This window comes from Flavobacterium branchiarum, assembly GCF_030409845.1.
GTDB lineage: Bacteria > Bacteroidota > Bacteroidia > Flavobacteriales > Flavobacteriaceae > Flavobacterium > Flavobacterium branchiarum.
In genome coordinates this window covers 2133843-2191513 of sequence record NZ_JAUFQQ010000005.1, presented here as the reverse complement: position 1 = coordinate 2191513, position 57671 = coordinate 2133843, and the positions used below count along the sequence as shown (strand labels likewise).

The 57671-nt window shown below is 33.1% G+C and carries 48 protein-coding genes (1 of these 48 only partly in view); 40 read left to right on the top strand and 8 right to left on the bottom strand.

The window, feature by feature from the left end:
- Positions 1 to 85: 85 nt before the first annotated feature.
- On the top strand, positions 86 to 523 hold the full coding sequence (locus QWY99_RS21460) for a retropepsin-like aspartic protease (RefSeq protein WP_290267976.1): 438 nt from the start codon (positions 86 to 88) through the stop codon (positions 521 to 523).
- 95 nt (positions 524 to 618) lie between these two features.
- The gene (locus tag QWY99_RS21455) at positions 619 to 2139 is read left to right on the top strand and encodes a T9SS type A sorting domain-containing protein (protein ID WP_290267974.1); all 1521 of its coding nucleotides are present in this window, start codon (positions 619 to 621) and stop codon (positions 2137 to 2139) included.
- Between the two features lie 172 nt (positions 2140 to 2311).
- Here QWY99_RS21455 and odhB read toward each other — a convergent pair whose 3' ends face one another.
- Both odhB and QWY99_RS21445 read right to left on the bottom strand, forming a co-directional pair.
- Positions 2312 to 3538 (bottom strand): 2-oxoglutarate dehydrogenase complex dihydrolipoyllysine-residue succinyltransferase, encoded by a 1227-nt coding sequence (gene odhB / locus QWY99_RS21450; RefSeq protein WP_290267973.1) that lies wholly within the window; start codon positions 3536 to 3538, stop codon positions 2312 to 2314.
- Positions 3539 to 3643: 105 nt separating this feature from the next.
- Complete coding sequence (locus tag QWY99_RS21445; RefSeq protein ID WP_290267971.1) at positions 3644 to 6418, bottom strand: 2-oxoglutarate dehydrogenase E1 component; 2775 nt, start codon at positions 6416 to 6418, stop codon at positions 3644 to 3646.
- Positions 6419 to 6532: 114 nt separating this feature from the next.
- Here QWY99_RS21445 and QWY99_RS21440 point away from each other — a divergent pair, with 114 nt between their 5' ends.
- Complete coding sequence (locus QWY99_RS21440; RefSeq protein WP_290267969.1) at positions 6533 to 7084, top strand: hypothetical protein; 552 nt, start codon at positions 6533 to 6535, stop codon at positions 7082 to 7084.
- Between the two features lie 669 nt (positions 7085 to 7753).
- Here QWY99_RS21440 and QWY99_RS21435 read toward each other — a convergent pair.
- Positions 7754 to 8107 carry a hypothetical protein gene (locus QWY99_RS21435; RefSeq protein WP_290267967.1) on the bottom strand — a complete coding sequence of 118 codons (354 nt, stop codon included), beginning with the start codon at positions 8105 to 8107 and terminating at the stop codon, positions 7754 to 7756.
- 89 nt (positions 8108 to 8196) lie between these two features.
- Positions 8197 to 9171, bottom strand: a complete 975-nt coding sequence (locus QWY99_RS21430; protein WP_290267965.1) for a polyprenyl synthetase family protein — start codon at positions 9169 to 9171, stop codon at positions 8197 to 8199.
- Positions 9172 to 9381: 210 nt separating this feature from the next.
- On the opposite strand from QWY99_RS21430, the gene QWY99_RS21425 reads away from it, so the two are divergent.
- The 9 genes from QWY99_RS21425 to QWY99_RS21385 all read left to right on the top strand — a co-directional run bounded on the left by QWY99_RS21425 (position 9382) and on the right by QWY99_RS21385 (position 21205).
- Positions 9382 to 9903: a YceI family protein gene (locus QWY99_RS21425; RefSeq protein ID WP_290267963.1), complete on the top strand. Its 522-nt coding sequence runs from the start codon at positions 9382 to 9384 to the stop codon at positions 9901 to 9903.
- A gap of 45 nt (positions 9904 to 9948) precedes the next feature.
- On the top strand, positions 9949 to 10548 hold the full coding sequence (locus tag QWY99_RS21420) for a TetR/AcrR family transcriptional regulator (protein ID WP_290267961.1): 600 nt from the start codon (positions 9949 to 9951) through the stop codon (positions 10546 to 10548).
- Positions 10549 to 10567: 19 nt separating this feature from the next.
- Complete coding sequence (locus QWY99_RS21415; protein WP_290267959.1) at positions 10568 to 11938, top strand: TolC family protein; 1371 nt, start codon at positions 10568 to 10570, stop codon at positions 11936 to 11938.
- 5 nt (positions 11939 to 11943) lie between these two features.
- On the top strand, positions 11944 to 13014 hold the full coding sequence (locus tag QWY99_RS21410) for an efflux RND transporter periplasmic adaptor subunit (RefSeq protein ID WP_290267957.1): 1071 nt from the start codon (positions 11944 to 11946) through the stop codon (positions 13012 to 13014).
- A gap of 23 nt (positions 13015 to 13037) precedes the next feature.
- Entirely contained in the window at positions 13038 to 16214 is a 3177-nt protein-coding gene (locus QWY99_RS21405) for an efflux RND transporter permease subunit (RefSeq protein ID WP_290267955.1), read from the top strand.
- A 214-nt stretch (positions 16215 to 16428) separates the two neighbouring features.
- Positions 16429 to 18921 carry a TonB-dependent receptor gene (locus QWY99_RS21400; RefSeq protein ID WP_290267953.1) on the top strand — a complete coding sequence of 831 codons (2493 nt, stop codon included), beginning with the start codon at positions 16429 to 16431 and terminating at the stop codon, positions 18919 to 18921.
- Positions 18922 to 18984: 63 nt separating this feature from the next.
- Complete coding sequence (locus QWY99_RS21395; protein WP_290267951.1) at positions 18985 to 19317, top strand: hypothetical protein; 333 nt, start codon at positions 18985 to 18987, stop codon at positions 19315 to 19317.
- Between the two features lie 25 nt (positions 19318 to 19342).
- Positions 19343 to 19645, top strand: a complete 303-nt coding sequence (locus tag QWY99_RS21390) for a hypothetical protein (protein ID WP_290267949.1) — start codon at positions 19343 to 19345, stop codon at positions 19643 to 19645.
- A 3-nt stretch (positions 19646 to 19648) separates the two neighbouring features.
- Positions 19649 to 21205: a PepSY-associated TM helix domain-containing protein gene (locus tag QWY99_RS21385; protein ID WP_290267947.1), complete on the top strand. Its 1557-nt coding sequence runs from the start codon at positions 19649 to 19651 to the stop codon at positions 21203 to 21205.
- A gap of 212 nt (positions 21206 to 21417) precedes the next feature.
- On the opposite strand, the gene QWY99_RS21380 is transcribed toward QWY99_RS21385, so the two are convergent.
- The gene (locus QWY99_RS21380) at positions 21418 to 21765 is read right to left on the bottom strand and encodes a toxin-antitoxin system YwqK family antitoxin (RefSeq protein ID WP_290267945.1); all 348 of its coding nucleotides are present in this window, start codon (positions 21763 to 21765) and stop codon (positions 21418 to 21420) included.
- 176 nt (positions 21766 to 21941) lie between these two features.
- Positions 21942 to 22934: a TlpA family protein disulfide reductase gene (locus tag QWY99_RS21375; RefSeq protein ID WP_290267943.1), complete on the bottom strand. Its 993-nt coding sequence runs from the start codon at positions 22932 to 22934 to the stop codon at positions 21942 to 21944.
- A 219-nt stretch (positions 22935 to 23153) separates the two neighbouring features.
- Between QWY99_RS21375 and QWY99_RS21370 the strand changes: the two genes are divergently transcribed.
- The 25 genes from QWY99_RS21370 (at position 23154) to QWY99_RS21250 (ending at position 52568) form a co-directional block, all read left to right on the top strand.
- Positions 23154 to 23609 (top strand): T9SS type A sorting domain-containing protein, encoded by a 456-nt coding sequence (locus QWY99_RS21370; protein WP_290267942.1) that lies wholly within the window; start codon positions 23154 to 23156, stop codon positions 23607 to 23609.
- 5 nt (positions 23610 to 23614) lie between these two features.
- Positions 23615 to 30385 (top strand): FG-GAP-like repeat-containing protein, encoded by a 6771-nt coding sequence (locus QWY99_RS21365; protein WP_290267940.1) that lies wholly within the window; start codon positions 23615 to 23617, stop codon positions 30383 to 30385.
- A gap of 798 nt (positions 30386 to 31183) precedes the next feature.
- Positions 31184 to 31438: a hypothetical protein gene (locus QWY99_RS21360; protein ID WP_290267938.1), complete on the top strand. Its 255-nt coding sequence runs from the start codon at positions 31184 to 31186 to the stop codon at positions 31436 to 31438.
- A 599-nt stretch (positions 31439 to 32037) separates the two neighbouring features.
- Complete coding sequence (locus tag QWY99_RS21355; protein WP_290267936.1) at positions 32038 to 32424, top strand: hypothetical protein; 387 nt, start codon at positions 32038 to 32040, stop codon at positions 32422 to 32424.
- Positions 32425 to 32468: 44 nt separating this feature from the next.
- Complete coding sequence (locus QWY99_RS21350) at positions 32469 to 32834, top strand: hypothetical protein (RefSeq protein ID WP_290267934.1); 366 nt, start codon at positions 32469 to 32471, stop codon at positions 32832 to 32834.
- A 454-nt stretch (positions 32835 to 33288) separates the two neighbouring features.
- Positions 33289 to 33675, top strand: a complete 387-nt coding sequence (locus QWY99_RS21345) for a hypothetical protein (RefSeq protein WP_290267932.1) — start codon at positions 33289 to 33291, stop codon at positions 33673 to 33675.
- Between the two features lie 593 nt (positions 33676 to 34268).
- Positions 34269 to 34505: a hypothetical protein gene (locus QWY99_RS21340; protein WP_290267930.1), complete on the top strand. Its 237-nt coding sequence runs from the start codon at positions 34269 to 34271 to the stop codon at positions 34503 to 34505.
- Between the two features lie 501 nt (positions 34506 to 35006).
- Complete coding sequence (locus tag QWY99_RS21335) at positions 35007 to 35570, top strand: hypothetical protein (RefSeq protein WP_290267929.1); 564 nt, start codon at positions 35007 to 35009, stop codon at positions 35568 to 35570.
- Between the two features lie 229 nt (positions 35571 to 35799).
- Positions 35800 to 37557, top strand: a complete 1758-nt coding sequence (gene aspS, locus QWY99_RS21330) for an aspartate--tRNA ligase (protein ID WP_290267927.1) — start codon at positions 35800 to 35802, stop codon at positions 37555 to 37557.
- 112 nt (positions 37558 to 37669) lie between these two features.
- Complete coding sequence (locus QWY99_RS21325) at positions 37670 to 37864, top strand: cold-shock protein (protein ID WP_007137066.1); 195 nt, start codon at positions 37670 to 37672, stop codon at positions 37862 to 37864.
- Positions 37865 to 38110: 246 nt separating this feature from the next.
- Positions 38111 to 38476, top strand: coding sequence for an NADH-quinone oxidoreductase subunit A (locus QWY99_RS21320; protein WP_290267868.1), 366 nt, complete (start codon positions 38111 to 38113; stop codon positions 38474 to 38476).
- Between the two features lie 128 nt (positions 38477 to 38604).
- Complete coding sequence (locus QWY99_RS21315; RefSeq protein WP_230605621.1) at positions 38605 to 39153, top strand: NADH-quinone oxidoreductase subunit B; 549 nt, start codon at positions 38605 to 38607, stop codon at positions 39151 to 39153.
- Positions 39154 to 39159: 6 nt separating this feature from the next.
- Positions 39160 to 39681, top strand: coding sequence for an NADH-quinone oxidoreductase subunit C (locus tag QWY99_RS21310; RefSeq protein ID WP_290267866.1), 522 nt, complete (start codon positions 39160 to 39162; stop codon positions 39679 to 39681).
- A gap of 32 nt (positions 39682 to 39713) precedes the next feature.
- The gene (locus QWY99_RS21305; RefSeq protein ID WP_290267865.1) at positions 39714 to 40952 is read left to right on the top strand and encodes an NADH-quinone oxidoreductase subunit D; all 1239 of its coding nucleotides are present in this window, start codon (positions 39714 to 39716) and stop codon (positions 40950 to 40952) included.
- 50 nt (positions 40953 to 41002) lie between these two features.
- Positions 41003 to 41533 (top strand): complex I 24 kDa subunit family protein, encoded by a 531-nt coding sequence (locus QWY99_RS21300; RefSeq protein ID WP_290267864.1) that lies wholly within the window; start codon positions 41003 to 41005, stop codon positions 41531 to 41533.
- Position 41534: 1 nt separating this feature from the next.
- Entirely contained in the window at positions 41535 to 42905 is a 1371-nt protein-coding gene (gene nuoF, locus QWY99_RS21295) for an NADH-quinone oxidoreductase subunit NuoF (protein ID WP_290267863.1), read from the top strand.
- A gap of 84 nt (positions 42906 to 42989) precedes the next feature.
- Positions 42990 to 44021 (top strand): NADH-quinone oxidoreductase subunit G, encoded by a 1032-nt coding sequence (locus QWY99_RS21290; RefSeq protein ID WP_290267862.1) that lies wholly within the window; start codon positions 42990 to 42992, stop codon positions 44019 to 44021.
- A 2-nt stretch (positions 44022 to 44023) separates the two neighbouring features.
- Positions 44024 to 45076 (top strand): NADH-quinone oxidoreductase subunit NuoH, encoded by a 1053-nt coding sequence (gene nuoH, locus QWY99_RS21285; RefSeq protein ID WP_290267860.1) that lies wholly within the window; start codon positions 44024 to 44026, stop codon positions 45074 to 45076.
- Between the two features lie 162 nt (positions 45077 to 45238).
- Positions 45239 to 45784 (top strand): NuoI/complex I 23 kDa subunit family protein, encoded by a 546-nt coding sequence (locus QWY99_RS21280; RefSeq protein ID WP_290267859.1) that lies wholly within the window; start codon positions 45239 to 45241, stop codon positions 45782 to 45784.
- Positions 45784 to 46323 (top strand): NADH-quinone oxidoreductase subunit J family protein, encoded by a 540-nt coding sequence (locus QWY99_RS21275; protein WP_290267857.1) that lies wholly within the window; start codon positions 45784 to 45786, stop codon positions 46321 to 46323. Before QWY99_RS21280 ends, QWY99_RS21275 begins: the two co-directional genes overlap by 1 nt.
- Positions 46323 to 46643, top strand: coding sequence for an NADH-quinone oxidoreductase subunit NuoK (gene nuoK / locus QWY99_RS21270; RefSeq protein ID WP_035618229.1), 321 nt, complete (start codon positions 46323 to 46325; stop codon positions 46641 to 46643). The genes QWY99_RS21275 and nuoK overlap by 1 nt, the downstream gene beginning before the upstream one ends.
- A gap of 6 nt (positions 46644 to 46649) precedes the next feature.
- Entirely contained in the window at positions 46650 to 48530 is a 1881-nt protein-coding gene (gene nuoL / locus QWY99_RS21265; RefSeq protein ID WP_290267854.1) for an NADH-quinone oxidoreductase subunit L, read from the top strand.
- 13 nt (positions 48531 to 48543) lie between these two features.
- Positions 48544 to 49983 carry a complex I subunit 4 family protein gene (locus QWY99_RS21260; RefSeq protein ID WP_290267852.1) on the top strand — a complete coding sequence of 480 codons (1440 nt, stop codon included), beginning with the start codon at positions 48544 to 48546 and terminating at the stop codon, positions 49981 to 49983.
- A gap of 139 nt (positions 49984 to 50122) precedes the next feature.
- Positions 50123 to 51493: an NADH-quinone oxidoreductase subunit N gene (locus QWY99_RS21255; RefSeq protein WP_290267850.1), complete on the top strand. Its 1371-nt coding sequence runs from the start codon at positions 50123 to 50125 to the stop codon at positions 51491 to 51493.
- A 298-nt stretch (positions 51494 to 51791) separates the two neighbouring features.
- The gene (locus QWY99_RS21250; protein WP_290267848.1) at positions 51792 to 52568 is read left to right on the top strand and encodes a Bax inhibitor-1/YccA family protein; all 777 of its coding nucleotides are present in this window, start codon (positions 51792 to 51794) and stop codon (positions 52566 to 52568) included.
- A gap of 58 nt (positions 52569 to 52626) precedes the next feature.
- Here the strand turns inward: QWY99_RS21250 and QWY99_RS21245 are convergent, their stop codons facing one another.
- Both QWY99_RS21245 and dinB read right to left on the bottom strand, forming a co-directional pair.
- Positions 52627 to 53142: a PAS domain-containing protein gene (locus QWY99_RS21245; protein ID WP_290267846.1), complete on the bottom strand. Its 516-nt coding sequence runs from the start codon at positions 53140 to 53142 to the stop codon at positions 52627 to 52629.
- A 476-nt stretch (positions 53143 to 53618) separates the two neighbouring features.
- The gene (gene dinB / locus QWY99_RS21240; RefSeq protein WP_290267844.1) at positions 53619 to 54701 is read right to left on the bottom strand and encodes a DNA polymerase IV; all 1083 of its coding nucleotides are present in this window, start codon (positions 54699 to 54701) and stop codon (positions 53619 to 53621) included.
- Positions 54702 to 54890: 189 nt separating this feature from the next.
- On the opposite strand from dinB, the gene QWY99_RS21235 reads away from it, so the two are divergent.
- The 3 genes from QWY99_RS21235 to QWY99_RS21225 all read left to right on the top strand — a co-directional run.
- Positions 54891 to 55616 carry a metallophosphoesterase family protein gene (locus QWY99_RS21235; RefSeq protein ID WP_290267841.1) on the top strand — a complete coding sequence of 242 codons (726 nt, stop codon included), beginning with the start codon at positions 54891 to 54893 and terminating at the stop codon, positions 55614 to 55616.
- Between the two features lie 44 nt (positions 55617 to 55660).
- Positions 55661 to 56170, top strand: coding sequence for a DUF6646 family protein (locus tag QWY99_RS21230; protein WP_290267839.1), 510 nt, complete (start codon positions 55661 to 55663; stop codon positions 56168 to 56170).
- 482 nt (positions 56171 to 56652) lie between these two features.
- Positions 56653 to 57671 carry the beginning of a pectate lyase family protein gene (locus QWY99_RS21225; RefSeq protein ID WP_290267837.1) on the top strand. It continues 1540 nt past the right edge of the window, so only the first 1019 of its 2559 coding nucleotides appear in the window; it begins with the start codon at positions 56653 to 56655; its stop codon lies beyond the right edge, outside the window.

Genomic DNA, 57671 nt, shown 5'->3' with positions numbered 1-57671 from the left:
AAATTAAAATAACAAATTATATCCTCTAGCTCATTAGTTTTTTGAGTGTAATTGGTTTATTTTTGGTTTTCAATCCCTAACAATAATGGAAAATCTTCACGAAGTTCTCAAAAAGGAGAAATATAAAAAAATCAAATTCAAAGTTACCAAAACGCAACATCTATTGATAAAAGCCAAAATAAATGGTGTTTCTGGAAATTTCATTTTAGATACAGGCGCTTCTAATACTTGCGTAGGATTTGAGAGTATCGAACGATTTTCATTAGGAGCAGAAGCATCCAAAACAAAAGCTGCAGGGGCTGGTGCAACTGGAATGTTAACTCAAACTGCCTCCAACAACTTATTACAAATTGGATCTTGGAAAGATTTGGATTTTACTTTGGTTATTTTTGACCTTTCTCACGTAAACGAAGCCTTACGTCAATACAAAGCCAGACCTGTTCATGGCATTATTGGAGCCGATGTGCTATTACAAGGCAAAGCAATTATTGACTATTATAATCATTATGTATATCTAAAATAAGCTCACAAAAAACTACAATACACAATATCAACACAATAAACAAATAAAAGTTTTTTTAAGTACATTTGTCGCTATATTTTAACAAATCGATACGTATGAAAAGAACTCTACTTTACTTATTACTTTTTACAACCTTTAATTTTTATGCACAAATCAATCCTATTGTGCATTGCGACGGAAATACTATTTTTGATTTAACTAGTCGAGAATCAGAAATAATTGGAAACTTAAATCCTGCTGAAACTACAGTTAGTTATCACATTAGTAAATTTGATGCTGACAGAGGCGCTTATCCAATTCCAAATCCGACTTCGTTTCAGAGTACAGGTACATCTACTATTTATGCACAAATTATTAATGAAAGAAGCATTAGTGCTATCGTAAAATCTTTCCAATTGAAAGTTAGCGCTACTCCTCTTACCTTAGATGGTACCGTTAAATATTCAGGATGCGTCAAATCAGTCACATCTTTAAATGCTTCAGGTGGCACCTTTTCATATCAGTATTCAAAAGACGGAACTAACTATCAAATAGAGCCTTATTTTTATGATATGGGCCCAGGAAGTCATACAGTATACGTAAAAGACTCTAATAACTGCACTGCTACAACAACTATGATTGTACAAGATATAAACATTCCTCGTTTAGAGATACGGTCAGTAGCTACTATGCCAAGATGTAATGGAGCCAGCGATGCACAAATAATGACAATTGTATCAGGAGGAACTCCTCCTTACAACTTATCTATCCTAGAGAAGCCAGACGCTTTTGTGTATTTAAACAACAATTTTTACACTATAAACAATATGTCAGCAGGCCAATATACAGTACTTGTTAAAGATGCATCAGGGATATGCTCAGAAATAAACCATATTCAAATTCAGGAAACTAAAGCTATTACAGCCGCTACAACAATTACAGATCAAACAATAACTGTTATTGCAAATGGCGGAACTAATCAATACACTTATGCAATTTCACCTACTTTAAATCAGTTTTCAGGGAATAACGTTTTTGCAAACCTAGCTCCAGACACTTACGAAATAATTGTAAGAGACTCTAACTTCTGTACATCAGAAATACTAAACCTAACTGTTACCCCACCTGCACCTTTAGTTGATGGCAAAAATACTATCACTCAAAGTTTTAATGTGGGGCAAACGCTTGCAGATATTAACATTCAAGTTACGGGCATAAAATGGTATAGTAATGCAGTTTCTCCTTCTGGAAAGACTAAAAGAACAACCGAAACACAATTACCTCCAACAACTGTTTTAGTTGATGGTACAACTTATTATGCTTCTCAAACTATTAATGGAATTGAAAGCAAAGAAAGGCTAGCAGTAACGGCGAAATTAAATACGCTATCCACTCCTGATTTTATTCTTAGTAATTTTAAATACCATCCTAATCCTGTAAAGAACACACTAAGTATCGATAATACAGCGGTGATTGATGAAGCGACTCTTTTCTCCGTTTCAGGAAAAGTTATTTTCGATAAAAAAATTAATAGTATGCATTCAGACCTTGATTTATCACATCTTGCTACGGGAATTTATATTCTTAAAGTAAAATCTGAAGGGCAAGAAAAAACAATAAAGATTGTAAAAGAATAATAACCAAAAAAAGTAGCATTAATACTAAGCCGTCATTTTAATAAAATGACGGCTTTATTATTTAAGATTATCACAGAATTAATTCTTAAAACTTCCTTATAACTATTACCTAACTAACAAAAAAAACCGTTTAGTAAAACTAAACGGCTTTTCAATTGAAAATTATTATAAACTATAATTCTAATGCTTTTTTAGGATTGTTATCCATCAATAATTCAACTGGGTTTTCTAGTGCCTCTTTAATAGCAACTAAGAAACCTACTGACTCACGACCATCAATAATTCTGTGGTCATAAGAAAGTGCTACGTACATCATTGGGTGAATTTCAACTTTACCATTTACAGCAATCGGACGCTCAATAATATTGTGCATTCCTAAGATTCCTGATTGTGGAGGGTTGATAATTGGTGTACTCAACATACTTCCGAAAACTCCTCCGTTAGTAATTGTAAATGTACCACCAGTCATATCATCAACTGTAATCTGTCCATCACGTGCTTTAATAGCCAATCTTTTGATTTCTGCTTCTACACCACGGAAAGTTAAATTCTCTGCGTTACGAACAACAGGAACCATTAATCCTTTTGGTCCAGATACTGCGATTGAGATATCACAGAAATCATAAGCTACTTTATAGTCACCATCCATCATAGAGTTTACGTCTGGATATAATGCTAAAGCTCTTGTAACTGCTTTTGTAAAGAATGACATGAATCCTAAACCAACACCACCGTGTTTCGCTTTGAATGCATCTTTGTACTCATTACGCAATTTGTTTATTGGTGTCATATTAACTTCATTGAATGTAGTTAACATAGCTGTTTCATTTTTAGCAGCAACCAATCTTTCTGCTACCTTACGACGTAACATTGAAAGTTTTGTGCGCTCTGAACCACGGTTTCCTCCTGTTGGAGTTCCCATAGAAGGCACTGCATTTAAAGCATCTTCTTTAGTGATTCTACCATCTTTTCCTGTTCCAGAAACAGTTGAAGCTGTTATATTTTTTTCGTCTAATATTTTTCTTGCTGCTGGCGAAGGTGTCCCTGAAGCATATGTTGCTGCTGGAGCTGGAGCTGCTTTTGGAGCTTCTGCTTTAACTTCCGCTTTTGGTGCTTCTGCCTTTGGAGCCTCAGCTGCTGGAGCTGCTCCAGATGGTTTTGCTGCGCTAGTATCGATTAAGCAAACTACTGCTCCTACTGCTACTGCGTCACCTTCTTCTGCTTTTAATGTAATAATCCCACTTGCTTCTGCTGGCAATTCAAGTGTTGCTTTATCAGAATCAACTTCGGCAATTGCTTGGTCTTTTTCTACATAATCTCCGTCTTTTACTAACCAAGTTGCAATTTCAACTTCCTTTATTGACTCCCCTGGTGATGGGACTTTCATTTCTAAAATCATGTCTTATTATTTTAAATTATGAATTTATATTTTTAAATTGTTCTAAAAACAACTTTTGTTAATTGATTCTTATTCTTTTAGCCCTAAAACTATCGGGATGGCTCTTTATGATCTAAATAGGTTTTTATCAAAAACCATTCTTATTGCATCTGCATGACGACGTTTTGCACGTGTATAACTTCCTGATGCTGGTGCAGCATATGCTTTTAATGATGCTAATCTCCATTTTACAAGATCAAAGTTCATTAACATAAAACTATAAGCTCCCATGTTTTTAGGTTCTTCTTGTGCCCAAACATAATCATCTGCGTTAGGATATTGTGCAATAATTTCTTTTAATTGCTCTACCGGGAATGGGAACAATTGCTCGATTCTTACTACTGCAACGTCATTACGCCCGTTATTTTCTCTTTCAGCAACAATATCATAATAGAATTTACCTGTACAGAAAACCAATGTTTTAACATCCGCTTTTACTACAGTGTTATCATCTATTGTTTCTTGGAAACTTCCATTTTCTAATTCTTCTACTGTAGATACACATCTTGGATCACGCAACAAACTTTTTGGTGAAAATACAACTAACGGTTTACGGAAAGTTGTTTTCATTTGTCTTCTCAACAAGTGGAAGAAGTTAGCTGGTGTTGTACAATCGGCAACATACATGTTTTGTCTAGCACAAAGTTGTAAGTAACGCTCCATTCTTGCCGAAGAGTGCTCTGCTCCTTGTCCTTCATATCCGTGTGGTAATAATAAAACAATTCCGTTTTGGTTGTTCCATTTGTCTTCTCCACATGAAATGTATTGGTCAATCATGATTTGTGCTCCATTTGAGAAATCTCCAAATTGTGCTTCCCAAATAGTCAATGCATTAGGATTAGCCAAAGCATATCCGTAATCAAATCCTAAAACTCCATATTCAGACAAAAGTGAGTTGAATACGCCAAATTTACCTTTTTTGTTTTCGATAGCATCCAATAAGATTACTTCCTCTTCTGAATCTTCTACCTTAACTACGGCATGACGGTGTGAGAATGTACCACGCTCTACGTCTTGTCCAGAAATACGAACATCAAATCCTTCTGTTAAAAGCGAACCATAAGCTAATGCTTCTGCAGTTCCCCAGTCGATTGTGTTGTTATCGTATCCTTTCTTTCTATCAGTAACAATTTTAGTTATCTTATTGATGAACTTTTTATCTGATGGTAAAGTTGAGATTGTATTTATGATAGAATCTAATCCTGCTTTAGGGAAAGTTGTGTCGAATTTTTTCAACATCACAACATCTGAAACTTGCTCAAAACCTTTCCATTCATTTTGCATAAATGGAGTAATAACTGTCAAGTCTTTTTTACGAGATGCTTCAAGATTTACTTCCATTGTCGATTTGTATTCTTTCTCTAATGCATTTACATAAGTAGCATCGATAATACCTTCTGACAATAATTTTTGCGCATAAATATCTCTTGGATTTTCATGCTTAGCAATAATTTTATATAAAACTGGTTGTGTAAAACGAGGTTCGTCCCCTTCGTTATGACCGTATTTTCTGTATCCTAATAAATCAATAAATACATCACGTCCAAATTGCATTCTGTAATCTAATGCAAATGAAACAGCATGAACTACAGCTTCTGCATCATCTGCATTAACGTGTAATACTGGTGATAATGTTACTTTAGCAACATCGGTACAATAAGTAGATGAACGTGCATCAAGGTAATTCGTTGTAAATCCAACTTGGTTGTTGATTACAATATGAATTGTTCCTCCGGTTTTATAACCGTCTAATTGCGCCATTTGGATGATTTCGTATAAGATACCTTGTCCTGCAATTGCAGCATCACCGTGAACGGCAATAGGTAATACTTTTGAGAAATCGTCTGCGTAATATTTATCTTGTTTTGCTCTTGTAATACCTTCAATTACTGCACCTACAGTCTCTAAGTGAGATGGATTTGGTGCTAGGTTGATATTGATATTTTTTCCAGCTCTAGTTTTTCTGTCGGCAGTAAGTCCTAAGTGGTATTTTACGTCACCATCAAAATATTCTTGATCGTAATCTTTACCATCAAATTCTCCGAAGATGTCTTGTGTCGATTTACCAAAAATATTAGCCAATACATTAAGACGTCCACGGTGAGCCATACCCATTACAAATTGCTCTACTCCTTTTTCAGCTGCTTTTTCGATTAAAGCATCTAAAGCTGGAATGATTGATTCACCACCTTCTAGTGAGAATCTTTTTTGCCCAACATATTTGGTATGCAAGAAGTTCTCGAAAGAAACCGCTTGATTTAATTTATTTAAGATAACTTTTTTCTCATCAGTAGAGAAATTAGGTTGGTTATCATTTACTCCAAGTTTGTCTTGAATCCACTTTACAACATTAGGGTTTCGAATATACATATATTCTACTCCAATGTGTTGGCAATAAATTGCCTGAAGACGTCTCACAATATCTTGCAATGAGCAAGGTGGTACACCAATTACTTTTGCAGCATCAAAAACTGTTGAAAGATCTGCCGCTGTAAGTCCAAAATTCTCGATGTCTAAAGTTGGAGATGTAGTTCTACGATCTCTTACTGGGTTTGTCTTTGTAAACAAGTGACCGCGAGAACGATATCCATCAATCAATTTTAATACGTTAAATTCTTTTTGCAATTTTTCAGACACCAAACTACAATCGGTGTTGTTAGCTGCGAATTCAACAATTTGCTGAACTGGTGCCTCGTCGTTGTAAGTTGTCATTCCAAAATCAAAACCTTGAAAGAAACTTCTCCAGCTCGGCTCTACACTATCTGGGTTTTGTGTATATTGATCGTACAATTGTGCGAAAAACTCTGTATGCGCTGCATTTAAAAATGAAAACCTATCCATAATATTAGTGAATATACTTTTTGTTAAATAGAATGCAAAAGTACGACAAACGAGTTTATTCGAGCCTTTTTTTTGCGTACATTTACGTAAAAATTTGTTAAAATCCATTTAACTATGAAGAAAAATCATTTTTCAATCGTTTTCAAATCATTTTTTATCATTTTGGTTCTATTATTTTCAAATGGTGCATTAGCACAACAAAAATATTACATTCCACAAAAACAAAATGATTTCTGGAGCAATGTACAATTTGGTGGTGGAGTCGGTTTAAGTTTTGGATCTGGATATACTGACATCTCGTTATTACCAAGTGCGATTTACAACATTAACCCAATTGTTGCTGTTGGTGTAGGTGCACAAATAGGATATGTATCGTCTAAAAATCAATACTCTTCTTTTCTTTACGGAGGAAGTCTTATCGGATTAGTAAATCCTATTCCTGAAATTCAACTTTCGGCAGAATTAGAACAAATCAATGTAAGTACTGATTATAAATATTTTGGAGAACCACGTTATAATTATACTTTCTGGAATACTTCCTTATATTTAGGTGCTGGTTACCGAACCGGAAATGTAACTATGGGCGTACGTTATAATGTACTACATGACGACGACAAAAGTATTTACGGAGAAGCCTTTATGCCGTTTGTGAGATTATACTTTTAGAAGGTACTTAGCTACAGAGCTACAGAGGCACAAAGTTTCAAAGATCTAAAGAGAAAAGAGTGAAGAGGAAAGAGGAAAGAGAAAAGAGAAAAGAGAAAAGAATAAAGAGTAAAGAGTAAAGAATAAAGAATAAAGAATAAAGAGTAAAGAGTAAAGAGTAAAGAGTAAAGAATAAAGAATAAAGAGTAAAGAATAAAGAATAAAGAATAAAGAATAAAGAGTAAAGAATAAAGAATAAAGAATAAAGAGTAAAGAATAAAGAATAAAGAGTAAAGAATAAAGAGTAAAGAATAAAGAATAAAGAATAAAGAATAAAGAGTAAAGAGTAAAGAGGAAAGAGGAAAGAGGAAAGAGGAAAGAGAAAAGAAGAAAGAAGAAAGAGAAAAGAGAAAAGAGAAAAGAGAAAAGAGAAAAGAGAAAAGTTTTGTCGAGCCACTTGAGGAAATTCTTCGTTCCTCAGAAAGACAAGATTGCGGGTAATGTAAGGTGTTAAAAAAAAGGATTTATTGTGTATTAGTTTCTTTCGGAGATTCCTCAGAAAGACAAGATTGGGAGTAATTCCGATGCTACAAAAAAAATATTTTGTACTAGCTACTTGCTGAGTTTTTATCTCAAAAAGAGAAACCTTAGTACCTCAGTTACTTTGAACCTTTGAACCTTAAAAATAAATTACTTATAAAAATTCCTAAACCACACTTTTTGCCACTCTCTTTTTAAAACTAAATAAGAAACTTGTTCGGCTAACATCACTAAATCAGATCCGTCTAATTTTTTTATTTCGGCTTCTGAGACATCTATTATATATAGCAGATTCAAATACTCGGCAAACTTATACTGAATCATACGGTATATTTTTTCGTGCATTTGAATTTTAAGTTCTTCTGGAGAAATACTCATTGGAAAATCTATTCCTTCATTGGCCAAATTAAAATCTTTATTAATTTGTTCAATCAAGTTAAGATACAAAGCTTCTTTCTGGGCTTCCTGAAGTAGTAAATCTGTATTTTGTGGAGCTACAAACATTTAACTTATGATTGTTAATTTAAGAATTAAAAATTTAGTAATTGAAAGATTAAAAAAAACTTAAAAACTTATAGTTTTTCAAATAATCACTACACCTTTCTACCCATTAAGTTTTCACCAAAAGTACGTAACGACAATTTCTTTTCGTCGCTAATATCCATTTTCTCTAATGTCTTAAAAGCTTCTAGTGTAAACATTTCGATTGCTTCTTGTGTTTCTTTTGAAGCACCTGATGCATTGAAAATATTTTTCGCGATGGCTATTTTTTCAGAATTATCCTCTGGGTGAGTCGTAAACAATTCTTGTAACTGTTTTGCATCTGCCTCATTAGAATATGCCAATGCTTTTAAATACAAATATGTTTTTTTATTTTCGATAATATCTCCACCTACTTGTTTTCCAAAAGTTTCTGGATCTCCAAATGCATCTAGATAATCATCTTGCAATTGGAAAGCCAAACCTAATTTCAATCCAAAATCGTATATTAAATTGGCATTTTCATCAGATGTCTTAGCCACAATTGCACCCATTTTCATAGCTGCGGCAACCAAAACTGCTGTTTTATACTCAATCATTTTTAAATACTCAGGAATAGTAACATCATTTCTTTTTTCAAAATCAACATCCAACTGCTGTCCTTCACAAACTTCTAAAGCTGTTTTACTAAAAAGCTTCGCTAAATCTCTAAAAGTGTTTGATTCGTACTGTTCAAAATATTGATATGCCAAAATAAGCATTGCATCTCCTGAAAGTATTCCGGTATTAAGATTCCATTTTTCATGAACTGTTTTTTGTCCTCTTCGCAAAGGAGCATCATCCATAATATCGTCATGTACCAATGAAAAATTATGAAAAACCTCAACAGCCATAGCCGCCGGAAGAGCCTGATCGTAAGCAACATCAAAAACTTCAGCAGTCATCAAAGTCAACACTGGGCGCATTCTTTTTCCGCCAAGACTTACAATATATTCAATTGGTTCATAAAGGTTTTTAGGCTCTTTACGTATAGTTTGTTTCTCTAAATAATCGATAAAGAATTCTTGGTATTGATAAATGGCATGCATAAAAGAAATTTTCGGCTAATTTACGGCATTAAGCCTGCAATACAAACTCCATTTCTTAATGAAATGTTAAATAATCAAAAATACTTAGGAAACTATTTTGGTGTTTAGAGTTTCCGATATACATTTGCATCGAAATTTAACATGTAGAGGCTCCGATCAATTTCCTAGTAAACTTGTTAAATCACTTGTATTAACATAATAACAATATTTATGAGAACACACTGGACAATTGATTCTGACCAATCTGATGTTTTAATTAAAATGAGACATTCAATTCTGGCTTATTTGGGTGGTACTATCAACACATTTAATGGTCACGTTGATTTGCAAAACAATGAAATTGAAGATGCTACTATCGAATTCTCATTGGATGTAAACAATAGAGAAGCCAAACTTGAACAAATAAATACATACTTAAAACTCAATGATTTTTTTGATGTAAACAAATACCCTACGATAAGTTTTAAATCGACATCTTTTCAAAAAGTGAATAAAAAAATCAACTTCTTAAAAGGTGATTTAACAATAAAAGATGTTACAAAAACGGTTGAGCTTGATGTAGAAATGATTGAGAGTGACTACTATAATGGTAACAAAAAAGTTTCTTTTGAACTTACTGGCGATATAAACCGTAAAGATTTTGGATTAGCTTATAATTCATTTAATGAAAGTAATGGTTTATCGACTGGACAAGACATTAAACTGGTGGCCAATTTAGAATTCTCAATCTAAGGTTTACATCAAATTAAAGATCCAAAAAAAGATTAAGAAAACGAAATGAAAGAAAAAATTATATCAAAAGCGAGTGACTTGTTCTTAAGACTAGGTTTTAAGAGTGTTACTATGGATGATATTGCGGGTGAAATGTGCATCTCAAAAAAAACTATTTATAAGTATTTCTGCAATAAAGAGGTTCTAATTCAAGAAAGTACTTCGGCTGTTCATAAACAAGTTCATGAATTAATAGACTCAATAGTTATTAAAAAATTGAATGCGATTGAAGAGAATTTTGAAATTAGACTGACTTTCAAAAATTTATTTCAATCCTCTATTGATACTTCACCAATCTATCAATTAAAAAAACACTATCCTGAAATTTACACCAATTTGATGCGACATGAAATAGATCAATGCAGTCAATATTTTAGGGATAACATTGCAAATGGAATAGCGCAAAAACTATATCGCGCAGATATCAATGTCGATGTTTATGTAAAATTTTATTACACTTTGATATTCCACATAAATGAAACCACCAGCTCAGAAAAAGAAGCACAATTAGCAGAACTGGAAGCCTTAGAATATCTCACAAGAGCAATGGCAACTCCAGCAGGAATTATTGAACTGGAGAGACAAATAGAAAAAAACAGCAATTAACAATCATCAACCCTTCAACATGAAAAGAATAGTGTTTCTCTTTCTCTTATCATTTGCAATAACAGCAAATGCACAAGACACCAATAATAGTAATTTAAGCAAGCAAGGCACACAGACTTTGACCTTAAAGGAGGCTATTAACTATGCACTCCAAAACAAATCTGATTCTAAAAAAGCCAGATTACAAGTAGAAAATAGCGAATATAAAATACAAGAAGTTCGCTCTAGAGCATTACCGCAAATTTCGGCTAACGGAAACTTAACTTACAACCCTGTAATACAAACTACTATTATTGACGGGGCAGGATTTGGAGCTCCAGGAACCACTATTCAAGCTGCTTTTGGTCAAAAATGGGCATCTACTGCTGGTGTTACATTAACTCAGAACATATTTGATCAAGCGGTATTCACTGGTTTAAGAGCGGCAAAAAGTACACGCGAATTTTATCAAATTAACGAACAACTTACTGAAGAAGATGTAATCGAAAGAGTAGCAAATAGCTATTATGATGTATATGTTCAACGTTTGAACTTAACGGTATTAGATACTAATTACGTAAATACCACTAGAGTAAAAAACATTCTACAAGGACAGTATGACAATGGTTTAGCTAAGAAAATTGATTTAAACAGAATCATTGTAAAGCTTTCTAACATCAGTACACAACGCCAACAAGTAATTAATAAAGTTGCATTACAGGAAAATGCTTTGAAATTTTACATGGGTATGCCTGTAGAAACACAAATCGTAATTCCTAATACTGAATTTGAAATTACCCCTCAAGCTCTAACTGAAGCTCCAAATGTTGAAAATTTAACTCAATATTTACTTATGAAAAAGCAAGAGGAACTACTGGTTTTTCAGAAAAAAGCTGTACAGGCTGAGTATTACCCAACACTTTCTTTAAGTGCAGGATACAACTATATTGGTCAAGGTCCAGAAATGCCTTGGTTTGCTAAACCATCATCAGGAGTATACTGGTCTGATTATTCTGCCATCGGATTAAACCTAAGAGTTCCAATCTTTACTGGTTTTGGTACCCGTGCCAAAGTTCGTCAGGCTGATGTTGCGATTCGCTCATTAAAGGAAGATCTAAAAGACACTAAGCTTTCTCTTGACATAGCATACAACAATGCCACAATTCAAATGGAAAATAGCCTTATAACTATTAAAAACCAAAAAGAAAACAGAGAATTGGCGCAACAAGTACTTCAAAATACAAAAAATAATTACCTACAAGGACTAGCTTCATTAAATGATCTATTAGAAGTAGAAAATGCCTATATCGAAGCAGAAAACAATTATTCCTCAGCAATACTAGGATATAAAATAGCCGAAATTCAAGTAATCAAATCAAAAGGACAACTAAAATCACTTATAAATAACTAAAACAAATGAAAAAAACAGTAATAATAACAATAGTAGTCATAATCGGGTCATTAGCACTAATTGGCTTCATTTTAACGAAGAACAAAGAAGAGAACAAAGCTAAAACTGATATCGTTGCCGAAAAAAATGCTGCTGTTTCAGTTAAAGTTTCTACTGTAAAAACAGAAGAAGTTTCATTGGATTTTGTTGCTAACGGAAACTTCCAACCAATTCAAGAGCTAACTTTCTCTGCTGAAAAATCAGGTAAAGTAATTAGTGTTTTGGCTAAAGAAGGAGATTATGTAAAAGTAGGTCAAACGTTATTAACCGTTAGAGGTGATGTAATTAATGTAAACGCTCAAGCCGCTCAAGCAGCATACCAAAATGCTAAAGCAGATTACATGAGATATGAGAATGCTTTTAAAACTGATGGAGTTACAAGACAACAATTAGATCAAGCAAAATTAGCACTAACTAATGCAGAAGCGAATCTAAAACAAGCAAATATTAATGTTGGAGACACTAAAGTAAAAGCACCTATTAATGGATTCATCAATAAAAAATATATTGAGCCAGGTTCTATTTTAGCTGGTATGCCAGCAACTGCTTTATTTGATATCGTAAATGTTTCTAAATTAAAACTTGCTGTAACTGTAAATGAAACTCAAGTCGCAAGTTTAAAACTAGGGAACGTTATTAAAGTAACTGCAAGTGTATATCCTGACAAAGTATTTTCTGGAAAAATCACTTTTATTGCTGCAAAAGCAGACGAAAGCTTAAACTTCCCAGTAGAAATCGAAATCACAAATAACGTAAGCAACGACCTTAAAGCGGGTATGTACGGAACTGCAAATTTTGCATCTAACCAACAGAATCAAAACTTAATGGTTGTACCTAGAACTGCATTTGTAGGAAGTGTAAGTAGTAACCAAATATTTGTTGCTGAAAATGGTATTGCAAAATTAAAGAAAGTAACAGCTGGAAGAATTTTAGGTGATAAAGTAGAAATTATCAACGGATTATCTGATGGCCAAATAGTAATCACTACTGGTCAAATTAACTTACAAGACGGAGATAAAGTAGAAATTATAAAATAGTTTAAAAGCACTAAGCAAAAAAGATGAAATTAGCCGAAATATCCATAAAACGTCCGTCGTTGATAATTGTATTGTTTACAATTTTGATACTTGGTGGATTATTCAGCTACAGCCAATTAGGCTATGAGCTGATCCCTAAATTTGAACAAAACGTTATTACCATTTCTACTACTTATCCTGGAGCATCTCCAAGTGAGGTAGAAAACACCGTAACAAAGAAAATTGAAGATGCGATTGCATCCTTAGAGAATATCAAAAAAATCGACTCTAAATCATACGAAAGTTTATCTATCGTATCGATTACTTTAACGTCGAATGCGAAGGTAGATTTCTCTATGAACGATGCGCAACGAAAGATTAATGCAATCATAAGTGATTTACCAGATGATGTTAAAACACCAGCCCTAACCAAATTCTCATTGAGTGATTTACCAATTATGACAATTGGTGCCAATGGTAAAATGGATGAAGCTGCTTTTTATGACTTAATTGATAAAAAAATTGCTCCAATCTTATCGCGTGTACAAGGTGTGGCACAGGTAAATATTATTGGTGGTCAAGAACGTGAAATTCAAGTAAATCTTGATGCCTTAAAAATGCAAGGTTATGGACTTTCGATTCCGCAAGTGCAACAAACCATCTTGACTTCGAATTTAGATTTCCCTACTGGTAACATTCAAACTCGTGAACAAAAAATATTAATTCGTTTAGCGGGTAAATACAAAAGTGTTGACGAATTAAGAAACTTAGTTGTATCATCTCAAAACGGAATTCAAGTTCGTTTAAGCGATATCGCTGACGTACAGGATACTCAAAAAGTTGCTGAAAAAATTTCTCGTATCGATCAAAAAAGTGCGATTATTTTACAAATCATTAAACAATCGGATGCAAATGCCGTAGCAGTAAGTGAGCAATTATTAAAAACAATTACTGTTCTTGAAAACGATTATAAAGAAAATGAATTAAAACTTGAAGTTGCAAAAGACAGTACCGTTTTTACATTAGAAGCTGCTGACTCTGTAGTTCACGATTTATTAATCGCTGTAGTTCTTGTTGCGTTAGTAATGTTATTCTTCTTACATAGTATTAGAAACTCATTGATCGTAATGGTTGCAATTCCTGCATCGTTAATTTCTACATTTATTGGTATTTACTTAATGGGATACACATTAAACTTAATGAGTTTATTAGGATTATCTCTTGTTGTTGGTATTCTTGTCGATGATGCCATTGTGGTACTGGAGAATATTTACCGACATATGGAAATGGGTAAAAGCAAAATTCGTGCATCATACGATGGAACGGCAGAAATTGGTGGAACCGTTACTTCGATTACATTAGTAATTGTGGTGGTATTCTTGCCTATTGCAATGAGTTCTGGTTTAGTATCTAATATCATTACACAATTTTGTGTTACGGTAATTATCTCAACTTTATTCTCATTATTAGCATCATTTACAATTATTCCTTGGTTATCCTCTCGTTATGGGAAATTGGAACATATTGAAGGAAAGAATTTATTTGGAAGAGTAATTCTAGGTTTCGAAAGTTATTTAACTCGTTTTACAAACTGGATATCTAATTTACTAAACTGGTGTTTGGATCATTACATTAAAACAATTGCCGTAGTTCTTGTATTATTCTTTGGTTCTACAATTGGATTATTAGGTGGAGGTTTCATTGGTGGTGAGTTTTTCGCAGCATCAGATAGTGGTGAGTTCTTAGTGCAAATCGAAATGCCAAAAGATGCTTCATTAGAACAAACTAACTTTATGACTCAAAAGGCGGAAGCTTATTTGAAGAATGAAGAATACGTTCATAGTCAGATTACAACGGTAGGACAAACCAGTGAAGGTTTTGGAGCATCGCAAGCTACTGCTTACAAAGCAGAGATCAACGTGAAGATGATTGAACAAAAAGACCGTACTGATGGTGCTTCTGTTTATGCAGCAAAAATCAAACGTAAACTAGAAAAAGTATTGGTTGGAGCAAAAGTAAAAACTGTTCCAGTAGGTATTTTAGGAACTGCCGAAGATGCTACTTTAGGATTAATTGTAACAGGACCTTCTACTGAAAGTGCTATGGCATTTGCTAAATTAGCCGAAGCAGAATTACGTACAATTCCGGGAACAACAGAGATTAAATTAACTGTTGAAGATGGAAACCCTGAAATCAATGTTAAGGTTGATCGTGATAAAATGGCCGCATTAGGTTTAACGCTTCAAACAGTTGGTTTAACAATGCAAACTGCTTTTAGCGGAAACACTGATGGTAAATATAGAGCTGGTGAATACGAATATGATATCAATATTCGATATGATGAATTTGATAGAAAAAGTATTACTGATGTTAGTAACCTAATTTTCGTAAACGCTGCTGGACAACAAATAAAATTATCTCAATTTGCAGATGTAACAGAAGGTTCAGGACCTAGCCAGTTAGAGCGAAGAGATAAATCGGCTTCGGTAACTGTAAAAGGACAAAACGTTGGGGTGCCATCTGGAACAATTGTAACACAATGGCAAGCAAAACTTGATAAACTAAAAAAACCAGCTGGAGTAAATTACATCTGGGGAGGTGATCAAGAAAACCAAAGTGAAGGTTTTGGAACACTAGGAATTGCATTATTAGCCGCTATTATTTTGGTTTACCTTGTAATGGTTGGTCTTTACGATAGTTTCGTTCACCCGTTTGTAGTATTGTTTGCAGTACCGCTTTCGTTTATTGGGGCTATGTTAGCCTTGGCCTTAACGAATAACTCATTAAATATCTTTACGATTCTGGGTATTATTATGTTAATTGGTCTGGTGTGTAAGAACGCGATTATGCTTGTTGACTACACCAACCAACGAAGAGCTGCAGGAGAATCAATCAGAACGGCATTAATTCAAGCAAATCACGCTCGTTTGCGTCCGATCTTGATGACAACAATTGCGATGGTATTTGGTATGTTCCCAATTGCATTAGCATCTGGAGCTGGAGCCGAATGGAAAAATGGTTTGGCATGGGTAATTATTGGAGGATTAATTTCTTCTTTATTCCTAACCTTGATTGTTGTTCCTGTGATTTATGAAATCATGGAAAAAATCATCCACAAATTCTCTAAAGGGGAAAAGGTTGATTATGAGACAGAAATGGTTGCCGATTATGTACATACAGAACTAAGTGAAGACGGTTTCAATCCGAAGCATACGCTTTAACTTACAAAATAAATTCAAACTTAAAAAACCTGTTCAGCTATCTGAACAGGTTTTTTTATGTCTTTTTAACAAATAAAATCATTTTATGTTAAAAAAATAACAATGAAACAAATTGAATTGATTAAATTAAATTTATTTAGAATAGATAAAAATAATTTGGTTTGTTTTTATCCAGCAACTAAATTTGCGTTATTAAAATCAATTCTAAATAATTATGAGATCCAAACTTACAATATCATTTTTGAGTTTCTGTTTTGCTATACTACTAAGTACCACGACTTGGGCACAGCAAAAAGCAACTATCAAAGGGCAAGTTATTTTAACAAATAACGAAACACCCGACAATATTTCTGTAGTTCTAAAAGGAACTAGAATGGGTACAGTTACAGATGCTGAAGGAAAATATACTTTAAAGAATATTAAACCTGGCTCATATGTTATAAAAGTATCAGTAATAGGTCAAACTACTAAAGAAAAGAAAATAACGATTAACAGTGGTGATGAATTAACAGAGAATTTCACTATTACTTCTAGCAACGAAGAGTTAAGTGAAGTAGTTATCAATAGTGGTAAAAAGAATCACTACGCTCGTAAAGAAAACCAACAAGTATCAAGATTACCACTAAACAATCTTGAAAACCCACAAGTATATACAACTATTACAGGGGAAGTTTTAAAAGAACAAGTAGTAACTACTTTTGATGATGCGTTAAAAAATGCTTCTGGAATCACACAATTGTGGGCTTCAACAGGGCGCGCAGGAGACGGAGCTGGATATTATTCATTAAGAGGATTTGCTGTTCAACCTACAATGGTTAACGGGTTACCTGGTTTAACAAACGGAAGTTTAGATCCTGCTAATATCGATAGAATCGAAATAATCAAAGGACCTTCTGGAACATTATTCGGAAGCAGTTTAATTTCATACGGTGGATTAATCAACACTACTACAAAGAAACCGTTTAGAACTTTTGGTGGCGAAGTAAATTATACTGTTGGAAGTTATGGTTTACATCGAGCTACGGTAGATCTTAATACTCCATTAAACGATAAAAAAACATTGAACTTTAGAATTAATTCAGCGTATAACAAACAAGATAGTTTTCAAGATGCTGGTTTTAGAGAATCGTTTTTTATCGCCCCTTCCTTATCTTATGAAGTAAATGATAGATTGTCATTTTTAGTAAACACAGAGTTCATGACTAATGAAACTACGAATCCGACTATGTTGTTTCTAGACAGATCAAACCCATTAAGAGTGCATAACATTGCTGAATTAAAATACGACAACAAACGTTCTTATACTAGTAATGAGCTTACAATGAAAACGCCTTCGTACAATTTGCAAGGTCAAATGAATTATAAGCTTTCTAATCAATGGACATCACAGACAATCTTCTCGACAAGTTCAGCAAAATCAAAAGGAAACTATTCGTATTTGTATGAAGCAACTAGTAGAGCTCAATTTGCACCAATTAAAGAAGGAATCGTTCTTGCTAGATCTTTTACTGATCAAGATGCTAAAGATGTCTCTACTGATATTCAACAAAACTTTATTGGTGATTTTAAAATAGGTAAATTAAGAAACAGAATTGTAGTTGGTTTTGATTATTTCAACAGAACAGCAACAGACCATAACTCAGGTTGGTTTGGCAATGGTTACGTATACATTGGAGATGACTTACAATCTTTCAATACCATTATTCCTGGCGCAACAAATGGAGATAGTGGAGACTTAACAAAAGCAGGATCGGATGCAATTATTGGCAACACTCCAAGAAATAACAACAAAACAAGACAAGAAGTTTACAGTGCTTATTTCTCTGATGTAATTAATTTCACTCCTGCACTTTCAGCAATGCTAAGTTTACGTGCTGACCGTTTTATAAATGGTGGTGATGTTACTACTAAAGATGACAACTACAATCAAACTTCTTTTTCTCCTAAATTAGGTATCGTTTACCAACCAATTATAGACAAGGTTTCTATTTTTGCTAATTACATGGATGGATTTTCTAATGTAGCGCCAGGACAAAATCGTAATGCGGGTGTTGTTACTCCATTAACATTTAATCCTGAACATGCTAATCAATTTGAGGTAGGAACTAAATTAAATCTTTTTAAAGATAAACTGTATGCTACTTTTAGCTACTACGACATAAAGGTTACAGACAAAGTTTATGTAACAGAAACTCCGTATGTTGACCCAACTGATCCAACTGCAATACTACCTAACAACCAAGTTTCGCATCAAGACGGTGGACAACGCAATAAAGGTTTTGAAGCAGAATTTATTGCAAACCCAATTACTGGATTAAACATTCTTTTGGGTTACAGCTACAATGATGCAGTTTTAACTGCTGGAGATCCAGATTTCGTAGGATTCAGACCAGAAAGTGCAGGACCTCAAAACTTAGCAAACCTTTGGGCTACTTATAAATTTTCTCATGGTCTCTTAAGAGGTCTTGGAGTAGGTTTTGGAGGAAACTATGTTGGAGATAACAAAATCATGAACAGAGCTACTGCTGGAACATTTACAATTCCAGAATACACAGTAATGAACTCTTCTATATTTTATACTGCTGAGAAATTCACAGTAACATTAAAAGTAAACAATATTACAAACGAAGAAATTTACGATGGTTGGTCTACAATTCATCCTAAAGATCCAAGAACTTTTGCAGCAAGTTTCTCATACAGATTCTAATAAAAACAATAAAAGCATCGCTCTATGTAAATTTTAGAGGGGTGCTTTTTTAATCATTACGTTATGATAACAATAGCCAGCCTTTTCGTTTTTATCTCTTTTTATACCTTATACTACACTTCCAAAAGAGCCGTGCTGTCTCATGACTTTGGTTTTGAAAAATGGATGCAAAGAAATCCAAAACAAACAAAAATTACAGGTTTATGTTTGCTTCTTTTAGCTTACTTATTGTGGTTGCTTACTGCGTCATTAGGTTCGGCAACTTTGTTTTTTTTGATTCAGTTAATGACAATAAGTAGCTTAGTTATACTATTGACCCCATTAAAAGTAATCAACTACAGAGGAGTCCTAGTTTTATTTGTTGTTGCTGGACTATTAGAATATTACTATTACTAAATAACCATTTGTATATCCAAAAAATATGCCTGCAAACCCAAAATATTTAACCCAATCTATTTGGCAACGTATTGCCAAAATATCAGCCGCTATTCTAGGTGGTTACTTAGTATCCGTAAGTTTTCATCTTGCATTGGCTTCATGGATTGATCATGTCAATGTTATCATAACAATGGCTTTTAGCGGATTCATTCTTTGGGTTGTCTTGATGATTGTCGCTTTCTTGGCAAAAAACGGATGGAAAATCTGGGGTATTTATTTATTACTCACCTTAATCTTTTGTGGCATTATATATCTAGGACAAACCTATAACCCTATTACGCGATAATTTATGAATAACAGGAATTACAATATCTATTTTCATACACATACCGTAAGTGGTATCGTTATAAGTGTCGTTTTATTTGTCATTTTCTTTGCTGGATCTTTTTCGTTTTTTAGAGATGAAATCATCAATTGGGAACGAAGTGAATCTGTAGCAATAACAAAGAACATTCAATTAGAATACGATAAAGCTTTAAACAACTTAGACAAAGAATATACCTTACACGGAAGGAACATTTCTATTTCTAAAACCAGTGCCGAAAGAAGGGTAAATATTTATCTCGAAGGTACCAAAGACACTTTGGCTCCTGCCAAATTAAAAGAAGGGTCTTTCTTTTATTTAGATACCAAAAATTTCAAAACCCATACGTATGAAAACTCGTATTCACTAGGTGAGTTTTTATACCGACTTCATTTCCTTGCCCAGATACCCTATCCCTTTGGATATTATCTTTCCGGATTTGTAGCCTTATTTTTTCTATTTGCAATTATAACTGGGGTTCTATTGCATTGGAATAAAATCGTTTCTAACTTTTATATTTTTAGACCTAAAGAAAAACTAAAAACATTGTGGACAGATGCACATACATCATTAGGAATGATTGGCTTGCCTTTTCAATTTGTATATGCGGTTACAGGTGCATTTTTCATGATTAAATTATTAATTATTGCTCCAAGTGTAATGGCACTTTATAAAGGCGATCAAGATAAATTATATAAAGATTTAGAATACACCGATCCAGAATATAAATTTGATAATAAAAAATTGGCAACTCCTTTTAGCATTGACAAATTGGTAGCAAAAACCAAAAACAACTGGAAGGATTTTGAAATCACTCGTGTTTTTATCCAAAATTATGGCGATGCCAATATGCATGTTTTAGTAGAAGGTGAAATTAAATATGACAAAAAATTCACTGGAATTGGTAAGATCGTTTATAAAGTTGCCGATAACACAGTTGTTGCAAAAAAGGATCCAGTTACAGAAATCACCTATCTTGACACGGTAAAAAATGTATTATACCGAATTCATTTTGGAGATTATGGAGGATATGCTCTCAAGATAATTAGTTTTGTACTTGGTCTTATTACTTGTTTTGTAATTATATCAGGAGTTATGATTTGGCTCGTAGCCCGAGATAAGAAAAACATGCCCGAAAAGAAACGCCGCTTCAACGAAACTGTTGTGCGCATTTATTTGGCAATTTGTTTAAGCATGTACCCTATTACGGCATTAGCATTTATTGCTACAAAAGTATTTTATCCGCTCGGGCGATCAAATATTTACAGCATCTACTTTATTGGTTGGTTGGTATTAGTCGTATTTTTTATTCTAAAAAAGAACAACGCTTTCACAAATAAATTTAGTTTACTAGCTGGAAGTATTTTGGGATTCCTGATCCCTATTGCTAACGGAATTTGTACGGGAAATTGGTTTTGGAAAACCTTTGCACAAAATCAAATTCAGCTATTCTTTATTGATGTGTTTTGGATTGTTCTTGCATCGATTACATTATACATTTCATACCATTTGGACAAAAAAGACAAACAAGCAATATCATAACACCATCTAAAATAAATAGACCTGATTTAGTCACTACTACTATTCCAAATAAAGATAAGAAACAGTTTTATAATGAATCTAATATCTACAAGGGATACCCGTAACAGAAAGAATCATTTGGTGCGAAATAAAAAAAGTAAGTCTTCAAAAATAATAGGCACAAAAAAAAGGTTGTTCAGCTGAACAACCTTTTTTGGTTTTATAATTTAGTCTTAGTTTCTGTTTGCAAGTGCATCTTGTTTCCAATTTTTAACAGAAGCCACACGGCTGTCAGAATAGTCTACCTCACTAAGATTCGTTCCATTCCAGAAAAACCATTTACCTGTTTTTTCTCCATTGGCATATAATCCTGTAGCTTTTTTATTTCCACTCTCATCAAATGCAACCCAGATACCATCTAATTTACCATCTTTAAAAAAACCTTCTTGTTGAACTTTACCATTATCATAGTAATAAGTAGCTTTTACTTTATGTCCAACAGCTTCTAAAACTGGTTTAGTTTCTTGTGCAACTAAAATTCCAGAGAACAATATTGCAACTAAAATCACACACTTTTTCATATCTTTAGTTATTAATGTTTTAAAATCTATAAACAAATATAACTATTCCTTTACATTAAAAAAACTTTAACTTAACAATTTGGTAACATTGAGTAAAAGCTTAACATTGGAAATCAAAGGGGTGATTAAAATCAATACCAACCAAGGTATCAGTGTTTTACGAATTTGTACGATTTTTAATTCAATAATTTATCAAGCTGCGCTTGTAGTTCTGGCATCGAAGGTCTCGGAGCATCAGCACTAACAATATTTCCAGATGGATCAATTAAGATAAATCTAGGAATTCCTGTTACACCATAGCTAACCACAAAATCAGATTCCCAATCCTTGTCAGCAAATAATTGAACTCCTCCTAAATTTTTCTCATTAACAAACTTTTTCCATTTTTCGTGGTCTTTTAATTTATCAATTGAAATACTTACGAATTCGATATTTTTACCATGATACTTTTCTTCTACTTTTTGCAAGAAAGGAATCTCTGCTCTACAAGGCGCACACCAAGTTGCCCAAAGATCAATATAAACATATTTCCCTTTTAAGTCAGAAAGTTTAGTTTTACCACCTTTATAGTTTTCGAAATCGAAAGCTGGAGAAGCAGTACCATTTAACTTTTTCATTTTAGCAGTGCTATCATAATTACGCTGTGCAAATTCTTTAGACTTTTCCAATGACTTTTTTATTGCCTCTTTAAATTCAGGATCAAAATCACCTTTTTCAATAGTTGCCAAATCCGATTTTAGCTTTGCTTCCAAAAGAGTAGCAAATTCTACCGCTTGTTTAGAAAAAGCTTCTTCTTCAAATTTCTCATTTCTCAATGCTAACTGAGCTAAAAAATTACTTTCATTAGCGCCTTTTCCTTTGTAAACAATTGTCTCGTCAAATTGCTTAGCATCTAAGGCTAAATTAATATCAGACCCCGGCTTTAAATAAAGACTTGAAGACTCTGTTCCATCGCTAAATTGGTAAAAGCCTTTTGGCGCATCAAAGGTTGCGACAAAAGTTTCTTTTTTATCAACTGGAATTACCTGCTTGAAATTATTAGCGCCTCTAATAACAAGAGTATCGCTATTTCTATTATTGATTTTAGCAGTGAATTTGATTTTGCTTGCGTTGCCCTGTGCAAAAGTTATACCGACAGAAAACAACAGCAAAAAGGTTAATTTTTTCATATATATAATTTGTTTAGTTGGAGTAAAAATAAACATTTAAATATATCAAAATACAAGAAGATACCATCAAATATAAAAAAGCCCAAAAACACTAAGTATCTCGCAATCAAACAGCCAAAATTAAAATTTGTAGCATTTTTTCTAAAAATGAGAAATCATTATTACAGAAAATACATATATTTACAAAATATATTACTTTAACTACAAATAAAACCAACAATGAAAAATTATTACCTACTGTTTATTTTTGGGATTACTTTAATTGCAACTGGTCAATCTAAAATCACTTTTGATTATGATCCCGCAGGCAACCAAATAAAAAGAGAATTATGTATTGGGAATTGTGATACTAACCCCTTTGAAGAAGAAGACACTAAAGAAATAGAAGAATTAGAGGAAGAAGATTTACAAAAATTTTCACCAGAAGATGTCATTTCATACTACCCAAACCCAGTTAAAGAAGAATTATATCTAAAATGGGAACTCCAAAATGGGAATAACGTAGCATCGATACAACTTTATACTACGAATGGTCAACTTTTAAAAACTTTCAATAAACCGGAGAACGCTAACTCTCAAAAAATAGCCTTTCTGAATTATCCCACAGGAATCTATATGATTTCTTTGATTTACGATAATGGCGATCAAAAGACAATTAGAATCATAAAACAATAGCACCTATGAAAAAACTATATTTTACATCGCTGCTATTAATCTCTATTTGTTATGTAGCTGCACAAAATGACGAAGGAACTCCTGTAACCGAAATAAAAATCATAGAAAGAGTCAGTAACAAGATAGAAACTCAAGATGATTTAAGTAACAAATCGGACGTAACAACAACAAAAAAAAGCACCTTATCAACCTTAAACTCGGGAACATCATCTGAAGTAGGTACAACAGAAGGACAATTATCTGTATCGCTTGCCGGAAATGCAAACTATTCAATACCCATAGCTGTACCTCCAGGTATTAATGGAGTTGAGCCGCGAGTTAGTCTAAACTACAACAGTAATAGAGGACTTGTTGGAACAGCGGCAAGAGGTTGGGACATCGGAGGAATATCTACAATAACAAGAATCCCTACAACTCGCTATCATGATAACAGAATTGGAACTGTAGAACTTAATAGTTCGGACCGTTTTGCTCTAGATGGACAACGATTGATGATAAAAAACAATACATCTGGAACTTATGGTGCCGATGGAACTATTTACGAAACCGAAAACTACTCTAATCTAAAAATTGTTTCATATGGCACACATCCTGATGGAGCAAATTTTGGCCCTGCTTATTTTATAGTAGAATATCCCGATGGTTCAAAAGCCTACTTTGGACGTTCGCCTAGTTCGTGTTCCAAAACAGAATGGGCAATTAATTATTGGGAAAACCCACAAGGAATCGGAATAAGTTATTTCTATAAACTAACCAATAATTCCTTAACAATAGCATCTATAAAATACGGATCTTCAAGAGGAGAACAACCTATAAATGATATTCAATTTGTTTATGAAAATAGAATATTTCCAGAAAACAGTTACGTAGGAGGCCACAATATCATAAGAGATAAAAAAATAAAAGAAATAAAAGTAAGTGGAAATACAATAGGGTATAGAAATTACTTTATTACCTCGCCAGAAGGAGATCGCATTTATTCCATTACGGAGAAAAGTGGTGATAATAGCATTAGCTATAATCCAACCCTCTTTAAATATGATCAAACGCATGAAAAATCAAGCTACTTAGCGGTAGAAACAAAACTGAATTTAAAAAATATAAACTCTCTTAATGCCGTAACAGTATCAGGTGATTTTGATGGAGATGGCAGTATGGATACTATAATATACCCAACCATTGGACCAGAAGCAAAAAAAGTATATTGGTTATATACTGACATACAATCTAAAAAATTAAATATTGCAGTTCAACATAACGTAGGTGCTTTTGATGAAATTTTTCCGACAACATGGTTAAGCTGGAATAACAAAATAATGCCACAGGGCTGGACTGTGTTGAAAAAAAATGGAACCGAGTACACGTTCACGGTTTACAGCACGGGATTATCAAGCCCCTTGCATAAGCAATATGAGCGAACAGTTACGATCCCAAAAACGGTTTATCCCAAAAAAGTAGTATCAGGTGATTTTAATGGAGATGGACTAACAGATGTTTTAATTATTGACAGCCAAGATTCTAAAGGGAATATCGTTACTGGAAAAAAAGTTTATTTTGTCGATTTAAAAAGAGATAATACTACCAATTTCATAACATCACCAGGGCAACTAAAAACTACTTTATCAACAACAGCCAGAGTCGAAGTTGCAGATTTTAATGGAGATGGAAAGTCTGATCTATTTGTCTTCGATAACGGCTTCTTGACTATATATTCGCTTAACGAAGAAAACAAACTGATCGTTTTATATAGAAACCCCAAAATTGACCCTACTTTATCAACTGGTTTCCCTAATAAAACAACAACAATGCCTATTTTAATTGGTGACTATAATGGAGATGGAAAAGCAGATTTCATTATTCCAAAGGCATATCGTTCCTCAGAATGGTATAAATATACTTCAACAGGAACTACAATGATAAAAGAACTGAAATCCTATTTACCAGTTTTAGAGAAAAACGATTCTAATAACAGTTATAATTATATCACAACCGATTTTAATAATGATGGAAAAGCAGATTTAGTACGCATTCAAAGCAGTAGAGACCGATCCATTAACCAAGGTTTTATCACAATTGCCAGTTATCCTAATGTAAACGGTGATTTTACAGGCAATCCAAGCTGGGCAGGCACAGGAAATAAACCAGACATCAATATGTATGCGCTCCCTGCCTACTTACCACAAACTCGACAAAGTAGTAATAGTGGCACAACACAAATTAAATCGACTTTAGCAATTGGATTTATCAATCAGAATAAAATACATTTTTTTAATTCAGCCTATGATTATACCAAAAGTAATAACCTGACTAGCATAACAAATGGAAATGGAGTAAAAGATATAATCTCCTACGTACCCTTAGATTCAAAGTACACCAAAGACAATAGGTATCGACCAATTTATGAGCCGAGTATGCAGCTTACAAATTATCCGTACTTAGATATTGAAATCGATCGAAATACATATGTAGTTAGCAAACTAGAAAGGCAAAGTGCAACAACTTATAAAAAGAAAACATTTTCATACTATGGGGCAGTAACAAACCTCGAAGGACTTGGCTTTTTAGGTTTCCGATCGACTGCATCTACCAATTGGCATGATGATTCTACACCAATTATTTCATATATATCAGGATTTGATATGAATTTAAGAGGTGCCAATACCCAAAATTATATGGTATTAGGGGAGGAATTACCTTTACTAGCCGCCAGAACTCCAACCGCCAAAACAACTACAAAAGAAAACGATTATACGCTATCTAGAAATTCTTTTTCTTCAAGATTAAGCCCTGAGGCAGACATATATCTTAAAGCTCCAATAAATTTTATAACAAAATCAATAATAACCTATGAAAAGAATCTAACGTCTAATAACGTGTTCTCGCTACAAAATATAAACACCAAAGAATATAATAGCTTAGAGAATACTAATAGCGAAATCACTAGCGATTATGACAACTTCAACAACCTCATAAAAGCTACCACTGTACTAAAAGAAGGCGAAACTGTTGTACAAACAAACATAACAGATATAGCATACGAATCTTTGGCAGCACCATATATAATAGGCAGACCAATAAGTAAGAAGGAAAGCACAGCTATTTCTGGAGATCTTATGACAAGTCAAGAAACTTACCAGTATAATGGAGAGCAATTACTCCATAAAATTGAGAAAAAAGGAACTAATACTGCTACTGTAACAGAAGATAATTTATATGACCGTTTTGGAAATATCACTCAAAAAACAATAACAGCACCCGATTTAGTTCCCCGAATTACCAATTATCAATATGATACATCGGGACGATTTTTAACAAAAGCTATAGATACGGAACGTTTAGAGACCTTTTTTGCAAACAACCCAAACAACGGAACTCTAGAAAGTAGGACTGATGCTTATGGCATAACTACTTCGTACACCTATGATAAATGGTTTAAAACTCTAACTTCTAAAAATGAGAAACTTAACAAAACAGTTTCCTACTCTTATAAAAAAAATGCGTTTGAAACCCTATTCACTACAAAAGGGGATGCCTCTGATGGAAGCTATATGGAAACTACTTTTGATGATTTAGGCAGAAAAACGAAATCGGGTATCAAGGATGTAACTGGAAAAATGGCTTTTGTCTCCTATTTATATGACATCAATGACCGCAATTATAAAGTTAGTGAACCCTATTTTGGGAGCACCCCTACACAATGGAATGAAACCAAGTTTGATAAATATGGCAGGACTATAGAAACGGTATCGTTTACAGGAAGATCAAGTACAATGAGCTACTCCGGCTTAACAACAACGTTTACAGATGGACTAAAAAACAAAATAGCAACCAAAAATGCCTTGGGAGGTATTGTATCTATGAAAGAAAACACTGGTGGAACCATCAATTATAGCTATTTTGCTAATGGAAATTTAAAACAGACCAGCTACAACGGTACAACTATAAAAATAGAGCAAGATGGCTGGGGGCGCAAAACCAAATTAAGGGATGCTACTGCGGGAACTTTTGCTTATGATACAAATGATTTTGGAGAACTTAACACCGAAACTTCTCAAAACGGCGGTGTAATAACGACCATAACACGCGATGCAGTAGGCAAACCAATAAAGAAAACGATAACAGGACCATTTACAGATAGTGAAACAACCTATGCCTATGATCCAACTACAAAACTACCTACTGTAACAACTTTTACAGACAAGCTTCAACCTACAGGATTCAATACAATAATTACAAAACTTACTTATGATCCCGATTATAAAAGAGTAGTAACTATTGTGGAAGACAAAATAGGGTATGCCAGATTTACAAAAACGTTTACCTACGATGATTTAGGAAGAATCGATACGGAAACCAAAAAGGCCGAAATAGGAAGTAAATCTAGTGCTCTGACCACAAAATACAACTATAAAAATGGCGCTGTATACCAAATCCTCGACAATGCCACATCGCAAGTATTATGGCAAACAAATACACTCAATGCAAAGGGGCAAATACTAGAGAATACAATTGGTAATGGCATAAAGATGACCAACGAGTATGATGCAGCTGGCTACCTTAAAAAAATACAACATGATAAAACAGCTGAACCGACAAGTAATATCATGACTCTTGAAACAGATTTTGATAAAAAAACCGACAATCTAAATAGCCGTACCAATACAATGTTTGGTAATTGGGGCGAAGTTTTTGAGTATGACGACCTAGAAAGATTAACCCAATTCACCAATAGCATTGGAGAACAAGAAACTCAAAATTATGAGCCCTCAGGTAGAATAAAAGAGAACAATCTGGGAACCTACAAATATGAAGAAGAAACGAAACCCAACCAAAATACGTCTATTGAGCTAACCCCAGAGGCAGAGAATTATTATAAAGAAAGAGGTTTGGTCTTTTATGATGGAATGGAGGATAATACAGGATGGGCTACAGATGCTTATGAGGCAGAAAAAATCACCTATAGAAATCCAGCCTGTATTGGAGATTATGGATTGCTGCTAACTACAGCCGAACCGAATAACATCAATTACGTTACATCCGATAAAATAATTCAGATAGACAATGCAACCGATACCGAATACACCTTCTCTGCTAGAGTGTTATCCTCGGGCCCTAAGGCAGAAATACAATTACTAGAATACAAGGATAACGAAACCGATGCTTTTAAAACTGAAATTCTAACTACAAAAACCAAAGACAGTTGTATTTATATACGAAAAACGTTTACAATACCAGCTGCTATCAAGCAGTTGCGAGTTCGTTTAAATATAGTAGGTACAAAAAAAGACACAGGCGATGTTCTTTTTGATGAGATAACCTTACAGAGAACTGATAGAAATCCTTTAAGTAATAGAAACCTAAAACTTACTGTTGATTATAACGCGTTTAAGAGTCCTGTGCAAATAAAAGAAACAGGAGTTGATGTAATTAACTTTACTTATAACGACAATAACCAACGTAGTTCTATGTTTTATGGTAATTTACAAAACAGTAATACATCAAAACCATCACAAAAACACTATGCTGCAGATGGTAGTATGGAAATAAAACAAAACACCGTAACAGGTGCGTTAGAATTTATAACCTATATTGCAGGAGATGGTTATTCGGCTCCAATAGTAGCAAAAAGTGACGGAGATAACACTCCCGATTATTTGTATTTACATCGCGATTACCAAGGCAGTATCATGGCTATTACAGATGCTAATGGCGTAGTACTCGAGAAACGACTTTACGATGCTTGGGGAAAAATAAGCAAAGTACAGGATGGAAAAGGAAATGATCTCCCCGAACTAATAGTATTAGATCGTGGCTATACAGGACACGAACACCTACAAAGCGTTGGGCTTATAAATATGAATGCTAGATTATATGACCCAATGTTACACCGTTTTTTATCTGTAGACAATTACATACAGGATCCAACCAATACGCAAAATTACAATCAATATGGTTATGTATTGAACAACCCCTTAAAATACACAGACCCTAGCGGAAATCAAGCTTCTGGAAATGGGAAAGATTGTGTAGATTGTGGCCCAAATGAAACCAGCCAAACCCTTATAGGAAATGCACTTCAGTACTTAAAAGACAATTGGGATGATTTAGGCATTAAAGATTGGGCAAACAGAAATTTTAATTTTAAAAAATGGGACAGATGGAGAAAAGACAAAATAAGCCTTAATAACATATTTGGTCGTAATAAAAATAATGAACCTGTTAATAGAAGTAGTTATGTGAATATGAACAGCATGAATACCCCTAGTATATATCGAAATTTAAAAGCTGCACCTGTTTTAGCTACAAACACTACATTAGTAGGAATTGGTTTTGGAATAGATAAATATAGTTCTAAAATAGATAAATTGGCTAACTTAAATAATTTCAAAATTCAAAGTTATAATCCGAACAATAATTATGAGTTTATGAATTCTTCATCAGGAATTACAGATGGAAAGGTTTATATGGAAGGAACTAAAACTAGTACTAATTCTTTAAATAGTTTTGGCAAAAGTGTTAGAATAGCCGGATATGCTACAAGTACATTGGGTTTAGGAATGTCTCTAATTGAATATTCCGAAGGACGTATCTCAGGGCCAGTTCTAGTGACAGATATATTTATGACAGCACTTTCGTACGCTCCTCCGTACGGCACTGGAATTTCAGCCTTTTATTTCATGGGTGTCCGCAGTACTTCAACTTATTTCACACATAAATCAATCGATTTTTATGAACTTCGAAAAATAAAAATCGACAATACCCGAGTAAGAAATTAAAAATAAAAAAAATGGTATATAAAATTATTGAACTCCTTTTTGTTTTCTTTTCAAAAATTTACATTTTCTTTTATAAAGAGAAAGGAGACTATTGGTTTATTTTTCCAATTATAATTATGTCTGGAATTATAATGATTAATGTGGAAGTTATATTGTTATTGTTTTTTTCTTTGAATAAAGTTTTCCCATTACTACTACTTTTACCAATGTTATTGTTCTTTGCTATCATTCTTAGAAAGAAAGAGTATAATTGGGTGTTAAAATATACTATCTCAAGAAATAAAAAGATTCTAATTTCTTCCCTTTTGATTATCGATTTTATAATTATGATAATTTTATTAAATATCTCTAGAAGTATCTATATAGCAACACATTTATAAAAAAACTAACTAGTCAATACAAACCCCTACGTATTAGTCCCCCTAAAACACATAGCTCAAGGTAAGAATAAAGCTACGCATAGCTGTATTAGTATTCAATTAGCCGCAGCAAAAGGAAGTATTTTCGGAATTGGTTGGACACTTGGTTAGAATGTTTTAGGCCCCTGGATAACAAATACTGAAGCCTATAATCATTTATTTTTTGGAAAAAATTCAACAAGATACCAATATCTAGAGAGACAAAACGGCTGGTATGAAAGCAAACTATTAAAAGATTAAAAATATGAAAATTTACAAAATGATTTATTATCATTTTTTTCTGCTAAGCTCAAAAAAAAATGCTGTCCCAGAAGTACCTGTATATACATTATTATCGCTTATACAGACTAATCATTTAATAACTATCGTTAATATAATAATGATAATTACTAGAATAAATATTGTTTATGATGTTACAAAAATAGCACTTATTGGTCCGATTTTATTTTATTTAATAAACTATCGCTATTTTGGTAAAAAAGGCAATGGAGCTATTATAATTAAAGATGACTCTTATTCCTTAGGTAAATATTCTTTTTTACTTACTATTTATAATGTTTCATCATTTTTCATAATGATACTAACCTATTATATTTATAGAGAGTTATTAAAAGGAAAAACACCCTTTTTATAAAAAACACCTTACTCCTATTGTTCTAGACCAAAACATCTAAAGCAAACAAACCAATTACAATTTGCTACATCAATGTTCAAAAGCAACTTGATAGCTCATTGAAACTGTTTTAATCATAAAAAATATTGTTTTTCTAACTAATAGTAAATGATTAGACCTAACAGGTTTTAAAAACCTGTTAGGTCTTTGCTGAGAACTTAAAAAATTAAGAAGTGAATTTTAAAACTATTAAGATAACAACCGAAAAAGTTTCTATCCAATGATTCATTCTTAATGCGAATCAAAAGTTGAAATAGAATCCCGTTATTCTTCTGAGTAGACCTAACAGGTTTTAAAAACCTGTTAGGTCTTTACTGAGAACCTAAAAATTGTATTCGCAACCTTTGATTCGTTTACTAGTACAATCTGTAGCGCGGTTGCAATAATAAATCAATCACCCAATACTCATGCAACATTAGGAAGACCTATAGGGGGGGTGCTTGGGGAATAGGCTGGGAATTAGGCAGATTTATTTCAAAAACAGACAACTATCAAGAGTGGTACAGAAACGTTTGCCCCCACTTTAGATAAAGAAATTTTGGATATTAAATAAAAAAATTATGGATGTTATATATTATTACTTCTATTTATTTTACATCAGAATTATCAAAGATAATGAGCCTCATATGCTAACCATACTTGCAATAAGTGCTACAGAAGGATTCATTATAAATATAATCATACAGGTAATATCAATAATCTACCAATGTAAACAAACAAGTAATCTAATTTGGATGAGTATTATTGGTTTGGCGAATATGTTTAATTATTTATACTATTATAAATCTGGAAGAGCAATCAGAATAATTAAAGAAAAACCAATGTTCTATTCTAGCAATCGAATTTCAATATTGTCAACTATTTCATTTTTTATTGTGTTTGGTACCTCAATAATATGGGGCTCAATTTTAACAAAATATCTTTTAGAAACATATTGTGGGAAGTAGCTATTAGGTTCTACTTCCTAAACTCAAACAGGTAACCCAAAACTATGAAAATTTACAAAATGATTTATTATTACTTTTTTTTAAAAAGCTCAAAAAAAAATACTGTTCCAGAAGTACCTGTATATACATTGTTATCGCTTACGCAGACTAGTAATTTAATAACAATCACTAATATAATAATGATAGTTACTAGAATGAATATTAATTATGATGTTGGTAAAATAGTACTAATTGGTCCCGTTTTATTCTATTTAATAAATCATTATTATTTTAGTACAAAAGGCAATGGAGCTATCATAATTAAAGATGACTCCTATTCTTTAGGTAAATATTCTTTTTTACTTAGAGTTTTTAATATTTCATCCCATTTTATAATGATACTAACATATTATTTTTATAAAGAGTCTTAAAACATGAATCCTGTTATTCTTCTGAGTAGACCTAACAGGTTTTTAAAACCTGTTAGGTCTTTGCCGAGAACCTAAAAAATTAAGAAGACGATTTTAAAACTATTGAGATAACAACCGATAAAGTTTTCTATTCAATGATTCATTCTTAATGCGAATCAAAAGTTGAAATAGAATCCCGTTGTTCTTCTGAGTACACCTAACAGGTTTTAAAAACCTGTTAGGTCTTTGCTGAGAACCTAGAAAATGTAAACACAACCCTTAATTCGCTTGACTACTATAATCCGTAGCGCGGTTGCAATAACAGAACAATCAACCAATACTCATTCAACTTATGAGGAATTGGCTGATAATTACCAAAGGAACAAATCATGGTAGTTCATGCCAAGATAGGAAACAAGAAACTTGATTACCGTGGGTAGAAGAAAATTAGGCATATCAATCAAAAATTAATTAAATGAAAACCATTTATTACTACTACTATTTGTTTTATATAAAAATATCTAAAGACGATGAACCATATGCAACAACAGTTTTTGCATTATCTATGTCTGAAGGATTTGTTATAAATTTCATTTTAAATATTATATCAATTCATCAATATTGTTATTTAATAGACAAATGGATTATGATTATCGTACAATTAGTAGTGCTTATTATTAATTATTTGTTTTTCAACAAATCGGGAAAAGCAATTGAAATCACAAAAGAAAAACCCATGTTTTTTTTTAATCATAAATTATCTGTGATTACAACTTTATTGTTTTTTATAATAACATTATCGTTTATGTTTTGGGGTCCGATTTACACAAAATATCTTCTAGAAACATATTGTGGTAGCTGACTTAAATAACTAAACATATAAAGACAAAAAATTATGAATGTCATATATTATTATTACTTTTTATTTTATATCAAAGTATTAAAAGATGACGAGCCTCATCTTTTAACGACAATGGCTCTAAGTGCATCTGAGGGTTTCGTTTTGAGTGTAACTTTAAGCATTCTTCTAATAAAGTTTTTTTGTTATGAAATGACTAATTTATTGATGTTTCTACCAATTTGTTTGTTTCTTTTGTTTAATTACTACTTTTTTCATAAATCTGGAAGAGCAAGAAAAATAGTAAAAGAAAAGCCCATGTTTTTTTCAAATCATAAATTAACTATAGTAATGGTGCTTTTATTTTTTATTGTAACACTATCTTTTTTGTTTTGGGGAGCTTTTTACACAAAATATCTGTTAGAAACATATTGTGGGAAGTAGCTATTAGATTCTACTTCCTAAACTTAAACAGTTAACCCAAAACTATGAAAATTTACAAAATGATTTATTATCATTTTTTTCTGCTAAGCTCAAAAAAAAATGCTGTTCCACAAACACCTGTATATATAATGTTAGCGCTTACACAGACTAGTAATTTAATAACAATCACTAATATGATAATGATTTTTACTAGAATGAATATTGATTATGATATTAGAAAGATAGCACTTATCGCGCCGATTTTGTTTCATCTGAGTAATTATTATTATTTTAAAATAAAAGGCAATGGAGCAATCATAATTAAAGATGACTCCTATTCCTTAGGTAAATATTCTTTTTTACTAGATGCATATAATATTGCTTCATATATTTTAGTTGCTATTACATATCATTTTTATAAAGAACTTTAAATGAGAATCGAGTTAATTGGTTGGAATATTTCAGCACTTTAGATAAGAGATACAGAGGGATATACTGATTTGTTTTTGGGGAAGAACTCAGCAAGCTATCAATATTTAGAAAGAGAAAAATGGTTGCTAGGAAAGCAAACTACTAAAAGACTAAAACTATGAAAATTTACAAATATTTATATATTTCTAGTATGAGCTATAATACTTCACCTGAAATGCCAGTAATTGGCTTCATTTCTTTTTCACGAACAAATAATTTACTTAGCTTGCTAAATATTAATCATTCTTTACAAAAATGATTAATAACTATAATCTTCCAGTTTTTTATTTAATAATTGATCCGTTTCGATATAAGTTTTTGCGTGCCGGTTTTAAATCTAGAATTGGATTGTTTGGAGAATATAATTTGTTTATTAAAGTTTAATTAGAATAGATATGTTTGGATTATTTAAAAGAACAAAAATAGAAAATAAAGAAATTCAATTACTTAGAAGTGTAGTCATGAAACTTCCATCCTCATATATTGGTTTCCTTAACCAAATAGATGATGGATTGTTTAGGGGAGTGATTACTAATATTACTGACATACCTGGATATGTAGCCTTTACTTTCAAATCTACAATATTAAAAAAATATGAAAAACCTAATGAGAAAGATTTTAAACTATTCAATATCGAGGTATTCGACAAAAAATTACAGATCTATTTACCATATGAGATTTATATATCAAGTGGCACAATATGTGGTTATTCATTAGTAGGAAATAAAAAAATAGAAATTGATATCGACAAAATCAATACATCAAATTTTAAAAAAGAATTTATTGGATTATCTGACTATAATCGAATTCAAAATCTTATGAGTGATGGTGAAAAGATGGTTTTAAATCCATCTGATGTATATTCTATTTTTATAAATAAAAAAGAATATTTCCATATTAAAGATCTTGAAGATGGCGACTTCATTGGTATTGATTCTGAAAAAATCGTATATAAAATAACCCATGATACTCATGGAGTACGCACCCTTAATAAAACAATTGAGGATGTCTTAACTAAAGAATAGTTTCCATTTATAAAATTTCAAATAGAAAAAAGCATTTCCTTAAACATAGTCTTTAATTTTTTTACAAAATATTTCGAAAATTGTCCCAATAGCACGGATTTTCATTAATCATGTAAAACTTCAGTATATGTCACTAAAATAAAAAATAATTAAGATCAACTGTATTAAACATTAGAAAACTAGCCTTATTTAATTTTTGTGTTTACTTTTGCAGTCTAAAATTTGGATCATGTATAGAAGTCATAATTGTGGCGAATTAAACGCCTCACACATTAATACAGAAGTTACACTAGCGGGCTGGGTTCAGAAATCGCGTGATAAGGGATTTATGAATTGGGTTGATTTACGTGACCGTTATGGAATCACACAACTTATTTTTGACGAAAGTCGTAGCGATAAAACCGTTTTTGAAGCAGCAAAAACTCTTGGAAGAGAATTTGTTATTCAAGTAAAAGGGATTGTTATTGAACGTGAGGACAAGAACAAAAACAAAAACATGATTACTGGTGACATAGAAATTCTAGTTACCGAATTAACAATATTAAACGCTGCATTAACACCTCCATTTACTATTGAAGATGAAACGGATGGTGGAGAAGATATCCGAATGAAATATCGTTACCTAGATATTCGTCGTAATCCAGTAAAAAACAGCTTGCTTTTCCGTCACAAAGTGGCAATGGAAGTTCGTAAATATTTATCGGATTTGGATTTCTGCGAAGTAGAAACTCCTTATTTGATTAAATCAACTCCAGAGGGAGCAAGAGATTTCGTTGTACCAAGCCGTATGAACGAAGGACAATTTTATGCTTTACCACAATCACCACAAACTTTCAAACAATTATTGATGGTAGGTGGAATGGATAAATATTTCCAGATTGTAAAATGTTTCCGTGACGAAGATTTACGTGCAGACCGTCAACCAGAGTTTACACAAATCGATTGCGAAATGGCATTTGTTGAGCAAGAAGATATTTTAAATGTTTTCGAAGGATTGACAAGACATTTACTAAAAGAAATAAAAGGTATTGATGTAGACAAATTCCCAAGAATTACCTACGACTATGCTATGAAAACATACGGAAATGACAAACCAGACATTCGTTTCGGAATGGAGTTTGGTGAGTTAAACGAATTTGCACAACACAAAGAATTCCCAGTATTCAATGCTGCCGAATTAGTTGTTGGAATTGCAGTTCCAGGCGCAGGAAATTATACACGTAAAGAAATCGACGGATTAATTGACTGGGTTAAGCGTCCGCAAGTAGGAGCATCAGGAATGGTGTATGCTAAATGTAACGACGATGGAACATACAAATCATCTGTAGATAAGTTTTATGACCAAGAAGATTTAACCAATTGGGCAAAAGCTACAGGAGCAAAACCTGGGGATATGATTTTTGTACTTTCGGGTCCAGCTAATAAAACACGTGGGCAATTAAGTGCTTTACGTATGGAATTAGCAACACGTTTAGGATTACGTAAACCAGAAGAATTTGCACCACTATGGGTTGTTGACTTCCCTTTATTAGAATTAGACGAAGAAACAGGTCGTTACCACGCAATGCACCACCCATTTACATCTCCTAAGCCAGAAGACATGAAGTTATTAGAAACAGAACCTGGAAAAGTTCGTGCTAATGCTTACGATATGGTATTAAACGGTAATGAAATTGGTGGAGGATCTATTCGTATTCACGATAAGGCAACACAACAATTAATGTTCAAATACCTAGGATTTACTGAGGATGAGGCAAAAGCACAATTCGGATTTTTAATGGATGCGTTCCAATTTGGAGCACCACCACACGGAGGATTAGCATTTGGACTAGACCGATTGGTAGCTATACTAGGTGGACAAGAGACAATTAGAGATTTTATCGCATTCCCAAAAAATAATTCAGGACGCGATGTAATGATTGATGCACCTGCAACAATAGACGCTTTACAATTAAAGGAATTACACATCAAAATTGACGCAATATAACGAGCGAAAACACTGTAAATCAATATTTTTTATAAAAAATTAACAGTATATTGTCTTTTGTATTATTTTAAATCTTACATTTGCCTCATTATAAATTATTATTACTATTACAATGCGTACAGGTACAGTTAAATTTTTCAATGAGTCAAAAGGTTACGGGTTCATTACAGACGAAGAAACAGGAAAAGACATTTTCGTTCATGCATCAGGAATCAACGCGGAAGAATTACGCGAAGGTGACAGAGTTAGCTACGAAGAAGAAGAAGGAAGAAAAGGTAAAGTTGCTGCTAAAGTTGCAGTAATCTAAGCATAAAAATATAGCAATTTATTTTTTTTGCCACCGAATGCTTAAAAGCGTTTCGATTTATTTCGAAACGCTTTTTTTTTGGGGTAATTCTTAAAAAAAATCCTAAAAACCATTTCGTTATTTATAATCAATAAAAATTACCCTATATCTACATTTCAAAACCTACTTAAATCATTTTTTAACTTGTGATTTACATACTTGAGGGCTATCTTTGTGACTTATTTTTAAGCAAAAAATCCTTAAATTATGCATACTGATCAATATAATTATATTCCAATTTTAATGCAGCTTATTTTAGCTGTTGGTTTCGTAGTAGGAACTATCATCATTTCTGGAAAATTAGGTCCAAAAAGAAATTCCACAATTAAAGACAAAAACTTCGAATGCGGTGTTGAATCTATTGGTAATGCTCGTATTCCGTTTTCTGTAAAATATTTCTTAGTTGCTATTTTGTTTGTATTGTTTGACGTTGAGGTAATTTTCCTTTACCCATGGGCAGCAAACTTTAAAGAACTTGGTATTGAGGGAATGTTAAAAATGCTAGTGTTCATGTCGCTTCTTTTGGTAGGTTTTTTCTACATCATCAAGAAGAAAGCACTAGAGTGGGAATAAAAAGAGACTTTAAATTTTAGAATTAAGATTTAAACACCTCAAATTAATACAATTGATTTAAAAAAATTGATTTCAATTTTTACGGTTTCAAAAATCTAAAAACAGAAATCAGAAATCTAAAATAAAAAATGAGCGATTCAAAGATAAACATGGCAGCCCCGCCAGAAGGAGTCACAGGAGAAGGCTTTTTTGCTACAAAACTTAACGATGTTGTAGGTTTAGCAAGAGCCAATTCATTATGGCCTTTACCATTTGCAACTTCTTGTTGTGGTATCGAATTCATGGCTACAATGGCTTCACATTATGACATAGCACGATTTGGTTCTGAACGTGTGAGTTTTTCTCCTCGCCAAGCTGATATGTTATTAGTAATGGGAACAATTTCTAAAAAAATGGGTCCTATTTTACGTGAAGTTTACGAACAAATGGCTGAGCCTCGTTGGGTTATTGCTGTAGGTGCTTGTGCATCGTCTGGGGGTATTTTTGACACGTATTCAGTTCTTCAAGGAATTGATAAAATTATACCAGTAGATGTTTACGTTCCTGGTTGCCCACCTAGACCAGAACAAATCCTTGATGGCGTACTAAAATTACAAGAATTAGTAAAGAGCGAGTCTGTAAGAAGACGTAGTTCTCCTGAATACCAAGAATTATTGGCTTCATATAACATTCAATAAATAAAAATGGCTTTAGAGACAATAGAAATTCAAGATAAATTAATTGAAACATTTGGAGAAGATGTATTCAATTTCAATCAAGATAGAGACATTTTTTCATTAGAAGTTGCTTCTGATAAAATAACAGCTGTAATTCTTTTTTTGAAAAACGATCCAATATTGCGTTTTCAATTTTTAACTGATTTATGCGGTGTACACTACCCAGACAATCCTGTTGACAGCCAATTTGCAATAGTATATCACTTGCACAACTGGTATGAAAACAAAAGAATTAAATTAAAAGTTTTTATCAATGGCGAAAAACCAGAGATAAAAACAATATCTAATATCTTCTTAAGTTCAAACTGGATGGAAAGAGAAACCTATGATTTTTACGGTGTAAACTTCATTGGACATCCACAATTGAAACGTATTTTAAATATGGATGAGATGATATCATTTCCGATGCGTAAAGAATTCCCTATGGAAGACAGCGGAAGAACAGATAAAGACGATAGGTTCTTTGGAAGAACAATCACAAATTGCTAAGACAAAATCATATAATTTTTCACATTAAATAAATGTCAGAACTATTATTATCCCCAGAGCATCGCTATGCTAAAATAATTGAACAGAAACTAAACGACGATGGTAGTGAACTTTCTGTTCTGAATCTTGGACCAACACACCCAGCTACACACGGTATTTTTCAAAATGTCTTGTTGATGGACGGTGAGAAAATTATCGATGCTGAGCCAACTATTGGTTACATCCACAGAGCTTTCGAAAAAATTGCCGAAAATCGTCCGTTTTATCAAATTACACCTCTTACAGACCGAATGAACTATTGCTCCTCTCCTATCAACAATATGGGATGGTGGATGACTCTAGAAAAGCTTTTGGATATTGAAGTACCTAAACGTGTTCAATACTTAAGAGTTATCGTTATGGAATTGGCTAGAATCACAGATCATATTATCTGTAATTCAATTCTAGGTGTAGATACAGGTGCCTACACAGGTTTCCTTTATGTATTTCAATTTAGAGAAAAAGTATACGAAATTTACGAAGAAATTTGTGGTGCTCGTTTAACTACAAACATGGGACGTATTGGTGGTTTTGAAAGAGACTGGTCTGCAGAAGCTTTCAGAAAACTAGATGTCTTTTTAGAAGAATTTCCGGTTGCTTGGAAAGAATTCGAAAACTTATTTGAAAGAAACAGAATTTTCATTGACAGAACTGTAAATGTTGGAGCTATATCTGCTGAGCAAGCAATGGCTTACGGTTTTACCGGACCAAATTTACGTGCTGCAGGTGTTGATTATGATGTGCGTGTTGCACAGCCATACTCTTCATACGAAGATTTTGATTTTATAGTTCCTGTTGGAAAATCAGGAGATACTTACGATCGTTTTTGCGTTCGTAATGCTGAAGTTTGGGAAAGTTTAAGCATCATCCGTCAAGCATTAGAAAAAATGCCAGAAGGAAATGTGTACCATGCCGAAGTTCCAGATTACTACCTTCCTCCAAAAGAAGATGTATACACCAACATGGAATCACTAATATATCACTTTAAGATTGTTATGGGAGAAGTTCCTGTACCAGTTGCAGAAATATACCATCCTGTTGAAGGTGGAAATGGTGAATTAGGTTTTTACCTAGTAACCGACGGAAGTAGGACTCCATACAGATTACACTTCAGAAGACCTTGTTTTATATATTACCAAGCGTTTCCTGAAATGATTAAAGGAGCAATGCTATCAGATGCCATTGTAATATTATCAAGTTTAAATGTTATCGCTGGAGAGTTAGATGCTTAAAAGATTTCAGATTGTAGAATAACGATTTTTGATTTCAGATTTAAAATAAAATGGAAAGAACACATTACAAACAAGAAATAAATATGACCGAAGCATTGATGAACCGCATCAATGAACTAATCAGTCATTATCCTGAAGACAAAAGAAAATCGGCTTTATTGCCTGTTTTACACGAAGTACAAGATGCCCATGAAAATTGGTTGAGTATTGAACTTCAGGACAAGGTTGCCGAAATCTTACATATAAAACCAATTGAGGTTTATGAGGTAGTAACTTTTTACACCATGTACAACCAAAAACCAATGGGTAAATACATGTTTGAATTTTGCCAAACTTCTTGTTGTTGTTTGAGTGGTGCCGAAAATTTAATGGATTATACATCTGAGAAATTGGGTATCAAAATGGGAGAAACAACTCCTGACGGTATGTTCAGTATTGCTGGTGTAGAATGTCTAGGTGCTTGTGGATACGCTCCAATGATGCAATTAGGTGATTTCTACAAAGAAAAACTTACCGAAGAAAAAATCGATCAGTTAATCGCTGATTGTAAAAATGATAAAATAATATTACACGATAAATAATATGTCACAAAAAATATTATTAGATAAAATCAATATTCCTGGTATTAAAACCTACGAAGTGTACCGCAAGAATGGTGGTTATGCATCTGTAGAAAAAGCAATTAAAACGCTTACACCAGACGAAGTTGTTGAAGAGGTAAAGAAATCAGGCCTTCGTGGTCGTGGTGGAGCAGGTTTCCCAGCGGGAATGAAATGGAGTTTTATTGATAAAAAATCAGGAAAACCAAGACATTTAGTTTGCAATGCCGACGAATCTGAGCCAGGTACTTTTAAAGATCGTTATTTGATGGAATTTATTCCTCACTTATTGATTGAAGGAATGATTACTTCAAGTTTTGCCTTAGGTGCTAACCTATCATATATCTATATTCGTGGAGAATATATGTGGGTTTTCAAAATATTAGAAAGAGCCATTGCCGAAGCGAAAGCTGCTGGATTTTTGGGGAAAAATATACTTGGATCAGGATATGATCTAGAACTACACGTACACTGTGGAGCTGGTGCTTATATTTGTGGAGAAGAAACTGCACTTATAGAATCATTAGAAGGAAAAAGAGGAAATCCGCGTATCAAACCGCCATTCCCTGCTGTTTCTGGTCTTTGGGCAAATCCAACAGTTGTAAACAATGTTGAAACTATTGCTACTGTGCCATGGATTATCAACAACTCTGGTGATGATTATGCCAAAATCGGTATCGGTCGTTCTACTGGAACTAAATTAATCTCAGCTTCTGGACACGTTAAAAATCCTGGAGTTTATGAAATTGAACTAGGTTTAAGTGTTGACGAATTCATGAATTCTGATGAATACTTAGGCGGAATGTCTTCTAGCAGACCTTTGAAAGCGTTTGTTCCTGGAGGTTCTTCTGTGCCAATTTTACCAGCTGAATTGATTTTCAAAACTGCAAATGGTGAAGATCGTTTAATGTCTTACGAATCTTTAAGTGATGGTGGTTTTGCTACTGGATCTATGTTGGGTTCTGGAGGGTTTATCGTTTATAACGACACTGCATGTATTGTAAGAAACACATGGAATTTTGCCCGTTTCTACCACCATGAATCTTGTGGACAATGTACTCCTTGTCGTGAAGGTACAGGATGGTTAGAAAAAATATTATGGAGAATCGAGAACGGTCAAGGCCGTGAAGAGGATATCGAATTATTATGGAGCATTCAGAGTAAAATCGAAGGAAATACGATTTGCCCACTTGGAGATGCAGCATCTTGGCCAGTAGCAGCAGCTATTCGTCACTTTAGAGATGAATTTGAATACCACGTTCGTTTTCCAGAAAAAATAAAAAACAGAGAGCATTTTGTTGCCGAACCTTTTTCACAAGTGAAACACTTAGTAGGCGGTAAAGTAATAATATAAAAAGTTTCAGGTTTCAAGTTTTTTTAGTTTCGAGTTGTACAGCTTGAAATTTTAGACTTGAAACTAAAAAAACAAAATAAAGAGATGAAAGTAACCATAGACGGTCAAAGTATAGACGTAGAGCCAGGAACAACAATCCTACAGGCTGCACGTATGATTGGTGGAGATTTAGTACCGCCAGCCATGTGCTATTACTCAAAATTAAAAGGGAGCGGTGGAAAATGCCGTTGTTGTTTAGTTGAAGTAGCTAAAGGTAGTGAAGCTGATCCAAGACCAATGCCAAAACTAATGGCATCTTGTGTAACAGGATGTATGGATGGTATGGAAGTAAACAGTAAATCTTCTGATAGAGTAACTGAAGCACGTAAATCAGTAACAGAATTTTTATTGATTAATCACCCTTTAGATTGCCCTATTTGTGATCAAGCTGGTGAATGTGACTTACAGAACTTAAGCTTCGAACACGGAAATCCAAAATCCCGTTTTATTGAAGAGAAAAGAACTTTTGAGCCAGAAGATATCGGTCCGCATATTCAATTACACATGAACCGTTGTATCTTATGCCAAAGATGTGTTCAAGTTGCAGATCAATTAACAGACAATAGAGTTCACGGTGTATTAGATCGTGGAGATCACGCTAATATTTCGACTGGTATCTCTAAAGCAATCGATAATGAGTTTTCTGGAAATATGATTGATGTATGTCCAGTTGGAGCTTTAACAGATAAAACATTCCGATTTAAATCAAGAGTTTGGTTTAACAAGCCTTTCAATGCGCACAGAGAGTGTACTACTCCTGGATGTTGTGGAAAAACTACCGTTTGGATGTTTGGTGGCGAAATACAACGTGTTACGGGTCGTAAAGACATTTACCATGAAGTTGAAGAGTTTATTTGTAACAGTTGTCGTTTTGACCACAAAAACGTTGCAGATTGGACTATTGAAGGACCAAGAGAATTTGAAAAAGATTCTGTTATCAATCAAAACAACTACACTCGTAAATTAGAAAAAGTAGAAATTGCTACTGAAGATATTATTCTTTTAGGTAGAGAGCAAGACCGTAAAAAAATTAGTATGGCACAAATTCCATTAACCAATAACGACAAAATATCTTAGAAATGGATAGTACATTTATTATAGAAAAAAGTGTTGTAATTCTTGTGGTATTTGCTGTAACCATGCTTATGGCGATGTATTCTACTTGGGCTGAACGTAAAGTTGCTGCTTATTTACAAGACCGTGTTGGACCTAACCGTGCAGGTTGGGGTGGATTATTACAACCGCTTGCTGATGGTATGAAATTATTCTCTAAAGAAGAATTTTTCCCGAATACTCCAAATAAATTTTTATTTGTTGTAGGTCCAGCAATAGCAATGAGTACTGCTTTAATGACAAGTGCTGTTATTCCTTGGGGAGACAAATTACACTTGTTCGGAAGAGATATTTTATTACAAGCTACTGATATTAACATTGGTTTATTATACTTCTTCGGGGTTGTTTCTGTTGGAGTTTATGGAATCATGATTGGTGGATGGGCATCTAACAGTAAATTCTCTTTGATGGGAGCTGTTCGTGCTGCTTCGCAAATGGTTTCGTATGAAGTTGCAATGGGATTGTCTATGATCGCATTGTTAATGATGACTGGAACCTTAAGTTTGAGAGAAATCTCTATGCAACAAGAGGGGATGAACTGGAACGTTTTTTACCAACCTTTATCTTTCTTAATTTTCCTTATCTGTTCTTTTGCTGAAACTAACAGAACTCCTTTTGATTTAGCGGAATGTGAAAACGAATTAATTGGTGGATACCACATGGAATATTCGTCGATGAAAATGGGATTCTATTTGTTTGCTGAATATGCTAACATGTTTATCTCTGCTACTATAATCTCAGTATTGTTCTTTGGAGGATATAACTATCCTGGAATGGAATGGATGGTACAGAATGTAGGAGTTAATCCAGCAAACGTTCTAGGAATGGTTGTTTTATTTGCTAAAATATGCTTTTTCATATTTTTCTATATGTGGGTTCGTTGGACTGTGCCAAGATTCAGATATGACCAATTGATGCATTTAGGATGGAGGATATTAATTCCGCTTGCTATCATCAATATTATGATTACAGGTGTTGTAATATTAAGAGGTGAAATTGCAGCTTATTTAGGGTTTTAATAAACGAAAACACCTAGCCCTGATAGAAGTGAAAATCCTTTAATGTTTTATTTCAAAACAGTAAAGATTGTAACGGATAGCAGGATTAGCTTCAGATAAAAAATAAAAGAAATAAATTTTTGAATTTGGTTTTGGAATCAAAATCGTAAATGATAAATTAAAATGTCAATAGAAACTATATCATTATCGGGTAGAAAAAAGGTAGTCTCAAATAAAGAGATGACTTTTCTTGAGCGATTGTATCTTGTAGCGATTGCTAAAGGGTTGTTCATTACAATCAAACATCTTTTCAAACGTAAACCGACAATTCATTACCCAGAACAAGTTCGTGAGCGTAGTGATGTTTACCGTGGACAGCACATGCTAAAACGTGATGAGCAAGGTCGTGAAAACTGTACTGCTTGTGGATTATGTGCTTTATCTTGTCCTGCAGAAGCTATCACTATGAAAGCGGAAGAGCGCAAACCAGATGAAAAACATTTGTACAGAGAAGAAAAATATGCTTCGATATATGAAATTAATATGTTGCGTTGTATTTTCTGTGGATTGTGTGAAGAGGCTTGTCCTAAAGATGCAATTTACCTAACTACTTCTAAAGTATTGGTTCCTTCTAGCTACAACAGAGAAGATTTTATTTTTGGAAAAGACAAATTAGTGATGCCACTAGAAATGGCTATGAAAAACGCTCAACTTAAAAACGCTAATTAATGATACATATACCTGATTTTGCTAATGCAAATGCAATACAAATTACTTTTTGTATTTTAGCTTTCATTACAGTGATTACCGCATTCTTAACTGTTTTTAGTCGTACTCCTATTCATAGTGCTATTTATTTAGTGATTTGCTTTTTTTCGATTGCGGGTCATTACTTATTATTAAATGCTCAGTTTCTAGCAATAGTTCACATTATAGTCTATTCTGGAGCCATAATGATCTTGTTCCTGTTTACGATAATGTTGATGAACCTGAACGAGAAAAACGAAGTACACAAACCTAGAATTACGCGTCTAGGAGCAATTGTTTCTTTCTGTTTAATTTGTGTTGTATTAATTGCAATATTTATTAACTCAAAACCAATTGTTGGAGAATACGATTCGACTGGAGAAGATTTCCAATCGATAAAAGTATTGGGTAAAATACTATTGAACGAATATATGGTTCCATTTGAATTTGCTTCTATTTTACTTTTAGTTGCCATGATTGGAGCGGTGTTATTGTCTAAAAAAGAAAAAATCGAAAAATAATGAATAATATTTTAAATCAAATAGGTATCGAAAACTACATATTTTTAAGTGTAGTCCTTTTTTGTGTAGGTATATTTGGTGTTTTATACAGACGTAATGCGATTATCGTTTTTATGTCTATTGAAATCATGCTTAATGCAGTAAACTTATTATTTGTTGCTTTCTCTACGTATCACCAAGATGCACAAGGACAAGTATTCGTATTTTTCTCGATGGCAGTTGCTGCTGCTGAAGTAGCAGTTGGATTGGCAATTTTAGTATCGATATTTAGAAACATACATTCAATTAGTATCGATAATTTAAAAAATTTAAAAGGATAAATGGCAATGGATACCAATTTAGCTTTAGTTTTAGTATTAGCTCCTTTTTTAGGATTTTTAATCAATGTTTTCTTTGGAAAAAGTTTTGGAAAGACAGTTTCTGGCGCTATAGGAACACTTTCTGTAGTGGTTTCATTTGCTGTTTCTATTTATTTTTTCCTTCAAATAAATCAAACTCAACAACCTATTAGCATTAGTTTATTTGACTGGATTCAGATAAGCAACTTTCATGTTGATTTAGGTTTCTTATTAGATCAACTGTCATTACTTTGGTTACTATTTGTAACTGGTATTGGTTCTTTGATTCACTTATACTCTATCAGCTATATGCATGATGATGAGAAAATGCACCAGTTTTTTGCTTACTTAAACCTGTTTGTATTTTTCATGATTACGCTAGTTGTTGGAAGTAACTTATTAGTATTATTCATTGGTTGGGAAGGTGTAGGACTTTGTTCTTACTTACTAATTGGATTCTGGTATAAAAACCAAGACTACAATGATGCTGCTAAAAAGGCTTTTATCATGAACAGAATTGGAGATTTAGGATTACTTGTTGGTATTTTCATCATCGGTACTATGTTCTCTACTTTGGATTATGCAACTTTAAAAACGGCTATTGCTAGTGCAACTGATTTAAATATCTATATGCTATCTGCAGCTGCTTTTTGTTTGTTCATTGGTGCTTGTGGTAAATCAGCTCAAATTCCTTTATACACATGGTTGCCTGATGCGATGGCTGGACCAACTCCAGTTTCGGCATTAATTCACGCTGCTACAATGGTAACTGCTGGTATCTTCATGATTACTAGATTAAACTTTGTATTTGATTTAACTCCAGACGTTCAAAGCGTAATTGCTATTATTGGAGCAATAACTTCATTAGTTGCTGCAACAATTGGTTTGGTTCAAAATGATATTAAAAAAGTATTGGCTTACTCTACTGTTTCGCAATTAGGATTAATGTTTTTAGCATTAGGATTAGGTGCTTACGAAGTAGCTGTTTTTCACGTAATAACTCACGCTTTCTTTAAAGCTTGTTTATTCTTGGGTTCAGGTTCTGTAATTCACGCTTTACATGGTGAACAAGACATGCGCAAAATGGGTGGATTGCGTAAAGCAATGCCAATTACTTTTATAACAATGCTTGTTTCTTCATTGGCAATATCGGGAGTTCCATTATTTTCTGGATTCTTCTCGAAAGACGAAATATTATTGACTGCATTTCATCATAACATTCCGCTTTATGTCGTTGCATCTGTTGCTTCGATCATGACTGCTTTTTATATGTTTAGATTGATGTTCTTAACTTTCTTTGAAGATTTTAGAGGAACGGAACACCAAAAAAGTCATTTACATGAAAGTCCAGCTTTAATTACTTTTCCATTAATCATTTTAGCAATCCTAGCTACTTTTGGCGGATTGATTAGTTTACCTGGAAATAGCTGGTTGAATGGGTACCTAGCACCACTTTTTACAAAAGTAGCTGGCGAAGCACATCATTTAGGAACTACAGAATACACTTTAATGGGTGTTGCTGTTCTTGGTGGATTAATAGGTATTTTTATTGCTTACTTAAAATACATCAAACAAAACAATGTTCCTGGTGAAGATGAGTCTATAACAGGTGTTACAAAAGTACTATACAACAAATATTATGTTGATGAATTATACGACTTTCTATTTGTACGCTCTATAAATGGATTATCAAAATTCTTTAGAGACAATGTTGAAACAAGTCTTTCTGCACTTGTTTTCGGATTAGGAAAAGTAACCAACGAGATAAGTTATCAAGGTAGAAGATTGCAAAATGGAAGTATCGGATTGTATTTATTCGCTTTTGTTTTGGGTATGTGTGCCATTATTTCTTATATATTTTTAGCTTAATAATTTAATAACTATGAACGTTTCTCTTATATTAATTATACTTTTAATTGGTGCTTTTGTCACTTATTTTGTGGGTGATAAACTAGCTTCAAAAGTAGCCTTGTTCTTTAGCTTGGCAGCTTTAGGTTGTTCGATTGTATTATTAAATCATTATAATCTTGGCGAAAGCATTAGCTTCATGACCCAATGGATTAATCAGCCAAAAATTTCATTTGTATTAAATGCTGATGGATTGGCAATTGCAATGTTATTACTAACAACTGCTCTAACGCCAATAATCATTTTCTCTTCATTTGGTAATTCATATCCAAATGCAAAAGGATTCTATGCCTTAATCTTATTCATGGCATTTGCAATGGTAGGTACTTTCCTTGCTGCAGATGGTTTGTTGTATTATATCTTCTGGGAATTATCTTTAATCCCTATTTACTTTATCGCATTAATTTGGGGTAATGGTGATACTGAAGAACGCAGAAAAGCAGTGGTTAAATTCTTTATCTACACTCTTGCTGGTTCATTATTTATGCTTGTAGCATTTGTTTACATGTACACAAAAGCAGGTAGCTTCTTATTGACTGATTTATACGAATTAGATTTGACTGCTACAGAACAATTTTGGATATTCTTGGCTTTCTTCTTAGCGTATGCTATTAAAATTCCTCTTATACCTTTCCATACTTGGCAAGCAAGTGTATACCAAAAAGCACCTACTGCAGGAACTATGCTTTTATCTGGTATCATGCTAAAAATGGGACTTTACAGTATCATTCGTTGGCAGTTGCCAATAGCTCCACTTCCTGCTAAAGAATACATGTCTGTATTTATTGGATTAGGTATAGCTGGTGTTATTTATGGTTCTATTGTCGCTTTGAGACAAAAAGACTTAAAAAAATTACTTGCATATTCTTCATTAGCTCACGTTGGGTTAATTGCAGCTGGTACTTATACACTAACTGCTGATGGTTTAAGCGGATCTGTTTTACAAATGATCGCTCACGGTTTTGTTGTAGTTGGTTTATTCTTAGCTGCCGAAATTATCTTTAGAAGATACGAAACTAGAGCTATTGCAGAATTGGGCGGAATCCGTTACCAATCTCCAAAGTTCACTTCAATGTTCTTAATTTTGGTATTGGCTTCAGTTTCATTACCATCTACTTTTAACTTTGTTGGAGAATTCACCGTTTTATATAGCCTTTCTCAAATAAACATTTGGTTTGCCGTTTTAGGTGGAACTACGATTATTTTAGGAGCTTACTATATGCTTAAAATGTTCCAAAATGTAATGTTAGGTGAAACAAACACTAAACCATTTGCGGATGTAACTATCAACGAAGGAATTTCACTTGTAGCTATTATTGCTGTTTTATTGTTCTTTGGATTATATCCAAAACCAATTACAGATTTAATTTCTCCAAGTTTAGAAGTCATTTTAAAAGTTATAAATAGAAATTAAGACATTAGTATTATCCTTTTTATTACGGACTCAATCTGTGATAAGAAAAGTTAAGCGACTAAAGAATAAATAACATATTTTTAAATAAAATAAATTAGGGCATCATTAGTTTTTGATTTCCTATATCAAAAAAACAAAAATGAATACATTAATAGCTATCATAGGATTGGGTGTTTTTTGCCTACTGTTTGAAATTCTTAATTTAAGAAAAGCCATTATTCCAGTAACAATAGTTGGCTTATTAGGCGTTTTGGCAATAAACTATTCAGAATTTGGTTTAACTGAGAGTTACTACAATAACATGATTGCGGTGAGTAAATACTCTACGTCGTTCTCTTCTTTGTTTATTGTATTAACTATTTTCTTAGTGGCTTTGAGTCATGATTTCTACCAAGATCACCAAACGAAGATATCTGATTTTGTATCTATAAAAATATTCTTATTGGCAGGAGCTGTAGCAATGGTTTCTTTTGGAAACTTAGCAATGTTCTTTTTAGGAATTGAAGTATTATCTATTGCACTATACGTTTTAGCTGCAAGTGACAGAATGAAATTAAAAAGTAATGAAGCTGGAATGAAATATTTCCTAATGGGTTCATTTGCATCTGGGATTATCTTATTCGGAATCTGTTTGATTTACGGAGCTATGGGAAGTTTTGATGTAGTTGAAATTAGTGAATTATCTCAATCTGCTGAATTGCCTATTTGGTTTCCAATTGGTATTGTTCTACTAACTGTTGGTATGTTGTTTAAAGTTGCAGCTGTTCCTTTTCACTTTTGGGCACCAGACGTTTATGAAGGTTCTCCTGCATTAACAACTGCTTTAATGAGTACTTTGGCAAAAGTGGTTGCTATTGCTACTTTATACAAATTACTAACAATACTAAATGCAGAACTTTCTGAAAGTTATGTTATCGTAATTGTAATCGTTTCTATGTTATCTATGACTGTTGGTAATATCATGGCTTTACGTCAAGTAAACGTAAAACGTATGCTTGCTTATTCAGGTATTTCGCATGCTGGTTTCATGTTAATGACTTTATTAACTTTAGCAACTTCTGCAGGAACTCTTTTATATTACACTACTGCCTATGCATTAGCTGGTATCGCAGCATTTAGCGTTATCTTATATGTTTGCAAAAACAGAGACAACGAAGACATCACTAATTTTCATGGTTTAGGAAAAACAAATCCTTTATTAGCAGCTATCCTTACAGCTTCACTTTTATCTATGGCTGGTATTCCAATTTTTGCAGGATTCTTTGCTAAGTTATTCTTGTTCAATCAAGCATTACAAGCAGGTTACTTAGCATTAGTTATTGTTGCTGTTGTAAACTCAATCATAAGTGTTGGCTATTATTTCAAATTAATATTAGCAATGTACACTAAAGAGCCAAACGAAGTTCGTACTGAAACTCCATTTATTATTTATGCTGTTGCAGTAATTTCTATTGTTTTAAATATCATTATTGGTTTATTCCCTTCTTTAGTATTAGATCTTTTGAACTAAATAATATCATACAAAAATACAAACCATCAAGTTTTAATTTGATGGCTTTTTTGTTTTTCATCAGTTCTGTAAATTCAACAAATAAAAAAAGTACTAAACAGAATAACAAATACGTAATAACAAACAATACACAAACCCATTGAATTCAAAGCACCGTTTATAAAACAAACTTGTTTATCATAGCATTTCATAAAATAAGTTAAAGACTACACAAGTGAACTGTTAAAAAAACCATAGGGAGTAGAACTAGTACAAAAATATGCGCTATATTTGGAAAGTTTTAAAATCAAAATCTAATATGGCTTTCAACTCAAACAACCCGTTTTTAAGTAGTAAACGTTTTTCTCCAACATCTGTTGCCGAAAAAAGTGATACTGTTCATCAGGCAAAAATTATCGATTACGGTAATGAAATGACATTATCTGGTACTATCAATAAAACGCTTATTTTATTCTTATTACTTACAGCAACTGCAATGATTACTTGGTGGATGTCTTTTAACGGAATCAACCCTATGCTTCCAACAATTGGAGGTGCTATCGTTGGATTAATATTAGTTGTTGTTGCAGCATTCAAACCGCAACTTTCTCCTTACCTAGCTCCAGGCTATGCTTTGTTTGAAGGTTTGTTTATAGGTGGAATATCTGCAATTTTTGAGGCAATGTATCCAGGAATTGTAATACAAGCCGTTGGTGCAACATTTGTAACCTTCATGGTTTGTTTAGGCTTGTATAAATACAAAATTGTTAAAGTAACAGAGCAATTCAAATCAGTTGTTATGGCTGCTACTTTGGCAATTGCAACTTATTACCTAATCTCTTGGTTGGTTTCAATGTTTACAAGCTTTACTCCTGTTCATCATGGCAGCTCTATGATGAGTATTGGTATTAGTGTTTTTGTAATTGTTATTGCGGCTTTAAACCTTTTCTTAGATTTTGATAGAATCGAAGAAGGTGTTAAAGAAAGAATGCCAAAATTTATGGAATGGTATGGTGCAATGGGATTAATGATTACACTTGTTTGGTTGTATATCGAATTCTTAAGATTATTATCTAAACTGAATAGTAGAGACTAATCGTTTCAAAATAATTATACAAAAAAGCCTTTTTGAAGATTTCAAAAAGGCTTTTTTATTATGCTGCTTTTTCAAAAGCTATAAAGTGTATCAACTTTCCTTTAGTATCAAAAACTGGAAAACCACATATTGTACATAAATAGGTCTCTCCGTTTTTCTTATAATTCAGAAGGGTTTTTTCAAAAGCTTCTTGAGATTGTATAGCCAATTTAATTTCTTCTTTAACAACAGATGAAGTCTCTCGACCTTGAAACATTTTAGGCGATTTACCCACTACTTCATCCTCTCTGTAACCTGTCATATTAAAAATACGATTAGAAGCAAAAACGATGTTTAATTTCGTGTCTGTGATTACCACAACTTCCTCTTTCAAACGTTCTAAAACATCAAATTCAGAATTATCCCAATTGTAGTGATTTGCAATATGACTCACTTTTTGCCAATCAGAATAATTATTTTTTAGATCATCTATAGACACATTATGAAAGTCCCAAGAAATTATAGGGACAATATTGCTTTTTATATCGCGGTGATATTTTGCAATTGCAGCGTCATATGTATCCAAATTAAACATATTTTAAATTTTATACAAAGATAAATTGAAAATCAATTATAATGATAGTAAAATTCGTGATTTTACGTCAATTTAAGCAATTTAAAAGCTAAACCTAAGGTACAACAAGGATAATTGCTAAACTTCAGTATTAAGATTACTTAATAAGGTTCCTAATATTACCTCACTTGTAAAGCTCCATCTAACGAAAATCCTTTAACGACATAAGTTGATAAATTCTCACTAAAAAATCTATTTTTTTTGATTAGCTCTAATTCTTAAACATTGAAGCTTTGTTGACCTAGCCAAATTCTCAATTTCATTTTTAACTTCATGGCATTGATATTATTAGAATGTAAATCATTAACATTCCCGTTTCAGTAAATAGGTCCAAATCAGGAAGTTCAGAAGTTCACGAAATCACAAGAAATTGAAGTTTATAGAGCCTTACAATAAACTTAAAAACTAAAGAAACACTTAACACTTATCTAACAAAGTCAAAAGCTAAACTTAAGCTGAACAACGATTGCTTTCTTAACTTCGGTATTAAGATTGCTTAATGAGATACCAAGTAATCGAACTGAATCTTTCATTCTCTCTTGATAGAGTAGCTCCCGTACGGTTTCAAGAATCAAGTTTTTATCTGCTATGAAATAAGGTAACGTTTTACTTCGAGTTTGTTGTGTAAAATCACTATACTTTATTTTAAGAGTAACCGTTTTACCAGAAATCTTGTGCTTCTGCAAACGTCTCTCTAAAGAACTAGCAATTCGTTCTAGTTGCTCCATCATAAAAATCTCTGAAGACAGATTGACATCAAAAGTATGTTCTGCAGCCACCGATTTTGTAATTCTATTGGATTTCACTTCGCTATTATGAATACCACGTACAACATGATAATAAAACGCACCTGATTTTCCGAAATGCTTCTCTAGAAACTCTAAGCTTTTACTCTTCAAATCTGTTCCAGTAAAAACACCCAACTGATACATTTTTTCGGTAGTTACCTTCCCTACTCCATAAAACTTCCGAATTGGCAACTCTTCCAAAAAAGCAATTACCTCATCGGGATTTACTGTTTTTTGACCGTTGGGTTTATTGTAATCACTCGCAATTTTAGCTACAAACTTATTGACAGAAATTCCTGCTGAAGCGGTTAACCCAACTTCATTAAAAATTCGCAATCTAATTTCTTCTGCCAATAAGCTCGCACTTGGATTTCCTTTTTTGTTAATTGTTACATCTAGATAGGCTTCGTCAAGCGAAAGTGGCTCAACCAAGTCAGTATATTCATGAAAAATTTTATGAATTTTATTAGAGATCTCTTTATATCGATCAAAACGGGGTCGAACAAAAATAAGTTGTGGACAATTGCGTTTTGCTTGCATACCACTTATGGCACTACGAACTCCGAATTTACGGGCTTCATAACTTGCTGCTGCAACAACACCACGATTCTCAGAACCACCAACAGCTATAGGTTTACCGCGTAAATCTGGATTATCCATTTGTTCTACCGAAGCATAAAATGCATCCATATCAATATGGATAATTTTTCGATATGTAGGTACCTCAGACATAATACAAATTTAGATAGGAAACCGACAATAGAGAATAAAAAGGTCATAAATATTTATCTATTTAAGTTAAATTTTTAATGTAAATCAAACAGTAATAGATTTTAAACATAATATCAAAGATTAACAAGTGAATAAGCAAAAACCAAATGAATTTCTCCTATTTTTGTAAGTACATTACAAAATAATAAAATGAGAACATTCGTTATTGGAGACATACACGGTGGCTTAATTGCTTTGAAACAAGTACTCGAAAGAGCTGCTGTAACAAACAAAGACACCTTAATTTTCTTGGGTGATTATGTTGATGGCTGGAGTCAATCGCCACAAGTGATTGATTTTTTAATTGAACTAAAACAAAAACAAAACTGTATTTGTATCCGAGGTAATCACGACGACTTACTACAACAATGGATGAGAGATGGCAAGGACAATGAATTATGGCATCATCATGGTGGTGAATCAACTGTTCTTGCATACGAGTCGATTTCAGAAACTCACAAACAAATACATGTATCTTTCCTAGAATCATTACAAGGCTATTACCTAGATTCTGAAAATAGATTATTTATTCATGCCGGTTTTACTAATTTAAGAGGTGTGACGTATGAATATTCATTCGAATCTTTTTTTTGGGACAGAACATTATGGGAAACGGCTATGGCCTTAGATCCAAATATGGAAACGGACTCGCTACTCTACCCAAAAAGATTAAAACTGTATAAAGAAATCTTTATTGGTCATACTCCAGTTACTAGAATTCACGAAACAGTTCCAATACAAAAAGCTAATGTTTGGAACGTTGATACCGGAGCTGCTTTTACAGGAAGATTAACGATACTAGATATTGACAGTAAAGAATTCTGGCAGAGTGATCCGCTAAACGAATTGTATTTTGACGAAAAAGGTAGGAATTGATATATAAAACCTTATTTTTGCAAAAAAATAAATCCCTCAATTTTATGAAAAAGATTATTACACTTGCATTTTTATTAGTATTTGGTTTAACCCAAGCACAACAAGCATTTAGCGGAAAAGGCGACACTAAAGTTAACATCGGTGCAAACATTCAAGATGGTGGTACTGGTATTCAAGGTTCTATAGATTTTGGTCTAGGAGAAAATTTCTCTGTTGGAGTTGTAAGTAGCTATTTATTAGACGTAAAACAATATGATATTCTTGGTTCAACAATAAAGCCAGAATTTAAAGATCGTTTTGATGCAAAAGTTAGAATGAACGCAAACTTAGGTAGCGTTATAAATGTTGATGAAAAACTAGATGTTTATCCAGGTTTAAGCCTTGGATTAAGAAATTTTGGTGGTCATGTTGGTGGTCGTTATTTCTTTACAGAAGGTTTTGGAGTATTTACTGAACTAGGATTTCCAATCGCAAAATATGGTAACAACGATAGATTATTTGATCATTTAAATAATCAATTTACTTTTAGCTTAGGAGCTTCATTCAGTTTATAGAAATATAAAAACAATATTTTTAAGGCTTAATAGCCTAAACATATTTAAAAGGTCATTTGAAATTTCAAATGACCTTTTTTTATATAAACGTTCAATTGTGATAAAAAGAAAGACGAATTATCAAAATCAAACTTCAATAAGTTTTATTTAACAGAATAAAAAAGCAGTATTTTTTTACAAGTGTACAAAAAAAACAACTCCTATCGAGTTGTTTTTTTTTGTCGATAATTTATCCAAATCAACAGATAAGAAAAGACAACACACAAGCAAAACTAACACATCCGAAAAACACAAAGCAAAAGAAACCACATTGAACAATCAACTCATAAAACCTTAATTTTTTTTGTAATACATATTTTTTATCTAAAATAATTATTAAATAAATAATTTTATATACATTCGTGTAATCGATTACATTTTAGCACTATAATTAACAACCAAAGTAACCTATTAAAAACCAACCATTAAGAAAAACTAGAATTATGAAAAAACTTTTACTTTTTTTGACAATTTCACTTGCCTCTATTCAAGTATGGGCACAACAAGTTGCAATAAATGAAGCAACAGGCTGGCTTGAATCAGCCTATGTAAAATGGCAACCTGTAGCAAATGCTCAAAGTTATAATGTGTACTATACTGGTATGGGGATAACGGATCAAAAAATAGACAATCAACTTATTCGCAGCTACGGAACCTATTTCCGCGCAGACATACCTGGGATCAAAGCAGGTTCCTACACTATAAAAGTAAAACCAGTTATTGCTGGCACAGAAGGAAGTGGATCAACTACAAATTCTGTCACTGTAAAAGCCCACGATCGGGCAGGATTTGCTTTCTCAAACAATCGCGTGCCTGGTGCGTACAACGCAGACGGAACTCCAAAGAATGGAGCTGTTATTGTATATATAACCGAAAATACTAAAAATAACGTTTCGTTAGCAGTAACAGGAGCAACTCCAAGTCCTTCGGTAGGCTTGCAATCCATATTAGATGGATATAAAAAAGGCAAAGACTTGCGCCCTTTAATTATTCGTATGATAGGACAAATAACAGATTTAGATTATATGCTAGCTGGTGATATCGTAATCGAAAATAACAATGTAGCCTCTTCATATATTACCGTAGAAGGAATTGGTGATGATGCTGTTGCTGACGGATGGGGAATCCGAATCAAAAATGCATCAAATATTGAGATTCGCAACTTAGGTACGATGAACTGTGACAGTGGTGAAGGTGATAATATCGGTCTCCAACAAAACAATGATTACGTTTGGGTCCACAATTGCGATTTCTTTTACGGAAATGCGGGTAGCGATGCCGATCAGATAAAAGGGGATGGTGCATTAGATAGTAAAAAATCAAATTACGTTACCTTCTCATACAATCACTTTTGGGATAGCGGAAAATCGAACCTATTAGGCTTAAGCGAAGGTGCTAATCCGGGATATGTTACCTATCACCACAATTGGTACAACCATTCTGACTCACGTCATCCACGCGT

Excerpts from the sequence above, each read along its gene's own strand:
- QWY99_RS21430 (WP_290267965.1), bottom strand. The coding sequence starts at position 9,171 with ATGCATGCCATTTATCAATACCAAGAATTCTTTATCGATTATTTAGAG.
- nuoL (WP_290267854.1), top strand. The coding sequence starts at position 46,650 with ATGGATACCAATTTAGCTTTAGTTTTAGTATTAGCTCCTTTTTTAGGA.
- QWY99_RS21360 (WP_290267938.1), top strand. The coding sequence starts at position 31,184 with ATGATAATTACTAGAATAAATATTGTTTATGATGTTACAAAAATAGCA.
- QWY99_RS21415 (WP_290267959.1), top strand. The coding sequence starts at position 10,568 with ATGAAAAGAATAGTGTTTCTCTTTCTCTTATCATTTGCAATAACAGCA.
- nuoH (WP_290267860.1), top strand. The coding sequence starts at position 44,024 with ATGGATAGTACATTTATTATAGAAAAAAGTGTTGTAATTCTTGTGGTA.
- nuoK (WP_035618229.1), top strand. The coding sequence starts at position 46,323 with ATGAATAATATTTTAAATCAAATAGGTATCGAAAACTACATATTTTTA.
- QWY99_RS21345 (WP_290267932.1), top strand. The coding sequence starts at position 33,289 with ATGAAAACCATTTATTACTACTACTATTTGTTTTATATAAAAATATCT.
- QWY99_RS21305 (WP_290267865.1), top strand. The coding sequence starts at position 39,714 with ATGTCAGAACTATTATTATCCCCAGAGCATCGCTATGCTAAAATAATT.
- QWY99_RS21460 (WP_290267976.1), top strand. The coding sequence starts at position 86 with ATGGAAAATCTTCACGAAGTTCTCAAAAAGGAGAAATATAAAAAAATC.
- QWY99_RS21340 (WP_290267930.1), top strand. The coding sequence starts at position 34,269 with ATGATAATGATTTTTACTAGAATGAATATTGATTATGATATTAGAAAG.
- QWY99_RS21445 (WP_290267971.1), bottom strand. The coding sequence starts at position 6,418 with ATGGATAGGTTTTCATTTTTAAATGCAGCGCATACAGAGTTTTTCGCA.
- QWY99_RS21255 (WP_290267850.1), top strand. The coding sequence starts at position 50,123 with ATGAATACATTAATAGCTATCATAGGATTGGGTGTTTTTTGCCTACTG.
- QWY99_RS21315 (WP_230605621.1), top strand. The coding sequence starts at position 38,605 with ATGAGCGATTCAAAGATAAACATGGCAGCCCCGCCAGAAGGAGTCACA.
- QWY99_RS21380 (WP_290267945.1), bottom strand. The coding sequence starts at position 21,765 with ATGAAAAAGTGTGTGATTTTAGTTGCAATATTGTTCTCTGGAATTTTA.
- QWY99_RS21355 (WP_290267936.1), top strand. The coding sequence starts at position 32,038 with ATGGATGTTATATATTATTACTTCTATTTATTTTACATCAGAATTATC.
- QWY99_RS21390 (WP_290267949.1), top strand. The coding sequence starts at position 19,343 with ATGCCTGCAAACCCAAAATATTTAACCCAATCTATTTGGCAACGTATT.
- nuoF (WP_290267863.1), top strand. The coding sequence starts at position 41,535 with ATGTCACAAAAAATATTATTAGATAAAATCAATATTCCTGGTATTAAA.
- QWY99_RS21410 (WP_290267957.1), top strand. The coding sequence starts at position 11,944 with ATGAAAAAAACAGTAATAATAACAATAGTAGTCATAATCGGGTCATTA.
- QWY99_RS21435 (WP_290267967.1), bottom strand. The coding sequence starts at position 8,107 with ATGTTTGTAGCTCCACAAAATACAGATTTACTACTTCAGGAAGCCCAG.
- QWY99_RS21425 (WP_290267963.1), top strand. The coding sequence starts at position 9,382 with ATGAGAACACACTGGACAATTGATTCTGACCAATCTGATGTTTTAATT.
- QWY99_RS21370 (WP_290267942.1), top strand. The coding sequence starts at position 23,154 with ATGAAAAATTATTACCTACTGTTTATTTTTGGGATTACTTTAATTGCA.
- QWY99_RS21335 (WP_290267929.1), top strand. The coding sequence starts at position 35,007 with ATGAAACTTCCATCCTCATATATTGGTTTCCTTAACCAAATAGATGAT.
- QWY99_RS21310 (WP_290267866.1), top strand. The coding sequence starts at position 39,160 with ATGGCTTTAGAGACAATAGAAATTCAAGATAAATTAATTGAAACATTT.
- QWY99_RS21300 (WP_290267864.1), top strand. The coding sequence starts at position 41,003 with ATGGAAAGAACACATTACAAACAAGAAATAAATATGACCGAAGCATTG.
- dinB (WP_290267844.1), bottom strand. The coding sequence starts at position 54,701 with ATGTCTGAGGTACCTACATATCGAAAAATTATCCATATTGATATGGAT.
- QWY99_RS21320 (WP_290267868.1), top strand. The coding sequence starts at position 38,111 with ATGCATACTGATCAATATAATTATATTCCAATTTTAATGCAGCTTATT.
- QWY99_RS21375 (WP_290267943.1), bottom strand. The coding sequence starts at position 22,934 with ATGAAAAAATTAACCTTTTTGCTGTTGTTTTCTGTCGGTATAACTTTT.
- QWY99_RS21250 (WP_290267848.1), top strand. The coding sequence starts at position 51,792 with ATGGCTTTCAACTCAAACAACCCGTTTTTAAGTAGTAAACGTTTTTCT.
- QWY99_RS21245 (WP_290267846.1), bottom strand. The coding sequence starts at position 53,142 with ATGTTTAATTTGGATACATATGACGCTGCAATTGCAAAATATCACCGC.
- QWY99_RS21260 (WP_290267852.1), top strand. The coding sequence starts at position 48,544 with ATGAACGTTTCTCTTATATTAATTATACTTTTAATTGGTGCTTTTGTC.
- QWY99_RS21405 (WP_290267955.1), top strand. The coding sequence starts at position 13,038 with ATGAAATTAGCCGAAATATCCATAAAACGTCCGTCGTTGATAATTGTA.
- aspS (WP_290267927.1), top strand. The coding sequence starts at position 35,800 with ATGTATAGAAGTCATAATTGTGGCGAATTAAACGCCTCACACATTAAT.
- QWY99_RS21395 (WP_290267951.1), top strand. The coding sequence starts at position 18,985 with ATGATAACAATAGCCAGCCTTTTCGTTTTTATCTCTTTTTATACCTTA.
- QWY99_RS21280 (WP_290267859.1), top strand. The coding sequence starts at position 45,239 with ATGTCAATAGAAACTATATCATTATCGGGTAGAAAAAAGGTAGTCTCA.
- QWY99_RS21325 (WP_007137066.1), top strand. The coding sequence starts at position 37,670 with ATGCGTACAGGTACAGTTAAATTTTTCAATGAGTCAAAAGGTTACGGG.
- QWY99_RS21385 (WP_290267947.1), top strand. The coding sequence starts at position 19,649 with ATGAATAACAGGAATTACAATATCTATTTTCATACACATACCGTAAGT.
- QWY99_RS21350 (WP_290267934.1), top strand. The coding sequence starts at position 32,469 with ATGAAAATTTACAAAATGATTTATTATTACTTTTTTTTAAAAAGCTCA.
- odhB (WP_290267973.1), bottom strand. The coding sequence starts at position 3,538 with ATGATTTTAGAAATGAAAGTCCCATCACCAGGGGAGTCAATAAAGGAA.
- QWY99_RS21235 (WP_290267841.1), top strand. The coding sequence starts at position 54,891 with ATGAGAACATTCGTTATTGGAGACATACACGGTGGCTTAATTGCTTTG.
- QWY99_RS21230 (WP_290267839.1), top strand. The coding sequence starts at position 55,661 with ATGAAAAAGATTATTACACTTGCATTTTTATTAGTATTTGGTTTAACC.
- QWY99_RS21455 (WP_290267974.1), top strand. The coding sequence starts at position 619 with ATGAAAAGAACTCTACTTTACTTATTACTTTTTACAACCTTTAATTTT.
- QWY99_RS21440 (WP_290267969.1), top strand. The coding sequence starts at position 6,533 with ATGAAGAAAAATCATTTTTCAATCGTTTTCAAATCATTTTTTATCATT.
- QWY99_RS21275 (WP_290267857.1), top strand. The coding sequence starts at position 45,784 with ATGATACATATACCTGATTTTGCTAATGCAAATGCAATACAAATTACT.
- QWY99_RS21365 (WP_290267940.1), top strand. The coding sequence starts at position 23,615 with ATGAAAAAACTATATTTTACATCGCTGCTATTAATCTCTATTTGTTAT.
- QWY99_RS21290 (WP_290267862.1), top strand. The coding sequence starts at position 42,990 with ATGAAAGTAACCATAGACGGTCAAAGTATAGACGTAGAGCCAGGAACA.
- QWY99_RS21420 (WP_290267961.1), top strand. The coding sequence starts at position 9,949 with ATGAAAGAAAAAATTATATCAAAAGCGAGTGACTTGTTCTTAAGACTA.
- QWY99_RS21400 (WP_290267953.1), top strand. The coding sequence starts at position 16,429 with ATGAGATCCAAACTTACAATATCATTTTTGAGTTTCTGTTTTGCTATA.